We start from the raw sequence: 56584 nt of genomic DNA, 5'->3' as shown, positions 1-56584 counted from the left end.
CCTGCCCGTTGCAGGACCACTGCTGCACGTCGGCGCCGTCGTCGGTGCTCGCCTCGTTGACGTCGAGGCACTTGCCGCTGGCGGCGTTGACCAGCAGGTAGGTGTCGGGGGCGACCGGCGTGACCACCCACTGCTGCTCCGGCCCGCCGGTGCAGTCGGCGAGCGCGGCCTGCGCGCCCTCCGGGTCGTCGCCGGTGACGCCGACGCAGCGCCCGGACGGCACGCCCCGGATCACCCGGGGCGTGGCCACCGGCGCGGCCGGTGTCTCCGGCGTCGCGCTCGGCGTGGGCGACGGCGCGGCCCTGGTCGTCGGCGGGGCCGAACTCGGCTCGCTCTCCGCCGGGGTCGGCACGGCCGCCGCCGGCACCACCGGCCGGTCGGCCCCGCCCCCCAGCACGCCGGTCGCGAAGAACACCCCCAGGAGTACGCCGACCAGGCCGATGCCCAGCGCGGTCCGCATCAGCGGGTCCCGGGGCAGCCGGCTCCCGCCGCGGGCGGGGCGGGCACCGTAGACGGTGCCGGACGGGTCGGGACGCGGGTCGGCCATGGGGGCATCCTGACCCACCGGAGCCGCCGAGGGCCAGTCGCCCCGGCGGCCGGTGACTCAGTCGACGACCCGGACGTCCTTCCAGAACGCCACCCGGTCCCGCACCATCTCGGCCTCGGACTTCGGGTCGGGGTAGTACCAGACCGCGTCCGGGCTGGTGGCCCCGTCGTGTTCCAGCGTGTAGTAGGAGGCGGTCCCCTTCCACGGGCAGACCGTGTGCGTGTCGGAGGAGCGGATCAGGTCGTCGCGCAGGGCCGTACGCGGGAAGTAGTGGTTGCCCTCGACCAGCACGGTGTCGTCGCTCTCCGCGACGACCAGGTCGTTCCAGACGGCTTTCGGCATGTCCTTCACGCTATGCCGCGACCCGCCCGTCGGCCACCGTCGAGGGTGCCACGAATTGTCGGACCGGGGCGTAAGGTGATCTCATGCGAGCTGTCCGTGATCATGAACGGGCGGTGGACGCGTTGCGGCGGTCCTACGCCGCGGTGCCCGCCGGTGAGACGGTGCGGCTGGCCAAGCAGACGTCGAACCTGTTCCGTCCCCGTTCCGCGCCCCAGGTGCCGGGGCTGGACGTGCGCGGTCTGACCGGGGTGCTCGACGTCGACGCGACGGCCCGCACCGCCGACGTGCAGGGCATGTGCACCTACGAGGACCTGGTCGACGCGACGCTGCCGCACGGGCTGATGCCGCTGGTCGTGCCGCAGTTGCGCACCATCACGCTGGGCGGCGCGGTGACCGGCCTGGGCATCGAGTCGACGTCCTTCCGCAACGGCCTGCCGCACGAGTCGGTGACCGAGATGGACGTGCTCACCGGCGCGGGGGAGCTGATCACCACCCGTCCCCGGGGCGAGCACGCCGAGCTGCACCGGGCGTTCCCCAACTCGCTGGGCAGCCTCGGGTACGCCACCCGGCTGCGCATCGAGCTGCAACCGGTCGGCCGGCACGTGGCGCTGCGCAACATCCGCTTCACCCGGCTGGAGGAGCTGGTCGACGCGATCGGCGAGGTGGTCGACAAGGGCGCGTTCGGGGGCGAGCCCGTCGACGCCATGGACGGCGTGATGTTCAGCCCCGGCGAGTCCTACCTGGTGCTCGCCACGTTCACCGACCAGGCCGACGGCCGTCCGTCCGACTACACCGGCCAGGAGATCTACTACCGCTCCCTGCGTCGGCGCACCCGCGACGTGCTGACCGCGTACGACTATCTCTGGCGGTGGGACACCGACTGGTTCTGGTGCTCGTCCGCGTTCGGCGTGCAGCACCCGGTCCTCCGGCGGCTCTGGCCGCAGCGCTACCGGCGCAGCGACTTCTATCACAAGATCGTGCGCTTCGAGCACCGGCACCAGGTGGCCGCCCGGGTCGACAGGTGGCGGGGCCGGCCGGCGCGCGAGCGGGTGGTGCAGGACGTGGAGATCCCGCTGGCGCGTACGCCGGAGTTCCTGCGCTGGTTCGCGGCGAACGTGGGAATGAATCCGGTGTGGCTCTGCCCGCTGCGGTTGCGGGAGCCGGCCGGCCCGGGATCGGCCCGGGCGTGGCCGCTGTATCCGCTCCAACCGGGCGAGACCTATGTGAACATCGGCTTCTGGGGCAGCGTCCCAATCGCGCCGGGCGCCGCCGACGGCGACGTCAACCGGCGGATCGAGCACATGGTGTCGGAGACGGGCGGCCACAAGTCGCTCTACTCCGACGCGTACTACGACCGGGCCGCGTTCGACCGGCTCTACGGCGGGGAGACCTGGCGCGCCGTGAAGGACTGCTACGACCCGGAGCACCGACTCACCGGACTGTACGAGAAGGCGGTATCCCGAGCATGAGTCTGACCGACCGAACACCGGGGGCGGCGAGCGCCCCGGCCGGGCCGCCCACGGGCGGCCGGAGCACCGGACCGACCGTCGCGGACGTGATCCGCGCGGTGACCACCGGCGACCTGCCCGTCCGGGTCACCGGGTACGACGGCAGCGCGGTGGGCCCGGCCGACGCCGGGATCACCCTGGCGATCCGCACCGAGCGGGGTCTGTCGTACCTCCTCACCGCGCCGGGTGACCTGGGCATGGCCCGGGCCTACGTCAGCGGTGACCTGGGGCTCGACGGTGTGCACCCCGGTGACCCGTACGAGGCGTTGCGGGTGCTCAAGGACGAGATGCCGCTGCGGATGCCGCCGGTGGCCGACGCGCTGGCCCTGGTCAAGGGGCTGGGCTGGGAGCGGCTGCGGCCCCCGCCGGCCCCGCCGCAGGAGGCGGCGCCGCGCTGGAAACGGGTGGTGAACGGGCTGCGTCACTCGCGGGCGCGGGACAGCACCGCGATCTCCCACCACTACGACGTGTCGAACGCCTTCTACGAGAAGGTGCTCGGCGAGTCCATGACGTACACCTGCGCGGTCTTCCGCAGCCCCGGCGACACGCTGGAGGAGGCGCAGCGGGCCAAGTACGACCTGGTCGCCGGCAAGCTGGCGCTCACCCCGGGGATGCGGCTGCTGGACGTCGGCTGCGGCTGGGGCGGCATGGTCCGGCACGCGGCCCGGGAGTACGGCGTCAAGGCGCTGGGCGTGACACTGTCCAGGGCACAGGCCGAGTGGGCGCAGGCCGCGATCGAGCGGGAGGGGCTGGGCGACCTGGCCGAGGTGCGGCACCTCGACTACCGGGACGCGCCGCGCGAGCAGTTCGACGCGATCTCCTCGATCGGGCTGACCGAGCACATCGGCGTGCGCAACTACCCGGCCTACTTCGGCGCGTTGCGGTCCCGGCTCAAGCCCGGTGGTCGGCTGCTCAACCACTGCATCACCCGGGCCGACAACCGGGCGCCGCACCGCTCCGGCGCGTTCATCGACAGGTACGTCTTCCCGGACGGTGAGCTGGCCGGCCCGGGGCGGCTGATCAGCGAGATCCACGACGCCGGGTTCGAGGTGCACCACGAGGAGAACCTGCGCCAGCACTACGCGCTGACGCTGGCCGGCTGGTGCCGCAACCTGGTCGAGCACTGGGACTTCTGCGTCGACGAGGTCGGTCCGGGCACCGCCCGGGTGTGGGGCCTCTACATGGCCGGCTCCCGGATGGCGTTCGAACGCAACGGCATCCAACTGCACCAGGTGCTCGCCACGCACAACGGCCCGCAGGGGGTGAACGGCTACCCGCTGCGTCCGGACTGGACGCCCTGAAAGGAGGGGCCCCCTGTTAACGCCTCAGGTATAGGAGGGGGCCCCGCTTAACACGTGCCGCGGGTGGGTAATGCCGGGCGATGTTCTTCATCTTCGGGCTGCGGACCAAGGTCACCCGGTCCGGCGTCGTCACCCGGGTCTGCCGGCACTGCGGCAACCAGGCCGCACAGGTGATCACCCGGCGGGCCACGAAGTTCAGCCTCTTCTTCGTCCCGCTGATCCCGGTGCGCACCCGGTACGCGCAGCAGTGCACGTTCTGCGGCGCCGAGTACGACATCTCCCGCGCCGAGGCCGAGCGCCTTCCGGTCGGCTGACCGTGACGCGCTTCCTCTGCTGGCTGATGGGACGGCCGATGGTCACACCGCCCGCCGTACCGGTGCACACCGCCGCCCGCCCACCCTGCACGCCCGGGCGTCGTCACCGTCGCCGGCGCCGGCCGACGGCGGGCGCGCTGTCCCCGCGCTCCCCGTGGAACCGTTCCGCCGGCCGCTGACCCACCGGAGCGGGTGTTAACAGGGGGCCCCGCCTCTACCGGAGGCGTTAAGCGGGGGCCCCTCCTTACACTTCATCGGGTGGAAGATCGGCTGGGGGAGATTCGGGGTGGGGGGCCGCCGCGGCGGCACAACGCCCGCACCATCGCGGCGCTGACCGGCAACCCCGGGTGCACCCGGCGCGCCGTGCTGGACAGCGCCGGCGCGGACAAGCCGGCGCTGGCCGAGCGGCTGGGCTTCCCGGCCCGGTTCGGGCAGTCCCGGTTCGCCATCACCCGGGGCAACGCGTTCGAGGCCCAGGTCAAGGCGGACGGCGGGGTGGAGTTGCTGCGCCTGGTGGCGGAGCGGCTCGGCGTACCGGTGCCGGCGGGCGCGACCTGGACGGACCTGGGCGGCGACGAGGACCGGACGGCACGCTCCCGGGCGGCGTTGACGGCTGGCGGGGACGCTCCGGCGTTGTTCGACCATCCGCTGCTCGGTCTGGACGTGGCCGGCCGCCGCGTGTACCTGGAGCCGGACCTGGTCGCCGCGCGGCTGGCCGGCCGGTTCCACGTCGTGGAGATCAAGTCGTTTCCGGTGATCGACGGGCAGGCCGACCCGGCCAAGGTGGCCGCCGCCGCGATCCAGTCCGCGGTCTACGTGCTGGCGTTGCGGGAGCTGCTCACCGCCGCGGGACGCGATCCGGAGCTGGTCTCGCACGAGGTGGTGCTGATCTGCCCGCGCGACTTCGCCAACCGGCCGGTGGCCAGCCTGCTCGACGTCCGTCGGCAGCTCCTGGTGCTGCGCCGGCAGCTCGCCCGGATGGCCCGCGTCGACGACCTGCTGGCGACCCTGCCGGCCGGCTTCACCGCCGATCCGGCGGCCGACCCGGCCACGCTGGCCGCCGCGCTGCACGAGGTGCCGGCCCGCTACGCGCCGGACTGCCTGGCCGCCTGCGAGCTGGCCTTCTTCTGCCGGCACGAGGCGCGCGGCCAGACCGGGGCGCTGGGTCGGCCGGTCCGGGAGGCGCTCGGCGGTGTGCCGGCGGTGGCGGACGTGCTGGCGCTCGCCGCGGGCGTCCGTACCCCGGAGCCGGAGCAGGCGGAGGCCGCCGCGCTGCTGCGGGCCGCCGCGCGCCTGCGCGCCGACGCGCTCGCCGGAAACCCCGCATGAGTACGCCCCGAAGCGCGCGGGCGCGTCGAGCGGGGCAGCCGCGGTGAGTACGCTGCGCGCGCTGGCCCGGGCGCAGGCGGTCGCTGCCGGGCGGGCCCAGCCGGTGGCCACGGTCCGGCACCTGCACCTCTCGGACCGGCCGCTGGTGCTGGTGCCGCTGGCTCTCGCGGGTGAGGCGAACGCCCCGCTGGCCGTGCTGGTGGGCGCCGCGCCGGACGAGGCCCGGCTGCTGGTGGTGCCGCAGCCCCGCAACCGGGACCAGCGGTTCGCGTTCGCCGCCGAGCTGGCCGGCATCGTGCTGCCCTATCTGGACTCGTTCCGCGGCGTGACCGAGGCGGTGGCGGTGGACCGGGGACGGGACGTCCGCCACCGGTACGTCGACGCGCCGCAACTGCTGGTGCCGAACCCGGCCGGGGTCACGTTCCTGCGGCTGTTCGGCCGGTCCACCCGGTTCCGTCGTCCGGACGGCGACTATCCGGTCCACCCGTCGGTGCCGCTGCTCGGCCGCTGGTTGACGTTCTTCGCGGAGCGGGCCGAGCAGCCCGGCTCGGCAGCGCTGCTGGCGATGACCGACGCGTTGACGCTGCACTGGGCGACCGGGCAGAGCGCGGTGGAGGACCTGCACCTGCCGGCGTTACTCGGCTGGCTCGACCCGCCGCCGGGGTCGACCGGGGCCGAGGCGGCGCTCCGGGCCGAGGACCCGGCGCTCGTGCCACCGGCCGGGCCGGCCACCGACCCGGACTTCGACAACCACCGGCTGGCCCCGGCGATCGAGGCGTACGCCGGGGACGATCCGGCGGCGTACGACGAGCTTGCCGGGCTGCTGCGCGGTCAGCTCGCGCCCACCTGGGAGCTGATGTGGCGCGGTGTCGGGCTGTTGCGGGCGTTGCCGCCCGGCGCGCGGGTGGCGGGCCGGTGGGCGGGGGACCGGGACGCGTTCACCGGGTACGCCGAGCACGTGGATGCCGGCGGCGGTCCGCAGCCGCGCCGGGACGGCGCGGTGGCCGCGGCGCTGCGGTTGCAGCGGCTGGAGCGGGCGTTGACCGCGTGGGCGGTGCAGCGGGCGTACGACGATCCGCTGGTGATGGCCGAGCACCGGCTGGCCGGGGAGGCGTTCGTGGGCGAGGTGACGCTGGCGGATCCGAAGCGGGTGGACGACTCCGGCCGGCGGCCGGTGCTGCGGCCCCGGATCCAGGTGGTGACCGTCGAGCCGGTGCCGATGCCGGTGGGCGCGACGCTGTACTCGCCGGCCCGGCCGGGGCAGAAGGCGACTGTGGTGTTCGTGACCCCGGGCGGGGACGGCAAGACGGAGGTGGTGCTGGAGCTGTCCGGCGGGATGGGGCGCGGGCTGACCGCGCCGGCCGGCAGCGTGCCGGAGGTGGGGGAGCGCATCTGCCTGACCAGTCTCTCCGACGGGTACCTGCCGGGTGGCGTGTTCCCGACGCCGGAGGAGACGCCGTGGACGCACGGCGGACCGCCGGAGCATCACGACGGGTAGTTGCATCAGTTTATTTACATGCTTGAAACTTAATCGGTTCAGTAGTGCACTGGTGGCAGCCACGCCCGACCCCCTGACCCGAAAAGGTGACCCATGCGAAGCCGCAGGATCCGCCTCGCGTCGACCGCCGCCGCCACCGTCCTGGCCGCCGCCACCGCGCTCTCCGTCGTCGCGCCGGCCGAGGCGCACACCGTCGCCCCGGCCAACGCCAACGCGTCCACCGCCACCCGCAACGTGCTCAACTGGCTCGCCCACCTGCCCAACCGCGGCAGCAACCGGATCGCCTCCGGCTTCTTCGGCGGCTACAGCAACAGCGGCTTCTCGCTCAGCCAGACCGAGGAGCTGCGCGCCGCCACCGGCCAGTACCCGGCGATCCTGAGCTGCGACTACGGCTCCGGCTGGGCGACCAACAACGACATCACCGCGCTCGTCGACTACTCCTGCAACTCGTCGCTGAAGTCCTGGTCGGCCAGCGGGGGCCTGGTCACCATCAGCGTGCACCTGCCCAGCCCGGCCAACGCCAACGGCGGCGGGCTGAACACCCCGATGGGCAACTTCGCCGACCTGCTGAACCCGTCGACCGCCGCCGGCGCCCGCTGGCGTCAGCTCCAGGACAAGCTGGCCGCCGGCCTCCAGGACCTGGAGAACGCCGGGGTGCCGGTGCTGTTCCGGCCGTTCCACGAGGTCAACGGCGACTGGTTCTGGTGGGGCAACCGCGACCCGAACACGTTCAAGCAGGTCTGGCAGCAGACGTACACCTACCTCACCGGCACCAAGGGGCTGGACAACCTGCTCTGGGTCTACTCGGCCGACTTCAGCCGGGGCAACCGCACCGCCTACTACCCGGGCAGCTCCTACGTGGACGTCGTCGGCATGGACGCGTACGACGACAACCCGCAGGTCTCCGGCATCCAGTCCGCGTACAGCGAGCTGGTCGGGCTGGGCAAGCCGTTCGCGTTCGCCGAGATCGGACCGGACAGCCAGGGCTCGTTCGACTACGGGCGCTGGGTCACCGCGTTCCAGCAGAGCTACCCGAAGACGTCCTACTTCCTGGCCTGGAACGACGGCTGGGGCCCGGCCCGCAACGCCGGCGCGAGCACGCTGTTCAACAACTCCTGGATCGCCAACCGGGGCGAGGTCGACCTGGGTAACGTCACCGAGCCGGGTGGCGGCGGCACCACCCCGCCCCCGTCCGGCGGCACGCTGCTCAACGGGTTCGAGTCCGGCACCGAGGGCTGGACCGGCGTCAACGTCACCGGCGGGCCCTGGCAGGTCACCGAGTGGGCGGCGGAGGGCACCCGCTCGCTGAAGTCCGACGTCAACCTGGGCGCCGGCGCCGCGTACCTGAAGAAGACCGCCACCACCAGCCTGAGCGGGCGTGGCACGCTGCGGGCCACCGCGCGCGTCGCGCCGTGGGGCAGTTTCGGCACCGGCAGCCAGGCGAAGCTCTACGTCAAGACCGGGGCCGGCTGGCAGTGGTTCGACGGCGGTACGGTCGCGGTCACCTCGGCCGGGGTGAACCTGTCGCTGTCGCTGGCCGGCGTGGCCAACCTCGGCGACGTGCGGGAGATCGGCGTGCAGTTCGTGCCGGGCAGCGGCGCGGGCGGCACCTCGGCGGTCTATGTGGACAACGTCACCATCCAGTAGCGCGGCGAAGTCCGATGAGGACGCGGGCCGTCTCCGCTGCGGTGGGACGGCCCGCGCCACCTCCGGTGACCGACACCGGACCGAGTCTGGCGGCGGCCCCCGGCGCTGACTAGGCTTGCGCCGTTCGTCGTCCGCCGTCCGGTCCTCATCACCGAGGGCGCACGTCTGGAAGAGAGCCGGAGCGCATCGTTGTCCCCCCGCACGACGTGAGCCTCGCCGCCGCGGCGCCGGCCCGTCACCCGCTCGCCGGCCGTGTCGGACTCGTCGCGGCCGCCGTCGTCGTACTCGGGGAGATGATCTGGCTGGTCGCCGCCCTGCCCGGCGCGGCGCTGGTCAGCGACCTCGGCGCGACGGCGGTGTCGAGCTGGGCGGCGGTGCTCTGCGTCGGCGCGGCCCGCCGGCACCCGGTCCCGCTGCGGCGGTTCTGGTGGCTGCTCGCGATCACCATGGCCCTCGCCGCGCTCGGCCGTGCGGTGTGGACGGTCGAGCGGCTCAGCGGGATCGACCTGCCACACACGCCGCTGGTCGGCGGGCTCTTCACCGCCGGCATCGTCACCGGCACCGCCGCGCTGCTCTGCTCCCGGACCGGCGGAAGCAGCCTCATCGGGCAGGCCCGCACGCTGCTCGACGGCGTGATCGTCGGGCTGGCCCTGATCCCGATCGGCTGGGTGGTGGTGTTCCGCGACCTCGCCGCCGCCGACCTGTCCGACCCGCTGCGTACGTTCGGGCTGCTCTACCCGATGTTCGACCTGATGCAGCTCACCATCCTGGTGGCGGTCGCCGGGCCGGGCCGGCCGATGTGGCGGGCGCTCACCCTGATCGGCGCGGGCCTGGCGATCCGGGCCGGCGCCGACGCGGTCTACGTCTCCCTCGTCGCGCACGGCAGCTACGCCCCCGGGCACCCGGTCGACGTCTGCTGGCCGCTGAGCTACCTGCTGGTCGGCCTGGCCACCCGCGATCCGGAGCCGGGCGGCGATGACCGGGAGGACGACGCCGGCGAGTCGCCGCTGCCGCCGTGGTGGCGGGTCGCTCTGCCATACCTGCCGGTGGGCGGCGCGATCGTCGCGGTGATGGTGTCCCGGCAGCCCACCGGGCAGACCCCGCACCTGGTCTTCGTCGGCATGATGGCGCTGCTCGGGGTGCTGGCGCTGCGGCAGGGGCTGGCGGCGAACGAGAACCTGCGGCTGGTCGCCCGGCTGCGCCGGCTGGCCTACTCCGACCAGCTCACCGGCCTGCCCAACCGGCTGACCTTCATCCGGCGGCTGCGCCGCGCGCTGCGGGCGGGTGGACCGGTCGCCGTGGTGCTGCTCGACCTGGACGGCTTCAAGCAGGTCAACGACCGGTTCGGGCACGCCGCCGGGGACCGCCTGCTCACCACCACCGCGGCGCGCATGCGGGACGCGACCGGCCCGGACGGGATGGTCGCCCGGCTCGGCGGCGACGAGTTCGCGGTGCTTGTCGCCGGGGACCGCCCGGTGGCCCCCGAGCGGCTCGCCGTGCGGCTGCTCGCCGCGCTCGAACCGCTGCCCGGCGAGGAGGACCTCGGCGTCCACCCGTCGGCCAGCATCGGCATCGCCGAGTACGGCCCGCAGCACAGCTCGCACACCGACCTGCTGCGCGACGCCGACATCGCCATGTACGCGGCGAAGGCGGCCGGCAAGTCCGCCTGGCGCACGTGCACGCCGGAGCTGCGCGAGTCGGCGGTGAGCCGGGCCGAGCTGATCGCCGACCTGCGCCGCGCGGTCGACGAGGGTCAGTTGCTGATGGAGTTCCAGCCCATCGTCGACCTGGCCACCGGCACGGTGCGCAGCGCCGAGGCGCTGGTCCGCTGGCGGCATCCCCGGCTCGGCGTGCTCACCCCGGCGCGGTTCCTGCCGCTGGCCGAGGAGACCGGGCTGATCCTGGCCATCGACCGCTGGGTGATCCACGAGGCGTGCCGGGCCGCCGCGACCTGGCGGGAGCGGGCCCCCGAGGTGACCGTCGCGGTCAACATCGCCGCCGCCCACCTGTGCCGGCCGGACCTGATCGCCACGGTCACCGGCGCGATGGGCGCGGCCGGGCTGCCGCCGCGCGCGCTCACCCTGGAACTCACCGAGTCGGCGCTGATCGAGGGCAGCGAGGCGGTGCTCGACCGGCTGGCCCAGTTACGCGACCTCGGCATCCGCATCGCCATCGACGACTTCGGCACCGGCTACTCGTCGTTGAGCTACCTGCACCGGATCCCGGCCACCGAGCTGAAGATCGACCGATCCTTCGTGGCCCGGCTGGGCGCCGGCGACTCCCGCGCGTACGCCACCGTGGAGATGGTCAACCGGCTGGCCGGCGCGTTCGACCTGGCGGTGGTGGCGGAGGGGGTGGAGACCGGCGCCCAGCACGCGGCGGTCACCGCGATCGGCTGCCGGCAGGGCCAGGGCTGGCGGTACGGCCGTCCGAGCGCCCTGCCGGACCTGCTCCCCACGCTGGCGCACGAGAGAATCAACGGGTGACTTGACCCTCACGCTGCGGGAGGCGGGAGCCTTGGTCGCGGAAGGGAGGGAACCCATGGCGTACACGGTGGGTCAGGTGGCGCGGGCGGCCCGGGTGACGGTCCGCACGCTGCACCACTACGACGAGATCGGGCTGCTGCGGCCGAGCGGGCGGACCCCGGCGGGCTACCGCCGTTACGACGACCGCGACCTGGACCGCCTCCAGCTCATCCGCTACTACCGCGAGCTGGGGTTCCCGCTTGACGAGATCGCCGCGATCCTGGACGACCCGGATGCCGACCCGGCGGCGCACCTGCGCCGGCAGCACGAGCTGCTCTCCGGGCGGATCGGCAAGCTCCAGGAGATGGTCGCGGCGATCGAGCGCGCGATGGAGGCGAGGAAGTTGGAGATCCGATTGACCCCGGAGGAGCGGTTCGAGGTGTTCGGGGACTTCGACCCGGACGAGCACGCCGAAGAGGTGGAGCAGCGGTGGGGTGACACCGAGGCGTACCGGCAGTCGCAGCAGCGGGCCAGCCGCTACTCGAAGGAGGACTGGCTGCGCAACAAGGCGGTGAACGAGGACTGGGGGCGGCGGTTCGCCGCGCTGATGGACTCGGGCGCGCCGGCCGACGGCCCGGAGGCGATGGCGCTGGCCGAGGAGCACCGCCAGCTCATCACCGAGTGGTGGTACGACTGCTCGTACGAGATCCACACCGGGCTGGCCGACATGTACGTGGCCGACCCCCGGTTCACCGCGTACTTCGAGACGATCCGGCCCGGGATGGCCGCCTACCTGAACGAGGCCATCCACGCCAACGCGATCAGCCGGGCCTGAGCCCGCCCGGATGGCACGATGGCCGGATGTTCATCGTCGCCGGCACCCTCTACGTCGATCCGGCCCGGCGGGACGCCTACCTGGCGTCCTGCGCGGAGGCCGTCCGCGCGGCCCGCGCCGCACCCGGCTGCGTCGACTTCGCGGTCAGCGCCGACCTGGTCGAGCCGGGCCGGATCAACGTGTACGAGCGGTGGGAGTCCGACGAGCAGTTGCTCGCGTTCCGTGGTTCCGGGCCGGACGCGGCGCAGGTGACGGCGATCCTCGGCGCCGAGGTGCACAAGTTCCGCATCTCCGGCGTCGAGGCCCCCTGACCGCGGGCGGTCCCGCGGTGCCTGCCGCTCCGGCCGACGGGCAGGGTGCGGTGGTCGCCCTTTGGAGCTGAGTCGTTGGTGCTATCACCAGCCCCAGCCCCAGCCGCAGCCGCAGCCGCAGCCCATGGCGGGCTACGGCTGCGGCGGCCGACCGTGAGTCGTTCCTGCTATCAGCTCCAAAGGAGCGGAAGCAGGACCCGTCCCGCGCAGCCGGCCGCTAGACGAAGACGTCGAGCAGGAGGACGCCGAGGAAGCCGACCACCGAGATGATGGTCTCCATCACCGACCAGCTCTTGATGGTCTGCCCGACGGTCAGCCCGAAGTACTCCTTCACCAGCCAGAAGCCGGCGTCGTTGACGTGCGAGAAGAACAGCGACCCACAGCCGATCGCCAGCGCCAGCAGCGCCACCTCGGGGCCCTGGAGCGTGGCGGCCAGCGGCGCGACGATGCCGGCGGCGGTGATGGTGGCGACCGTGGCCGAGCCGGTGGCGACCCGGATGCCGACCGCGACCAGCCAGCCGAGCAGCAGCGGCGACAGGTTGGCGCCGGTGGCGGCGTCCGCGACCAGGTTGCCCACGCCGGCGTCCACCAGCACCTGCTTGAAGCCGCCACCGGCGGCGACGATCAGCAGGATGCCGGCGATCGCCGGCAGCGAGCCACCCAGGAAACCCGAGACCTGGGTGCGGCTGAAGCCGTTCCGGTAGCCCAGGAAGACCATGGCGAAGATGACGCCAGCGAGCAGCGCGACGATCGGGGTGCCGGCGATGTCCAGCGCCTTGCGGCCGGCGGTGTCCTCGTCGAGGGTCAGCTCGCCGATGGCGCGCAGCAGCATGAGCGCCACCGGCAGCAGCACGGTGACCACGGCGGCCCAGAGCGCCGGCGCGCGGCGGGACCGCGGCCCGGCCGGCTCGTCGATCGACGCGCCGGGACGACCGGCGCCGGGGTTGACCAGGTCGTCCTCGGTGACCAGGTCGCCGTCGGCGTCGGCCCGCCCGCCGCCGGGGCGGGTGGGGCTGCGGTCCCCGGCGACCGCCAGATCGCGCCGGGTGGGCAGCAGCGCCTCCGGCGCGGTGGCCGGCACGTACCGGGAGATGAAGTTGCCGAACACCGGGCCGGCGATGATCACCGTGGGGATCGCCACCAGCAGGCCGAACGCGAGCGTCTGGCCGAGGTTGGCGCCGAGCGCGTCGATCGCGACCAGCGGACCCGGGTGCGGCGGCACCAGGCCGTGCAGCACCGACAGGCCGGCCAGCGCCGGGATGCCGATCTTCATCAGTGGCACGTCGACCCGGCGCGAGACCAGCAGCACGATCGGCACCAGCAGCACCACGCCGACCTCGAAGAACAGCGGCAGGCCGATCAGCGCGGCGACCCCGGCCATCGCCCAGGGCAGCGCGCCGCCGGAGACCCGGCTCACCACCCGTTCGACGATGCTGTCCGCCCCGCCCGACTCGGCCAGCATGCCGCCGATCATCGCGCCGAGTGCGATCAACAGGCCGACGCCGCCGACCGTGGAGCCGACGCCGCCGCTGAACGAGGTGACGATCTTGTCGGCGGAGACGCCGGCGACCACGCCCAGCACCGCCGCGCCGAGGATCAGCGCCAGGAACGGGTGCACCTTGCCCCAGGCGATGAGCACTACCACCGCCGCGATGCCGAGCAGCGCGGCGACGACGAGTTGGGTGTTGCCGGCGTTCGTGAGTGGTTCCGCCGGTGCGGCGAGCAGTGTGACCACGGCTATCACGACCTCTGTTCGGTCATTTGGGTGGGGCGGTGGGTGGTGGCTCCGGCGGCAGGCTCGGGGCCAGCCGCCGCAGCGACGCGAACGTCGGCACGAGCGCGTCGTACAGCTCGGAGAAAAGCGGGAGCAACGCCGCGTACGTGGCGGCGGCGGCGGGATCGGGGCGGACCGTCTCCTCGATCCGGACCAGGTCGGCGGCGACCTCGACCGAGGGGATCAGGCCGAGCGCCTGCATGCCGAGCAGTGCGGCGCCGAACCCGGAACCCTCGTGCCCGGCCGGGAAGCGCACCGGCATGCCCAACGCGTCGGCCAGGATCTGCCGCCACAGCGGGCTGCGCGCGAAGCCGCCGCTGGCGCGGACCTCGCGGACCTCGTTGCCGGCCGCCCGGACCGACGCCAGGACCAGCGCGAGCTGCTGGCAGACCCCCTCCAGCGCGGCCCGCACCAGGTGGGCGCGGCCGTGGCCGTGGGTCAACCCGACGTACGCGCCGCGCGGCAGCGCGCTCCAGTGCGGCGCCCGCTCGCTGAGCAGGTACGGCAGCATGATCAGCCCGCCGGAGCCGACCGGCGCCTGGGCGGCCAGGCCGAGCAGTTCCTCCTCGGCGTGCTCGCCCAGCTCCGGGGCGAGCGCGTCGTGGGCCCACTGGAGCACGATCCCGCCGTTGTTGATCGCGCCGCCGACCACCCAGCGGTCCTCGGTCAGCGCGTAGCAGAAGACGCCGCCCAGCGGGTCCACGCCGGGGCGTTCCACCATCACTCGCATCGCGCCGCTGGTGCCGATCGAGCAGGCCACCACGCCGGGGCGGACCGCGCCGAGCCCGAGGTTGGCCAGCGGGCCGTCGCCGGCGCCCACCACGAGCGGGGTGTCCGCCGGCAGGCCGGTGGCCCGGGCGGCCTCGGCGGTCAGTCCGGGCAGCACGTGCGTGGTGGGGACGAGCTGAGGGAGCTGCTCCTCGGTGATGCCGGCGACGCGCAGCGCCTCGGTGTCCCAGGCCAGCCGGTGGATGTCCATCAGGCCGGTGGCGGAGGCGACCGAGTGGTCGGTGACCAGCGCCTCGGCGAGCCGCCGCAGGACGAGATCCTTGATGCCGACCCAGTGCGCCACCCGCTCGTGCAGCTTCGGCTCCTGCTCGGCGAACCAGACCAGCTTGGACAGCGGCGCCATCGGGTGCACCGGCGTGCCGGTGCGCCGGTGCAGGGCCAGCCCGGACGGCGCGGCCCGCAGCCGTTCGGCCTGCGCGCTGGCCCGGGAGTCGGCCCAGGTGATCGACGCGGTGAGCGGGTTGCCGTCGGCGTCCAGCCCGATCAGGCTGTGCATCGCGGTGCTGAACGACAGGCCGGCGACCGGCCGGCCCAGCTCGTCGACGACCGCGCGGATCACGCCGAGCACGGCCTGGTAGATCAGGTCCGGGTCCTGTTCGGCCCAGCCCGGGTGCGGCTCCTCCAGCGGGTAGCCGATCGAGTGGCTGGCCAACTGCCGGCCGTCGGTGTCGAACGCGACCGCCTTGCTGCTGGTGGTGCCGATGTCTACGCCCACCACGACGGCCGCGTCGCCCACCGGTGCACCTCCACTCGCCGCCGGGGGCCGCGGACGCCCCGCCCTGCGGCTGACGTTACCGACGTGCCCACCGGCCCGCATGGCGAAGCGGGGTGGCCGGGGGCGGGCCCACACGAAACGTGAATCACCGCAGCGCTTTCCCCCGATTGCGACCGTCAATCAGCCAATCGGTCTAATTGGTAACTTTTGCGTGTCTTCGTACCCCCGAATCACCGTTGACACCAGTGACACCCCGGTTGGTGGGCTCGCGCGGCGGAGGAGTCGGCGTGGCGATGACTGATTCGACGGGTTCCACATGGCGTTACCGGTGGGCACACCGGCAGAACGAACGGCGGCAGCGGGCCTTCCGCGCGGCCGACGAGGCGTGGCGACGCCGCGACGACGAGCTGCGTCGCCTGCGTACCCTCGCGGTTTCCTTTCACGGCTCGGTGCGGGCCGGCGTGGGCCTGCCGATGGAGCTGGCCCCCGGCGAGGTGGTCTTCTGGACGCTGCCGGCCGCGCAACTGGTCGAGGTGCGGCACACCGCCGTGCTGCCGGCCCCCGAGCTGACCGTCGACCCCGACCCGGCGGTGCTGCGCCCGCGCCGCCCCGAGGGGGTGCGGGTGGCCGACGCCGGGTTGGCCGTGCTCACCAACCGGCGGCTGGTGCTGCTCGGCGGGCGCGGGCGGCGCGACTGGGTGTACGGCCGGATGACCGGGCTGTCCCACGACCCGGCCGCGCCGGTCACCCTGATCCAGGTGCTGGACCGGCGGCGTACCTCGGGGCTGCTGCTGCCCACCGGCGCGGCGGCCGACTTCCGGTTCACGCTCACGCTGGCCTTCGCCGACGCGATCGAGCAGCGCGCCGCGGTCGTCGCCGAGCTGGACGCACTGCTCGACGAGCACGCGGAGTCCCGCCCGCAGCGCCCGGCCGTGCTCACCCCGGGCCAGGCCCGGCCCGCCGCGCTGGTGCCCGGCGGCCGGCGGACCGTCGCGGTGGGCGCGGCGCTCGCGCTGGCCGTGCCGGCGATGCTCGTCGAGTCCAACCCGCCCACCCGGGCCGGGTCGGAACGCGCCGCCGCCGCCACCCCGGCGGCCACCGGCACGCCCGCGCCACCGGTCGTCGCCCCCGCCGTCCAGGTCCGGCCCAGCACCGACCCGGAGTCGCGCCGCAGCCGTCCCGCGGCGCCGCGCGGCGCCGTCCCGCAGCCGGCCACCGAACGGCGCTGCGGCGCCCCGGTGAACCCCTTCGGGTACGACTTCTGCGGCGGCGACCGGATCCGCAAGCCGGCCGCCGGCGTCTGCGACTGGTTCGAGTGCGTACCCGGGTTCTGGTCCGGTCGGGGCTGGCTGGTGCAGTGCCGGGACGGCACGATCAGCCGGACCGGCGGCCAGCGCGACGCCTGCGCCAACCACCGCACCCTCTTCAGCTGAGGTGTAAGGCGGGGCCCCCTGTTAACGCTTCCGGTATAGGCGGGGCCCCCGCTTAACACCCCGGCCGCGCAGCGGCAGCAGGCCGGCCAGGACCAGCGCGGACCCGACCGGCAGCAGGTCCAGGTTCACCGCGATCGCCACGAACCCGACCAGCACCAGCACCGGCGCCCACACCGGCAGCAGCCGCGCCGCCGCCGCGCGGTAGAGCAGCACCAGCAGACCCAGCTCGAACAGCGCCGGCCCGCCGACGAGCACCACTCCGGGGGTGTCCACCGCGTCGGCGAAGCGTGGGAACAGGTCACCGAGGATCACCCAGACGAAGGCGGCGGCACCGACCAGGCCGGCCAGCGCGGCCACGTCGTCGAGCGTCCGCAGCCGGCCCGACGGGGTACGCAGCAGGCCGTGCAACCCGACGATCAGCGCGCCGAACCCGAGCACGCCGAACAGGAACAGGGTGTGCCCGGTGTTCCACGCCCAGGCGCCCTTGTCGCTGTGCCCGTCCAGGCGGTCGAGCAGGCGCAGCAGCCCGTAGCCGAGCAGCAGCAACGCGGCGGTCACCGCGACCGGCCGCAACCAGCGGTACGCGGGACCCGTCCGGGAGTCGAGAAGGTTCATTGCCCCAGCGTGTCCGCCGCCCGTCGCCGGGACATCCGGGAGCCGCCCCGCAGGCTCCCGGATCAATTCGTTCGCCTCCCGTAGGGGTGCTCGACTAGCGTCCGGCCGTGTCCCGCACCGTGACAGTGGTCCTGGTCGACGCCGCCGGCCGGCCGCTCGGCGCGCTGCCCCCGTTCGACGTGCCGGACCCGTGGTGGCAGCAGGTCGCGTCGATCGTCGACGGCGTCCGCCACCGGCACGGCGTCGACGTGGCCGTGCTGCGGCTGCTCGACGCCGACCGCCCGCACCCACCCGGCGGCCACGTCCGCTACCTGGCCCAGCTCACCGGGGCCTCGGCCGCCGCCGCGGCGTCCGGCATAGCCCTGGAGCCGGTCGTGGTGGACCTCGCACCGCACCCACTGCGCCAGCCGTGGGCGGAGCCCGACGGCCCGGCCCGCAGCGTGGCCTGGGCCGTCGACGAGCTGCGCCGCCTCGGCCGCCCGGTGACCGCCGTGGCGCAGCAGCGCACCTGGAACCTCTCCGCGATCTGGCGCCTGGACACCCCACCGGGCCCGGCCTGGCTGAAACACCTCCCCCCATTCGCCCACCACGAACCCGCCGTCCTGACCTGGCTGACCACCCTCCCGCTCCCCACCTCCCTCACCTCCCCGGTCGATCAAGGAGTTCGTGTCTCCGTCGATCTCGCCGGCGCCGCGAACTCCTTGGTCAACGACGCCGGGGTCGGGCCGGGGGTGCTGGCGGTGGGTGGGGAGGGACGGGTGCTGGTGGAGCACGTGCGGGGGGAGGACCGGTACGGGGCGGGGGAGGCGGAGCTGGCCGGCATCTCGGTGGTGCACCATGCGGTGCAGGTGGGAGCCGTGGGGGAGGTGGGTCGGCTGGTCGCGGACGGCGTACCCGACCTTCGCGGGATGCGGTTGGGTGGGTGGATCCGGAGGTGGCTGGCGGGGCACGACGTGTCGGTCGCCGCGGAGCTGCTCGACGGGCTCGACGAGCGGCTGCGGCGGGTCCGCGACTGCGGGCTGCCCGACACGCTCGTGCACGGCGACCTGCACCCCGGCAACGTCCGCGGCGACGGCACCCGGCGCGTCGTCATCGACTGGGCGGACGCGTTCGTCGGCCACCCCGCGTTCGACGTCCTGCGTCTGGCCGAGGGCCTGGCCGTGCCGGCCGCCGCCCGGCTGGTCGACGCGTGGGCCGACCGGTGGCGGGCCGACGCGCCCGGTTGCGACCCGCACCGGGCGGTCGACCTGCTCCGGCCGGTCGCGCCGCTGCGGCTGGCCGCCGGGTACGCGATGTTCCTCGCCGGCATCGAGCCGAGCGAGCACCCCTACCACGCACTCGACGTGCCGGCCGCGTTGGCGCGGGCCGCCACCGAGGTGCGCCGCTAGACCCGGCGCACCGGGATCCACAACTCCGCGTCGGCGGTGCCGCCGCCCTCGGCGATCCGCACCCGGGAGATCTCCGGCCCGGGGCGGATCTCGTACGGGTTGGACGGGAACCACTGGGTGAACACGTCCCGCCAGAGGTGCTGCAACGCCTGCGGGAACGCGCCGGAGCTGCGGAAGACCGCCCAGTCGCCGGCCGCCACCGGCAGGGTGTCCAGGTCCGCCGGCACCGGGCCACCGGTCACCACCGCGTGCCAGTAGTCCAGCTCGGTGCCCTCCGCGCGGGACCCGGCCAGGTCGTCGCTGACGTTGACGATGCCGCGCGGCTCCTGGTCGGACAGCGCCTCGATCCGGCGTACGGTGTCCGGGTCCACGCCCCTGACGAACGCCACGATGTGCGGGTTCATCCCCTCGTGGACCAGCGGCACCCGGGCCTTACGGCCGGCGAGGTGGCAGGCGTCCTTGGTCACGATCCGGTAGTCCATGCTGCGGCTGCCCTCGACGACGAGCCGGAACGACATCCGGGGCTGGGACCGCAGCACCGCACCGGTGCGCCGTGCCTGCGCCGGGCCGACGCCGTGCACGGACCGGAACGCGCGGGCGAACGCCTCGTTCGACCCGTAGCCCCACCGGATCGCCACGTCGAGCAGCGACTCCCGGTCGGCGAGCACGTCGGCGCCGGCCAGCGTGAGCCGGCGACGGCGCACGTACTCCGACAGCGGCATCCCGGCCAGCGCCGAGAAGAGCCGCCGGAAGTGGTGCTCCGACGTGCAGGCGACGCGGGCCAGCGCGGCCACGTCGAGCGGCTGGTCGAGCCGTTGTTCGAGGTGGTCCATGGCCTGGTTGAGCCGATCCAGCACCGGATGCTCCTTCCTGGGTTCGCCCTCGACGCCATGGTTCCGGCTGCCCGTGACCCCGCCCGCACCGGCCCCGTCCCGGTCGGCTGAGCCGCCACTGGCGGGGGTGTCGCATCATGGCCTCGTGATCATGCGGAAGCGACACCACAAGAAGAAGAAGCACCGGGACTGGTGCGACTGCGACTGCGATCTGCTCGACTGTGACGGCCCAGGCTGCTGCGACCTGGGGCTCTTCTCGACGCTGCTCACGCTCGGCTCGGTGACCGCCGGCCTGGTGCGGACGCCGGCCGTGGACCGGGCCGGCCGGGCCGCCATCCTCGGCTACCGGCGCTGGCTGTCGCACCGCTGGCCGGGGACCTGCCGTTACACGCCGACGTGCAGCGCGTACGGGCTGGCCGCGGTGGAACGGCACGGCCTCGCGGTGGGTGGCCGGATGGCCGCCGACCGGGTCCGCCGGTGCCGCCCCGACGTGCCGCGCGGCACCCACGACCCGCTGCGCTGACCGTCGGCCGGCACGCGGTCAGGGAACCGACGTGGGGCCGCCGAAGACGACCGGGACGCCGGGGGAGTGCAGCACGCTCACCGGCGGCCCGTCCGGCGCGGGCAGGCCGGCGGCGGTGACCAGCTCGTCGTCCAGGTGCAGCAGTTCGGCGCGGTGCAGCGGCCACCGCGGATGCCAGTTCGGCAGGTGCCGGGTGCGCCCGTACGCCCGGGTGTGCAGGCCCCACCGCGCGGTGAGGAAGTGCTCCAGCGGCGTCGGCTCGGGGATCGGCGCGCCGACCCGGACGGTCATCCGGCTGGCCGCGCCGGCCGGGCCGGGCCAGCGCCGCCGGGAGTGGTAGGTGAGCGTGTCGCCGGCCCGCTCCAGCCGCATCGCCGACCACTTGTAGGGCAGGCGCAGGCCGAGCTGGGCGACCAGCACCGGCACCAGCCGGGACGCGTCCAGCGAGCGGAACACCACCGCCCGCCGGCCGGCCCCGTCGACCGAGTAGAGCCGCACGTTGGTCTCCCAGAACGTGCCGAAGTAGGGCACCCCCGGCCCGCGGCCGAACCCCAGCCCGACCATCCGGAAGCCGATCAGCCCGACGTAGCTGAGCCCGTCGAGCGTGTCGGGACGGGTGCCGGCCGGCAGCAGCGGCGCGACCCGCTCCGGCGGCACCGCCCAGTGCAGGAACGTGAGATCGTGCCAGCGTTGCGCCAGCCAGGCCCGACGGATCGCGCGTGCGGGCGTGTGCTCGACCGGTTCGATCTCCACCCGACCATCCTGCCTCCCCGCCGGGCCGGCGGGTCACTCCGGCCGGTGGCAGACCGCCTCGACGTTGTTGCCGTCCGGGTCGCGGACGAACGCGCCGTAGTAGGCGGCGTGGTATTCCGGCCAGACCTTCGGCGCGTGCAGCACTTCGGCGCCGGCGGCCACCGCCGCGTCGTGGAACGCCTGCACGGCCGCCCGGTCGGGCGCGGTGAACGCGATGTGCAGCGGCGCCGGGGCGGCGTCGGCCGGCGCGGGCTCGACCCAGAAGTCGGGCGTGTCGACGCCGTAGCCGATCGGCCCGGGCTCCATGATCCGCCGGCCGCCCAGCGGGGCGAGGACCGTGTCGTAGAAGGCGCCGCTGGCCCTCAGGTCGCGCACCGCTACGGAGAAGTGGTCGAGCACGTCGTCTCCCTGTGATCGTCGAGAACCCCGCCAGGCTACGAGCCCACTACGACACTTCCCGGGCGTTCGGGCGCCGCACTCCCGCCCACCCGCCGGGCGGCACGCCGCCGCCGGGCGGTGTCCACGCCGACGAGCAGGCCGGGGAGCGCGCCGAGCAGCCAGATCACCCCCACCGGCCAGTGGATCAGCGCGCCCACCGCGCCCCGGATCCGCGGCTCGTCGCCGACCACGTAGGACGCCTCCGGATCCGACGTGCGGCAGGTCAGCGTCCACGCCCCGGCCGCCGGCAGCCGGACCGAGGCGACCCAGGCGTAGCTGGCGGCGTCCCCGCCGTAGCCGCCGGGCGGCACCCGGACCGGCTCCGCCACCCGGACCGCCGCGCCCGCGCCGGTGAGCCGGCAGTCCGGGTCCGCCGGTGCGAAACCCACCCCGAAGATCGCGTACGCCCCGGGCGCCGGCACCGTGACCCGCCCGGCCGACGTCGCGTAGGGGCCCGTGCCGCCGTACTCCCGAAGGGGTTCCCCGGTCGTGCTGCCCTCGGCGCCGAGCCGGACCGCGGACTGCGTCAGCAGCGCCCCGAACACGACGGCCAGCGCGCCGACCAGGTAGCCGCGCCGCGACGGCGGCCGGTCCCGGCGGGGCAGGCGCGCGCCGGCGGCGTACCCGGTCAGCGCGCCGGCCACCGCGAGCGCCAGGCCGCCGAGCAGCGCCCGCCCCCAGCGGGCCTCGCCGGTCAGCGGCACCACCCAGCGGAAGAACGCCAGCGACGCACCCAGCAGGACGGCCGTGACCGGCGTGGCGACGGCCACCGCGAGCGCGGGGCCGGCGACGCCGCGACGGCGGGGCTGACCGGCCGCGACCAGGGCGGCGAGCACCGGCGACGCCAGCACCGGCCACCACAGCGCGGGGGCGAGCGACGGGTCCTCCTCCCACCGGTGGGTCACCTCGAAGAAGAGCAGCGGGACCGGCACGGTCGCCAGCAGCCACGCCGCCAGGACACCCGGACCGGGCCACCGAACGCTCATCCACCGATCCTCGCACGCCGTTCATCGACACAACCGCGCGTGCCGTCCGAAAAGGATTGGTCACCGACGGTAGGATGCTGGCGAGACAGTCGAACTCCACGGGGGAAACGATGTTCGAGCGACTGGGCAGGTTCGTCGTCGGCAAGGCATGGTGGGTGATCGGCGGCTGGGTCCTCGCCGCGATCGCCGTGGTGGTCACCAGCCCGTCGTTGAGCGACATCACCTCGGCCGACCAGGAGAGCTTCCTGCCGCGCTCCTACGAGTCGGTGCAGGCCACCGAGCTGGGCGCCAGGGCCTTCCCGCAGGCGGCCACCGCCACCGCCACCATCGTGGTCAAACGCGGCGACGGCACGCCGCTCAGCGCCGCCGACGAGGCTCGCGTCGGGCAACTCGCCCAGACGCTGAAGGGCCGGAACATCCCGCAGACCTCCGGCTACCTGACCGGCCCGCCGGCCGTCGCGCCGGACCGGTCCGTGCAGATCATCTCCGTCGGTCTCGACGCCGAGAACCCGGGCGACCCGAAACTGCTCGACGCCGTACGCGACCTGCGCGCCGCGCTCGGGCCGGACCTGGCCGGCAGCGGCCTGACCGCCGGGGTGGCCGGCGACGTGGCCAGTTTCGTCGACAACGAGGACACGTTCAACTCGGCGTTCGCGATCGTCGGCGTCGCCACCATCGTCCTGATCATCGGGCTGATTCTGATCATCTTCCGCAGCCCGATCGCCGCGCTGCTGCCGGTCGTGGTGATCAGCGTGGTCATGTCCGTCACCACCGGGCTGGTCGCCGCCGCCGGCAAGGCGTTCGACCTCAACGTCAGCCAGGACCTCCAGACCATCCTGCTGATCGTGCTGTTCGGCATCGGCACCGACTACATCCTGTTCCTGCTGTTCCGCTACCGCGAACGGCTGCGCGCCGGCGACGACAAACGCACCGCGATGATCGTCTCGGTGCAGCGGGTCGGGGAGGTCATCACGTCCGCCGCCGGCGCGGTCATCGTCGCGTTCCTGGTGCTGCTGCTCGCCTCGCTCGGCTTCTTCGGCTCGCTCGGCCCGGCGCTCGCCATCGCCGTCGGCGTCATGCTGATCACCTCGCTGACCCTGATCCCGGCGATCGTGTCGCTGCTCGGCCGCTGGGTGTTCTGGCCGTCGAAGGCGTGGCAGCGCCAACCGAAGGCGACGCTGTCCCGGCGGCTCGGCGCCGCCGTCGGCCGCCGACCCGCCGTGGTGGCCGCCGCATCCGGCGCGCTGCTCGTCGCGCTCGCCGCCGGCGTGCTCAGCTACCAGGCCGACTACGACTTCAGCACCGGCTTCCCGCAGGACACCGAGTCGGCACGGGCCGCCAAGGACCTCCAGCGCGGCTTCGCCGCCGGCGCGCTCGCGCCCACCGAGGTCTACCTGACCACCGGCAACGGCACCCCGCTCACCGACCAGCAGGTGAACGCGTTCGCCGCCGCGTCGGCCGACGCGCCCGGCGTGGCCCGGGTGCAGCCGGCCGAGCGCAGCACCACCGACCCGAGCGTCGCCCGGATCAACGTGCTGCTCGACGAGAACCCGGTCTCCAACGAGGCGATCGCCCTGGTCCGCGACGACCTGCGCGACGCGCTGCACGCCAAGGCCCCGCAGGGCACGAAGGCGCTGGTCGGCGGCCCGACCGCGATCTTCGCCGACATCAACTCGGCCAACAACCGGGACCTGTCGGTGATCCTGCCGGTCGCCGCCGCCCTGATCGCGCTCATCCTCGGGCTGCTGCTGCGCAGCCTCGTCGCGCCGGTCTACCTGGTGATCGCCGTGCTGCTCAACTTCGCCGCCACGCTGGGCGCGACCGTCTACCTGTTCCAAGGGCTCCAGGGCAAACCCGGCGTCACGTTCCAGCTCCCGATCATCCTCTATTTGTTCGTGGTGGCGATCGGCACCGACTACAACATCCTCATGATCGCCCGACTCCGCGAGGAGGCCCGCGAGGGCCACGAACCACACCGGGCCGCCGCCATCGGTGTGGAACACGCCGGCCCGACCATCGCCGCGGCCGGGCTGATCCTGGCCGGCACGTTCGGGGTGCTGATGCTCGCGCCGATCTCGTTCCTCCAGCAGATGGGCTTCGCGGTGGCGATCGGGATCGTGCTGTCCGCGTTCGTCATGTCGATGTTCTTCGTGCCGGCGCTGACCGGGCTGATCGGGCACAAGGCGTGGTGGCCGGGGCACGGCGACGAGCGGCGCGACGGCGGCCGGCCGGCCGAACCGGAGCCAGCCACCGTCGACGTCGGGTAGTCGGCCGGGTCACGCCTCGCCGGGGCGCACCAGCCCACTCTCGTACGCGATCACCACGAGCTGGGCGCGGTCCCGGGCGGCCACCGGCGAGCGGGCCGCCGCGGCCAGCACCCGACGGGTGACGGCGGGGGAGAGCAACGCGTCCCCGGCGCGGATCGCCTCGAACAGGTACTCGTCGCGCTGCTGCGGTTCGTGCGCTCGACCGCGCTGGCGGGTGAGCTGGGCTGACCTGCGGCAACTGCGACCCCGGGGTGTCGCCGGCCGGCCGATGCGTGGCTGTGGTTGAGTACCCCGGGTACGCGGCGGCCCACAGCCATGGAGACGTGATGACCGACGACATCCGGGAGATCGAGGTCAAGTACCGGGTCGCGGAGCCCGACGCCCTGATCCGGGCGCTGGCCGCCAAGGGAGTCGTCTTCTCGGCGGAATCGCGTCAGGACGACCAGGCGTACGCGGCCAATGGGTGGGACTACGGGCAGAGCAAGCAGGGCAGAACCTTCGCCCGGCTGCGTACTCAGGACGGTCGGCACCTGTTCTGCGTCAAGACGCCGCTCGACAACGAGCTGGCCTGCCAGGAACACGAGACCGAGGTGCTCGGCCGCAGCGAGATGCACGCGGCGATCCTGGCGATGGGCTTCCACCCGACGGTACGCATCATGAAGACCCGCCGGACCGCCCGCCTCGGTGAGATGGTGCTCTGCCTGGACGAGGTGGACGGGCTCGGGGCGTTCTTCGAAATCGAGGCGATGGTCGGCGACGGCCGGGCGGCGACGCAGGTGCAGGCGGAGCTGGACCAGTTCGCCCGGTCGCTCGGGGTCGCGCTGGACCGCAGCACGGCAACCTACGACTCGCTGATCAGGGCGGCGTCGGCGGTCGTGGTCTGAGCGGTCGGCGACTCACGCTGCGCCATGGGTAGCCGCCGAGGCCCTCCTCTCAGGCCCTCGCCAGGCTCGCCAGCAGCCCTGCTTCCTGGAGTCGGCTGTAGGCCATGCGGACGTGAGCGGGCGTGAAGAGTCGGGCCTTTCGGCCGCTCCATGTTCGTACCCGTTCGGTCAGCTCATCGAGGTCGGCGGCTGGGGGGTGCAACTCGGCTGCGTAGTGCACCGTCGCCAGTAGCTCAAGGCTGTATGGTGCCTCAAAACCGTCGACAAGCTGCGCGAAGCGGTCTAGAAGCGCGTCCGGGGCGGGGTGTGCGGCAAACCAGACGGAAAGGTCGTCAGTCGCGCTGTCGACCAGTCTGATTGGCTGAAGCTCTTCGACCCTGGCCGACCGGTCGCCGAAACCGCTGAGGTAGTGCCCCTCGATCCGGTCGAGGACGTGGTTGAGGTTCTCCGCATAGGGGCCGTAGCGTCCGCGGCTGAATTCGAGGCGGAGTGGTTGGCCGAGCACCTGAAGAAAATAGGCGATCTTCTGGATCTCCAGCACGGTTACGCCGTCTCGTGGTTCTAGGGTCCGCGCTCGGTCGATGTAGCGTTCAATCGCGCGGAGAAGAGCGGCGCGGCCAGCAGTCAGCTCGGGCTTCTCGGTGGCCACCGGCATGTCGCCGGGGTCGGGCGCGCCTTCCGGGGGGAACAGCAGAACCCGGACCTCGGAGAGTTCGGCGAATGCCTGCTCGATCATGGGCCGGACCTCGGCCCAGTCGAGGCCGCCGTTGCCGCACCCGAGCGCGGGAACCGCTACCGAACTGATCTCCATCTGGCGCACCACGCGGACCAGGTCTGCCAGCCCTGCGCGGATGTCTTCGATGCGGGAGTTGGCGCGCCAGTGGCCCTTGGTCGGAAAGTTGATCACGTATCGTCGCGGACCGAGGCGGGCGGAGTCGAAGACGAACATTTCGCCCAACTTGACCTCCCGGGCCGCGCAAGCCGCCCGGTAGGCGTTGTAGTTGGCTGGGTAGGCACGCTTGAACTGAAGAGCGATGCCCTTGCCCATGACGCCCACCGTGTTGACCGTGTTCACGAGGGCATCCGCCTCGGCAGTCAGGAGGTTGCCGTGGTTGATGACGATCACTCACGCACCTCCCTTCGCTGGTATCCGCAGTACCAGTGCCCTCTGACATCAACGTACGCGTCGATGATGCCAGCAGCACGGAGGAGGTGGGTAAGCTGCGTCCCCCGCGACTCCGTCCGCACGACGTAACCGGTGACCAGGCTGAGGGGGAACTCGCGGTGGACCAACAACTCAGCCATGCGGCGCCGGGTCCGGTCTTGGTCCTCGGGGATGTTGTTCCAGTATTTTGCCCGCATCAACGGCCAGTCCACCAGTTCGGCCAGGTCACCGATGTTCCGAGAGAAGGTTGTCACGCCCGCTGCACAGTTGCCGTCACTCGCCACCCAGTTCAATCCTGCTCCGTGCACTCTGTCGATCGAACTCACCAGGTAGACGAGTGGATCGTCCCCGCCTGGGTAGCAGCCTGCCTTTCCGTCCCGGTGCTCGCATGAAATTCGGTACATCATCGGCGACAGGGGCGCGAAGTAGAACGGTACGTAGTCGGCGACGACGCCACCGGGGGGACAGGTGACCATGCGGGCCCGGCGGCCGGCTTTGATGTCAGCAGCCCCGACATCGGTCTTCAGTCGGGCGCCGACGGCATGGTCAGCAAGAAGCCGGCCAGCGGAGAGAATGCTCAGAAGGTTGTCGATGTGCGTGAAATGCATGATCTGCGCGCGTTCGGGCGTTACTAAAGGCACAGTTCAGTCCAACTCGCCCGGGTCGATGCGGGCCTTCACCTCCGCGTGTTCGGCGAGCAGGTAGAGCAGGTTCGAACCGTCGATCAGTTCCAAGGGCTTTCCGGAGGCGAACTCGTACGAAGCCGGGCCGTAGCCACTGGTGGTTACGAGGATGCCCTTGGATGCGCCCTCGTTCTGCAAGGCGCCAAACAGGTCGCGCACAGACGAGACGTCGACCGTGTTGCGGTAGCGCTTGGCCTGGATGACGACTTTGCCGCCGAAGATCGGCCGAGGGTCGAAAGCCACGCAGTCGACACCCCCATCTCGTGACGGTCGCGTCTGCTTGGTGTCCAGACCCATCCTGGCGAAGAGGTTCTGGATCAGGCTCTCGAACTCCGTCGGGGTGAGCTTGAGCAGGTTGGGACGCTGGTCAAGATCGGCAAGTACGTCGACCTCGTCGACGAAGCGTTTGTCGACCATGTCGAATTCCAGCACCGGCCGCACCGGTGCCAGCTCGGCGGGCCGCTTGGAGACCGAAGCGTTGAGATGTTGCAGGCAGGCCAGCGGGTCGACCAGTCTCAGATTCAGTTCGGTGAACGCCTCCCGGGTGGTCCGAAGCGTCACGAGACACGGCTGAACGGACGCGCCGGTCCTAGGATCGGTCGTGTCGACGATCCCGTTGAACACCACCGTCTCCACCAGCCTTGAGCGGTCTGCCTCGAACAACTCGTGCACTGTCCGCAACGTGACCTGGGCAACGAGATTCGCGTACCGCTCCTTGATCTCCTTTGCCGGCCGGGCGGCGGTGGTGATCTCGTCGCGGGACTTCACGTACCGGTACTCCCGGACGGCGGGAATCACATCCAAGGTCGGCAGGTGATACTCGACCACCAGTTGGCGGGACTCCGGCACGTACGCGAGTCGGTAATGCTGGGGAAAGTCGTCGGGATACACCGAGTTGCCCAGCACCATGCCGAAGTATTCCACTAAAGGATCGGGTTCCGCCGCCGCGACGGCCGCCGCGAACCGGTCGATCTCGGCGTTGTGCGCAGTGGCCTCCGCATCGACTTTGGCACAGTGTTGCTGGTAGCTCTGGTAGGCCGCCGATAGTCGACGCTGCCGGTCCGCCTCCGCTGCGGCATGCTGAGCCTGAGCATGCCCGAATGACTGCTGTGCCGCCGCCAACTGCTGTTGGTGCCGGGCCTGGCCGCCGAACAGTTTGCTCATGCCGGTGGGAGCGGGAGGAGCGAAACGGCGCCAATCAGGAGGCGGCAGCGGAACCCCGAGTGGGCCGGGTTCGAACGGTGGGTGCTTTGCGGACTTCCGCAGCCGGCGAAGATCGATATGGTCATCGACATCGAGGGTTGCCGCGAGGAGGCTGTCCAGCTCCTCGAGGTGCGCCTGGAGGTCCGCGTTGTCGGCGGCTACCTCCGCTGCACGCGCCTCCGCGTACAGCCGCTTACGCTCCCGCTCATTGGCTGCGTCGGCGCGCTGGGCGGCCTTCATCGCGCGGTCAGCCTCGCGGCGCATCTGCTGGTGATGACGGTAGGCGGCGGCTCGAGCCTGCTTCTGGGCGCGCACCTGCCGGGCATGCGCCCGTTGCATCTCCTTGAGGATGCCCACGGGTTGTTTTCCTCAGTGTTGGGGGATTGCGGAATCGACACCATAGCCATCGATCCGGACACTCGCCCGCTCTCAGGAGTTGAGTCAGGGACCGCTGGAGTTCATGTCGTCCACAAAGCTCCGGATGCGCCCTAGTTTCATGTCAGATCCCAGACAGACTTTCTGGTCCAGCGGCTGACTAGCCGCCCGTCAGCAGTGCATAGCTCTACTCTGTTGCTCAAGCGGCGATTGCGCGTGCAGCCGTATAGACGTCCACGGGAAGTGGTCGCGACAACTCCCACTCGATCCGCATCGGTCGCTCCCGGCTGTGTTCCCGGTAGGTCATCGGCCCGGCATACAGGTACGGCGGCGCACCCAGATCGCGGTCGGCAACCCGCGTTTCCCGCACGAACAGGTGCACCGTCGACCCCTGCGCGACGTGGTTGACGTACCGCCGTCCGGTCGGCGACGCCGCCGACGTGGTGCTCTGCGACTCCCACTGGAACAACCGATCGGTGATGGCTCGGTCCGCGTACATCGTCGTGGGGGAGTAGTGCTCCGCCGACTTGACCAGCGTGACGAAGAAAAGATCAGCCCGCTCGTCCGGCAACCACTTCACGCCCTCGCGCAGCGATCCCGGGTTCGCCATGCCGAACGCCGCGCACGCTTCGTTTCGGCTGTAGCGGGCGTGCACCCGCAGCGGCACCCGCTCCGAGGCCGGCCGCTCGGTGACGCGGTGAATCCGATCGCGCAGCACGTCGGCGACCTGCCGTAGCTCCGCGCAGCGCGCCGGCTCCGTCCGGAGTCGCTTGAGCCTGGCGTCGCGCTCGGTCAGCGGCACCGCCGGACCCCACAGGCTGAAATGCAGCATGTCGAGTAACCGCCCCGCTGCCGGCTGCTGACCGGCCGCTACTCGACCAATCAGGTCCAGCCGATCCATGTCGTCGACGTGCAGCATCCGCCCGATGGCCCGACCCAGGTCACGGTCGTCCGGGTCGCTGCCCGACGTGTCGAGCCCGGCCAAGCGACGCAGCCCGGCCCAACCACCGAGGGCCGCCGACCGGTAGACATCCTCGATCTCCAGGCCGGTTTCGTGCAGGAAGTCGGACAGGCTGACGTCGCCGAGTTGCCGCAGCTCCGCCACCAGCGCGTTCTTCGATGTGGGCAGCGCCGACTTCAGGTTGGCGAGCACGATGTCCTTCGCCACCCGGTCCAACTCGATGTGGCAGCCGCTGGGAAGGGACGGGAAGTCCTCCCGGACGGCGGATTCGACGGCCCGTCGACTGACCCCGGCCAGCGCCCGCCACCGCAGGTCGAAGCGGAAGTTGGCGTGTTGGCCGCCGATGAAGTCGAGGACGGTCAGGCACGGCTTGTCGTCGTCCAGCCGCAGTCCTCGACCGAGTTGTTGCAAGAAGATCGTGGCGCTCTCGGTGGGCCGCAGCATCAGGATCGTGTCGACCATCGGCAGGTCGACACCCTCGTTGAACAAGTCGACCGTGAACAGCACTCGCAGCTCCCGCTTCCGGAAGCGGTCGATCAGCGCGTGCCGCCCGGTGCGGTCAAGCGTCGACGTCACGGCCGCCGACGGCACGCCGTGGCGGGTGAACCAGTCAGCCATGAACTCGGCGTGCCCGATGCTGACGCAGAAACCGAGCGCCCGCATCCGCCCCACGTCGGCGATGCGGTCGACCGCCTGAAGAATGAGCCGCGCCCGAGCGTGGTTGCCGGTGTAGACGCCGTCCAGGTCGCCCTTGTCGTAGCCCTGCCCGCGCTTCCACCGCACCCGCGTGAGGTCCACCTCGTCGTGCAGCCCGAAGTATTGGAACGGCGCGAGCAACTGCCGCTCCAACGCCTCCCACAGGTGCAGCTCCACCGACGCGCGGCCGTCGAACCACCGCCGCACGTCGCCGCCGTCGCTGCGGTCGGGGGTCGCGGTCAGTCCCAGGAGTACGCGCGGCCGAAGCCGCTCCAACAGGCTCGTGTACGTCGGCGCTTCGGCGTGGTGGAACTCGTCGACGATCACCATGTCGTACGCCTCGGGGTCGATGTCCTGCCGGTGCAGCGACTGGATCGACGCGAATACGTGCTTCCAGCCGTCCGGCCGGTCGCCGCCCACCAGGGTTTCGCCGAACGTGCCGTCGCCCATCACCTGACGGAACACCGACCGGCTCTGCCGCAGGATCTGCTCCTGGTGCGCCACGAAGAGCAGCGAGTCGACCTGTCCCGCCCGCTGGAGCCGGCGGTAGTCCAGCGCCGCCACCACCGTCTTGCCGGTGCCGGTGGCCATCACCACCAGGTTCCGCCAGCGCCCGTGCACCAGTCGCTCGGCGTCGAGGTCGTTCAGCACCTCCTGCTGGTACGGGAACGGCCGCACGTCGAGGTTCGCGATCTCGGTCGGTGTCTCGCCGGCGCGCTCCCCGCGCAGCGCGACGCGCAGCCGCTCGGCGTCCTGCGCCGGGTCGTACGCCTCGAACGCCGAGTCATTCCAGTAATCGGCGAACGTGGCGTCGAACGTGTCGATAACGTGCGGCTGCTCCAGATTCGAGATGCGCACGTTCCACTCCACGCCGTCGATCAGCGCGGCCTTCGACAGATTGGACGAGCCGACGTACGCGGTGGTGGTGCCGTTGTTCCGCCGGAACAGCCACGCCTTGGCGTGCAGGCGGGTGGTCCGCGTCTCGTAGGAGACCTTGACCTCGGCGCCCAATTCCACGAGCCGGTCCAGGGCGCGCTGGTCGGTGGCGCCCAGGTAGGTGGTCGTGATGACGCGTACCCGGCCGCCTCGGTCGATCAGCTCCCTGATCGCCGGCTCGATGATGCGCAACCCGTGCCACTTGATGAAAGCGCAGAGCAGGTCGACCGCATCCGCCGACGCCATCTCGTGGCTGACCTCGTGCCCGATCCGCGGCTGGTGCCGACCGTTGACCAGCAGCGCGCCGGTGGAGAGCGGTGTGGCGGGGCGGATCGGAAAGACCGGCGCGGCCGGTGGGACGGGAGGGGCGGCGATGGCGTGCAGGAGGCGTTGGGCATCGGCCACCTGGTCGTCGGTGGTGACGGCACGAGGTTCGGCCTCAGCGATGTGCGCGGCGATACGGTTCGCCAGGTCCACCTGTCGGGCCAGCTTGTTCTCGCCGCCGCCGACCGCGAGCAACGCCCGCCGCGCGAGGGCCGCGAGGTGGCGAGCGAGTACGTCGTGCGAGTCGGCCGGGTCAAGCTTCTGGTCCTGGACAAGGGACCGATCAATGGCTTGAATCCGCGTCGACAATCTCTGCGTGATCAGGTGCTCGTAGATGCCCTGCTCAAGATCCCCCACGAAGGCAAACTAACCGCGATGCCTTTCATCCGGAAGCCGCTACAACCATGGAATCGCCAGGTATCGGTCGCTTCGCCCTTCCGATGTCTGATCTTCGACACCGGCCGCCCAGGCGGATGCGCGTCTCGGCAATGCCTAGGCAACGCTCGGCACGATTGATTTTGTGCGGACATCGAACAATGGCGCGTCGCGCCGGGCGGGTCTGAGCCGCCCGGCCATCTGCCATCCCCAGGAGTCGTACGCATGCTGCGCGGCAGTGTTGTCCGGCCGGACAAGTAATGTGGCGCGTTCTTCTCCACGGCTGCTCAGCAGTTCGTCGTGCAGGGCGCGCGCGATCCCCCGGCGCTGCCAGGCGCGCCGCACCAGCAACTCTGCGACGCCAAATGTCCTTCGACCGTTCTCCTCCGTGAAGCCGTCCGGCACCGGCCCTTCGATCCCCTCCCACCACCGGGTGTCCGCGCCCAGCGGGAACCCGTAGACGTATCCCACCAACTCGCCGCCGATCGACGCCGTCACCAAATCCCATCCCTGGCGGGGCATATGCGCCGCGAGCTGCTGCTCGTATCGGTCGGCCGTGTAGCGCGGTCCGTCGTCGGCGTGGGCGTCGAGATACACGTCCACGAGATCGCCGAGCATGCCCGCTGCCTGCGTGGCCGTGTGGTGGCGTAGCCGCAGGTCCTCCACCATCAGGCCATCGTCCCTTCGTAGGCGTCGATGAACTCCCGGGCCTCGGGCACCGTATGATGGGCGGCGAGGCCGGACCGCACCTCGGAGAGCACGCGTAGCGTCCGCCCGGAACGGACGTCCTGAAGCTCAGGCAGCACTGCCAACGCGGCGCGGGCCGCGCCGGGCACGTCACCCTCTCGTACCGAAGCGCGGGCGAGCTGTGCCGTGGAGTAGACCCGGTTACGTCGGTACCCGTCGACCGGGCTGGCGGTGATTGCCCGGAAGCAGGATGCGGCCCGGTCCGGCCGGTCGAGAGCGAGATAGGAGAGTCCGGTGATGGCCGTGACCTCCTGCTCGGTCACGAACGAGATGAAGGGCAGGTCGTCCTCGTGGCGGCCCTCTTCGAATGCCCGGCGTGCCTTGGTCATCTCCCGTTCGAATCCGAACGTGTCCCGGAGGATGGCGTGGGCATGCGCAGCACGAAGGTGGAGCAGAGTGGTCAGGCGTGGGGTGGTCCAGCCGGCGGCTGTTCGCAATGCTGCTTCGGCACAGTGCAGCGCTTCGACCGGCCGGTCTTCGCGAAGCAGTAGGGACATGCAGGTGAGGGCACGCACCTCGACGCGGGCATCGTCGGCGATGCGCGCCCGCGCGATGGCCTCGTTCAGGTATGGCCGCGCTTCGGAGCGGCGGTCCGCGTCGATGGCTAACCAGGCTGCCTGGATCGCCAGATGCGCCAGCGCACTTTGCAGCGCCTCGCCCACCGACCGGCTGTAATCGGCGTGCTCGGCCCAGGCGGACAGTCGTTGGTGCACCTGCATGGCGATGTCGCAGAGTGCATCCGCGCCCACGGCCGCGTCCGCCGAGCGGAACTGGTCCACGAGCGAGGCTGTGTACCGCACCTGTTCCATGCCGAGGTTCGGCGGCGGCTCCGAGTTCGCGGTGAGCAGGTCAAGGCCGGTGCTGGCCTGGATGCCGGCCAGCGCGGCCAGCGCGTGGAATTGACGGCGCTTCGTATGACCACCTTCTTCGATGCGTGCGCCGGACACCACTGTGGGCGCCGGCTGGCCGGGGAGAGCGAACCAGAGACGTGCCGGGGGGATTCCCAGCATCGAGGCCCAGTGCGCCAGCCGGTCCAGGTGCACCAGTGCCGGCCCGTTCTCGATCCGGCTCAACTGGGCCTGCGTGATCCCCAGCCACCCCGACACGACGCTCTGCGGCAGCGGATTCCGACCGTGGTACGGGTGGTGCCGGTACGCGCGGATGACCCTCCCCAGGTGCCGCGACGCGAGCGCCTGCCGCACCGGCTCGTGTTCCCAGAACGACTCCGGCACCACCGGCGGCGCGCTCAGCCTGTCCCGCTCGGCTGCTTGGCAGGGCGCGCAACGGCCGCTGTCGTTGTCGCGGGCCAGGCGTCCGCCGCAGCGGGGACAGTTCGTGTGTGTCACCGGCAACCTCGCTTGTCGCGGGTGGCTGTGTCCGAAATCGAGCCTAACCATTCAAACCGTTCCCCGGCGTGCCGGTATGCATCCCACGCATACCGCCAGGAGGAGAGGGGGCCGTAACCGTTCACATGCAGAGCGTGCATGCCGTCGACGATCACCAGGGAATACGGCCCTGCCCCACCAAGGCCGAGAGTCGACGCACGGCCCGGGGCGGGTGCTGGCTCCGGCGGTGCCGCGCCCCCGATCGCGGCTTGACCGCCGCTCCCGCCCGCCCCGGTGCCGCCACCCGACACCGCGACCCCGGAGGCGCCCACCGATGCCCGCCGCACCCGTCGACTTCCCCGACCTGACCCCGCTCGCCACCCAGGCCCCACAGACCGTGCGCCCCCCAGCGCCGGAAAGCCACCCCACGTCCGTCCCGTCCCCGTGCCCGGCGTACGCGGCCGGCGTAGGGCGGCTGTCGTGATCGACGAGACGGCGGGCCGGTTCTGGGCGGCAATGCAGGGCCGCTGCCCGGGTCAGCTGCCCGAGCGGGACGCCGCGCTGCTGCACGCCACCCTGCTGCGCCTGCTCGACGGCGGCGAAGACCGGTCGGCGCGACTGGCGTCGCTGCGGGTGCTCGGCTGCGCGTACCGCGATCTCGGTTGGCGGCCCTGGCACGCGACGGCGCTCGGCGGCGCGTTGCTGGCCGTGCCCGGTGTGCGCTGGCGGCGGGTGTGGCGGCTGGTCGAGCGGACCGCGGCCCGGGTGGGTGACGGCCCGGCCTGGTGGCCGGCCTACGTGGTCGACCACGACCGCGCCGCCGAGGGCGTCGCGGCGCTGACGGTACGCCCGTGGCGGCGGCTGCCGCACCGGCCCGGCCAGGCGGTGCCGGTGTGTACGCCCCGCCACCCTGGACGGTGGCGGTGGCTGTCGCCGGCCAACGCGCCGCGTGCGGACGGCACCGTCGAGTTCCATGTCCGCGCGGTGCCCGGCGGGTCCGTCTCCGGCAGCCTGGTCCATGAGGTACGCCCCGGCGAACTGCTCCACCTCGGCGCGCCCGCCGACTCCGGGCTGGAGTTGGTCGACGGAGAGGACGATCTGCTGCTGGTGGCCGGCGGCACCGGGCTGGCGCCGCTGCGGGCCCTGGTCGAACAGGTCGCCGGCGCAACGACCCGTCGGCGGGTGACGCTGATCGTCGGCGCACGCACCTTCGCCGACGTGTACGACGCGATCGCGTTGGACAAGCTCCAGCAGGCGTACGACTGGCTGCGGATCGTGCCGGCGTTCTCCGACGACCCGGACGCCGAGCCGGCCGAGCAGGGCACCGCGATCGGCCTGGCGATCCACCACCACCGGCCCGGTCAGCACGTGTACGCGTGCGGGCCGCCCGCCATGCTCGCCGCCGCCCGCCGCTGGCTGCCCATCGCCGGCGTGCCCGCCGACCGCCTGCACCTGCCCGCGCTCGCGCAGCGGGCACGATGAACGGCGGGAATCGACGCCACGAAGGTGCACTCCGCAATTGGCAGACGGAAAGAATCGGCGCTGGAAATTCCACCGGTGCGCTGAACGATTGCGCCACGGCAAAAATATCGGCATGGCGACAGGATGTGTCGGGTGCCACCCCTGGTGATCAGGGAAGACGCCTTCCTATTCTGGTTGGACGAAGGGATTCATCAATGTCCAGCGGGGGTGTGGAATGGCTTTTCCGCGTGCGTACCGAAGGATGGTGGCCGCCGTTCTCGGCGGCCTCCTGATCGTCGCCGGCGTTCCCCGGCCGGGGATGGCGGCGGTGAACCGCGAGATGACCGACTACCTGGCGGCGCACCCGGGCGGGATGCCGGTGAGCGCCAACGAGATCAGCTACGGCGACGGCGCGGTGCTGGTCACGCTGCGCGCACCCGTCGGCACCTACGCGCTGGCCGACTGCCCGTACGGCTGGTACTGCTTCTACGACCGGCCCAACTTCGGCTATCCGCGGGGCAAACTCTCCGACTGTGGCCGGCAGAACCTCGCAACCTGGCAGTGGCAGTTCCGGGTGGCGTCCGCGCACTACAATCTGTCGAGCGGATCGGTCACGTTCTACTACAACAGCACCGCGTTGTTCAGCGTCGGCGCCGGCAACCGGGTTCGTGCCGACGCCGCGCCCTATCGGGACTGGGCCAACTACGTCAACCGTCCCTGTTAGTCGGCTTCGGGTCGGCGCACGGTCGGTCGACGATGGTGTTGGTGCGCCCGCTGTCCAGGAACAGATAGGAAGCGAGCGTCTCGTTGCCGGCGCCGATCTTCTCGTGACTGAGCAGTCGGCCGGTCTTCTCGTCGAACTGCAACACCTCCTGCTGGCCCTCCCCGTTGAAGGCGCTGATCGCGTACCCGTCCCGGCCGGCGCGATCGGGGTAGCTGCCGCCGTCGATGATGCCCTCGGTCTCGGCGAGCAGCCGCAGCAGCGTCGCCCGCTGCGGCGCTGAGAGCGGCCAGAACCGGTGCATCTCGGCGACCAGTTCCAGCAGGCCGGCCGCGCTGCGCAGCTCCGGCGGGCGCCCGGCCAGCAGGCTCGTGACCTGCGCGCGCAGCTCGGCCAGATCCGCCGACGGTGGCGGCGGCACCTCGTTCAGCTCGTTCGGGCCGAGCGGGGAGACCTTCGCCCGGGACCGCCGACCGTGGTCGACGGCTTGGACGGTGCGCCGGCCGGTGCCCTCCCGGGTCCACCAGAGCCGCTCCTCGCGGAACCGCTCCGGCCGATCCGAGTGCGACTCGAGGTCGTCCGGCGACCACACCCGCAGGCAGATGTGGGCGTACCAGCCCCGGCTCGGCGGCTCCGACCGCTGCGCCACCCGGGCGGCGATCCGGCCGAGCTGCACGCCCGGGCCGACCGGCGCGAACGGCGTGCCCGCGCGATCGTCGTCGCGGCTGGTCGGCGGCGTCTCGGTCCGGTTGGACGGCATCGCCGTCGGCCGGATGCTCCGGTCGGATACGCCTGCTCCCGCCAGCACCGGCACGAGGCTGATGCCGAGCGCGACGAGAGTCGCCGGGGCGGCGATCCGACGCCAGCCGCCGTTTCCGGCCGGGCCGGCCGGCGCCCGCCGCCCGACGCGGGAGCGCCACCGTCCGCCGGTCCGATCCGCCGCGGCGTTCCGGTTGCGCAGGTGGGGCGTCAGCCGGGCCTGCCCCGCATCCATGGCGGGCACCGCGTTGCGCGGCAGGGTCGGCGTGGCGCGGTGCCGCCCCGGGGCGTGCCCCGAGCCGGGAAGCTGGTCCCAGCCGGAGGGCCGGGACGTGTCGAGCCGTCCGGGCGACGGCGCGCCGGTGCCGGCGGCCGGCGGCGTCACCGTGCGGTGGTGCTCCTCGCGGTGCGCCTCCACCAGGTACGCGGCCAGTCGGAAGCACCACCGGGCACCGTCCGGGCTGACGTTGTCGTAGGTGGCGGCGGCGAGCGCGTGGGCGACCATCGACAGCCGGAACTGCGTACGCCACTCCGGACGCCAGTTGCCGTCGTCGGCGTACGCCGTTCCGGCCTCGTGCGTGAGCCGCACGATGTCGGCCAGGGCCCGGGGCAGTTGGCTCGGTGCGGGCTTGTCCGGCCGGACCAGGTAGCGCAGGAGAGCCTCCGCCTGCCGGGGCGGCAGGCCGGGCGGCCACGCCCCGTCCGGGCCGGGTCGTGGCGCCACCCACCGCAGGACCATGGACATCAGGATGGCGCCGAGGTCGCGGGCCAGCGACGCCCGGCTTTCGTACGACTCGAAGTCGATCAGGTAGAACGTGCGCGGGCGGGGGATGCCGTCGACGGTCGCCGGGATCAGCACGTTGCCGCCATGGAGGTCGCCGTGCGAACGCCCGACCAGGTAGCGGACGCGGAGTTCGCCGAAGAGTCCGCCCGGCTCGGCCAGCCGCAACGGATTCGGCAGCACCCGGCCGTCGATGTCCACCCAGTCCCCGTCCAGATCGCCGAGCCCGAGCTGGGCGGCGGCCGGGCGGATCGCCCCGAGCGCCTTCGCCGCCGTCAGTTCGCGCTCGACGTACTTTCGCACCGTGGTGGAGGTGGTGGACGGCCCGCCGGCTCCGGCCGGGCGGTTCCAGTCCGTCGGCAGGGCGGTGACCACCTTGCGGTACGCCGTGACGAGGAGGTCGTCGTCCTCGATCTCGTCCAGGGCGACCACCGGGTCACCGCCGTTGGCGACGTCCTGGAAGGAGAGGTGACGACCGTCGCTCACCCACTGCCAGCCGTGGTGCTCCTTGACCATGTGCCGCTTGGCGAAGCCGCCTCCCTCCGCCTTCGCCAGCGTGTGCCGGCCGGACTCGGGTGATCCGTGCCCGCCCACCGGGTGCACCTTGACCAGTTTCTTGCGGTCGCCGGTGAGCCCCGGGCCGGTCGGGCTCTCCACGCTGATGGTGAACAGATAGGCGGCGGTGTAACCGTGCTGGGGTTCCTCCTGTGGCAGCACCTCGGCGGTGCCGCCCTTGCTGGCCGCCCACTCCCGCAGTGCCGCCAGCACGGGCGCGTCCTCCCGGAGCCACGCCGGTGTGTCGTCGAGACCTTCGTCCATCGTGGTCGTTGTGCTTTCTGGTGATGAGGGGTGTGGTCGGGACTGAGTCCCGGATCAACGTACCGGAGTCCGACCAAAGTGCCCAGTACCTCGCGGGTCGGTACGAAGCCGTACTTATCGGTAGTTCAGTGATCACGTTAAGGTGTGATCAAGACGCGGACAGTAACATCTAGTGGCTTGGATGTACGATCGGGGCGGCGGACCGGGAGGTTGACGTGACGGACCGGACTGATTCCCTGCTCAGGCGTCAGGTCGACCCGGCCATGATGTCGCTGCTGCGGGCCATGTCGGTCTGCCACTCCCGCGCCCAACGCCTCGACGCGCTGCGCACCACGGTCTCCGTCGTCATCGCCGGCGCCGGCGCGACCGTCGCCTTCACCGGCGTGTCGGCCACCGCCGTCACCGCGCTCGGCGCGCTCTGGGCCGTGGTCAACGCGCTCGGGCTCGCCTCCTGGTCACGCGGGCAGCTCCGGCGGGCCGCCACCATCCAGGAGATGTTCGACGTCGACCTGTTCCGCCTACCGTGGAACGCGGTGGCGGCCGGCGACCGGGTCGCCGCGCACGAGATCAGCCGGCTCGACCGCGCGTTCCGGGGCACCGAACGCTACCTGCGTGACTACTACGAGATCCCGGAACTGCCCGCACCGTACGACGTCCTCGCCTGCCAGCAGCAGAGCCTCGGCTGGGGCGCGCGGCTGCGCCGCCGCTACGCGTACACCGTGCTCGTCGCGGTGGCGACCTGGACGGCGGTCGGCGTCGGCTACGGGGTGCTCGCCGGCCTGACCGTGGCGCACCTGCTGCTCGCCTGGTTCGTGCCGTCGCTCGGCGCGCTGCTGCTCGGCGTCGAGATCTACCGGGGGCAGCGCGAGATCGCGGTCGAACGCGACCGGGCCATGGCCATCGTCGAGGGCCACATCGCCTCGGCCGTCCGCGATCCGGCCGCTGACGCGGGTGACCTGCTCACGGTGGCCCGTCAGGTGCAGGACCTGCTCTTCCACAGCCGCTGCACCCAGCCCCGCGTGCCGAACTGGTTCTTCCGGCGGTTCCACGCCGCGGACCGGGTCGACTTCCAGTCCACGATGGCCGGCCTCGGGCAGGTGCTGCACGCGCCCGCACCCGTGGCGCGACTGGACGGGTGAGCACGGGGCCGCGCGGAGCGCCCGACGCCGGTACCGTCCCTCGGGTGCCGCACACCGAAGACCCGCTGGCCGGGTTCACGCCGGCCCGGGCGTACACGAAGGATGTCGTCGCCGACGCGCCCGCCGCACCCGGCGTGCACCTGGTGCTCGACGGCGGCGTGGTCGCCTACGTCGGCCGCACCGGCAACCTGCGCGCCCGGCTGCGGCAGCACCTCACCGGCAACCGCGACTCGTCGGTGCTGCACGAGCAGGTCGGCCAGCTCCTCGACACGCCGGGCCGCGCCGCGACCCGCGACGACATCGCCGGGTGGCTGGGGCGGTGCGAGGTCCGCTGGCAGGAGACCGACAACCCCGAGGGTACGAAGGAAGCGCTGGTGCTGGCGCTGCGTCCCCGTTTCAACCGTCAGGTGCCCCGGCCCCGCTGATTTTGGGCCGCGCGCAGTGCGTCGACCACCACCGCCCATCGGCTCGGCGTCATCTCGTCCGGGGACCGCAGCACGTCCCCGTCGTGCACCACCACCCCCGCCTCCCGCAACAGCCTCAAATTGGGCGCATAGGCGGGGTGCGCGGCCAGCGCGGCGTTCACCCGGGGAAAGACGTGGATCGGCAGCCCGGTGCCGAGCAGTTCGTTGAGGATGCCCAACGCCAGCGTGTCGCTCGCGCCGGCCGCCCACTTGTTCAGCGTGTTGAACGTGGCCGGCACGACCGCGGCGGCGTCGGCGGGCGGGTGCGGCTCGGGGTCGCCCGGCCGGCGCCACTCGACACGGACCGGATGACCGGTCTGCGCGGCGAGCGCGTCGCGGTCGAGCCAGCTTGCCGCGATCGGGGTGGCGATGAGGCAGACCCGCCACCCGTCGGCGGCGAGCAGGTCGGCGAGTTCGCCGATCCGCTGGGCCGGGGGAGCGGCGCAGACGACGAGGTGGAGCACCGGCGCGTCACTCATGGCCCTCAGTCTTACCCGGAAACGGCCCCGCCCGAGCACCGTTGCGGCGCTCGGGCGGGGCGAGGTGTTAAGCGGGGACCCTTCCTATACCGGATCCGTTAGGAGGGGGCCCCGCCTTTCTGGGTCACGCCGTTGACCTTGAGGGTGTACGGGGCGTACTGCTGGACCTGCTCGGTGGGCTCGTCGTAGGCGACCACGGCGACCACCTTCGGGAAGAGCGCGAGCAGCGCGAGCTGCGCCCGGTTGAGCGTCAGGCTCGACTTGCCGTTGAACTCGAACTGCCAGGCCAGCGAGTGCTTCTCGTCCAGGCCGATGAGCCGCACGTTCCAGTTGTGCACCGCGATCGGCTTGATCTCGGTGGGCGAGTCGAACGCGGCGAGGCTGCTGCCGTCGCTGACCGTGGTGCCGCCGAGCGTGACGTCGTCGACGAGCAGGCCGCCCTCGTTGACGCCGCCGTCACTGACGTAGCGGAAGCCGAGCAGGATGTTCTTGCCGGCGTACGCGGACAGGTCGAAGCTGTGCGGCTCGAAGCCGTCGGTGGTGCCGTTGAGCGCCGGGCCGAGCGGACCGTCGGTGGTCTTGTCGCCGGCGACCGCGGTGTAGGTGGCGCCGCCGTCGGTGGAGACCACCACGTAGCCGTAGTCGAAGCCGACCTCCGCGCCGTACTTGGCGAGGAAGCGCAGCGTCGGGTCGGCGGTCGGCACGGTGACCGGGGTGACCGCGGCGGCGTCGGTGTTGTCGGCGTTGCCGGAGAACAGCACCGGGTTGCCGGCGCGGTCCGGGTCGTTCGTCACGACGGTCCAGGCCAGCGGCAGCGACGGCAGCGTCTTCGCGCCCTGGAACGACAGCGACCGCAGGTCACGGCCGCGCAGCACGGTGCCGTCGGCCTTGGCCAGCGGGACGTAGTCGGCGCCGTTGGGTGCCGCGCCGGGCGTGGCGTACGCGGCCGGGTTGGCCAGGTTGACGGTGGAGCGCAGGCTCTTCGTGGTCACCCGGCTCTTCGGTACGCCGAGCATGATGCCCGTACGCGACTCCCCGACGATCTTGTCGACCAGCGTCATGGTCTGGTAGTCGTGGATCACCTGGTACATGTTCTTCGCGCCCTCGGCCTTGAGCGCGGCGTCCAGGCTGGCCAGTCCTTGCAGGTCGGCGTCGTTGTGCAGCCGGTGCACGATGTCGTTGCCGTAGCGGTCGTACAGGAACTGGATGAACGCGTACGCGTTGCCGTAGTCGGCGAGCACCGCGTTCGGGTTCGGGCTCTCGCCCCACAGGTTCAGCGAGTTCTCCGGGCCGCCGCAGTCGCGCGGGTTGGCGTTGTACGGCGTCTGCACCGTGCCGAAGCCCTGCTGGCAGTAGAGGTGGCTGTCCGCGCCCCGGTCGAAGACGGTGGCCTTCGTGTCCACGTACCCGGTGAGCGTCTGGGCGAAGTCGGAGAGGCCCTCGTTCATCCAGGTGGTCTCGAACGGGTCGCTGTAGTAGTGCGCCAGGTGCTGCCACTCGTGCGCGAACGTACCCTCGTAGCTGAACGGGCGGGCCGGGCGGCTGGTGCACAGGTCGCCGGTCGGCTCGTCCGGCGGGTTCGCGCCGGTGCGGTGCAGCCAGTCGAACGCGTCGACGGTCATCACGTTCCGGTCGAACAGCTCGTTGAGCTGCGCCGAGAAGAAGCCGGCGATGTAGGTCGGGGCGGCCGGGAAGTCGTAGAAGTTGTCGTCCCGGACGTTGTCGATCAGGGTGACCGTCTTGTTGCCGCCGCCGGTGTAGTCGCCGCCGTTGCCCTGGGCGTCCGGCGGGATCTGGGCGTTGCTGCCGTCGCGGTCCGGTGGCCGGCTGAACGCCACCGTCTCCTTCGGGTACATGTTCGTGTCGAACTCGTGCACGAAGCTCTGCACCTGCGCGTCGGTGATCTGCGTCGACGTGGGGATCTGGTTGCGGCAGTCGTCGGCCGGGAAGGCGATGTCGTTGGCGACCCACACCTCGACGTTGTCGCCGACGCCGCGCAGCGTGTAGTCCTTGCGGTAGTAGCTGCCCTGGAAGTCGTCCATGCCGAGCCACTGCCGGACGGTGCCGACCGGCGGGGTCGGCGCCGCGGCGGCCTTCGAGCGGGCCTGGGCGCGCTTCTGGTAGCGGGCCGGGGTCTTGACCGGCTTGCCGTCGAGCGTGAAGTCCTTGCGGGTCAGCTCGCGGGTGTCGTCGGTGGCCGGCGTGGCCTTGACGGGCGTGGCCTGGGCGGGCGCGGCGGATGCGGCCGTCGCGGGCAGGACGCCGAGGAACGGTAGGACGAGTGCGATGGCTGCGGTACCGGCGATCCGGCTGCGTGCCATTGGCCCCCCTTGTCGGGTGTGCGGAATCCGGCCGACGGGGTCACCGTCGCGTGTGCCGGAGAGACATTCACGTCGTTCGTACGCCACACTGTTGCCTTTGGCAACCAGTCGAACGTGTTAAGAAGGGGCCCCGCCTCTACCGGATGCGTTAAGAAGGGGCCCCGCCTTGCAGGTCGTGGAGAGTGTGCTGTGTGACGTGCGCGAGGGCGCGCACCGGGGCGTCGTCGTCGACTCGCCGCCGGGGGCGGGCAAGAGCACGCTCGTGGTGCGCGCCGCCGCCGAGCTGGCCGTCACCGGGGACCCGCTGATGATCGTGGCGCAGACCAACGAGCAGGTCGACGACCTCATCGACCGGCTCGCCCGGCGGGCGCCCGAGCTGCGGATCGGCCGGCTCTCCGCGACCGACTACCGGCCCAGCGAGCGGGTCACCGGCCACGGGACGGTCCGGGTCGCGGCGAAGGTCGCCGACCTCGGCGGCCCGGCCGTCACCATCGGTACGGCGGCCAAGTGGGCCACCGTGCCCGAGGGCTCCTGGCCGTGGGCGATCGTGGACGAGGCGTACCAGATGCGGGCGGACGCGCTGCTGCGCGTGGCCGGCCGGTTCGAGCGGGCGCTGTTCGTCGGCGACCCCGGGCAGCTCGACCCGTTCTCCGCCGTCGAGACCGCCCGCTGGACCGGCCTGACCTGGGACCCGATGCAGTCGGCGGTGGCCACGCTGCTGCGGCACAACCCGGACCTGCCGGTGCACCGGCTCCCGGTGTCGTGGCGGCTGCCGGCCTCCGCCGCGCCCGTGGTGTCCGCCGCGTTCTACCCGTTCACCGGGTTCCGGGCCGGCACCGGCCCGACCGACCGGGCGCTGACGTTCGCCGGGGCCGGTCCGGGTGACGCCTACGACGCCTCGGTCGAGCTGGCCGCCGCGACCGGCTGGGCGTTGCACGAGCTGCCGGCGCGACACACCGTGCGTACCGACGCCGAGGCCGCCACGGCCTGCGCGGAGCTGGCGCTGCGGGTGCTGGCCCGCGGCGCGGTCGCGGCCAGCGAGGCGGCGCCTGGCGGCGCGCCGGTGACCGCGGACCGGATCGCCGTCGGCGCCGCGCACCGCGACCAGGTCGCGGCCATCCGGTCCCGGCTGGGCACGGCCGGCGCGGGCGTCACTGTGGACACCGCCAACCGGCTCCAGGGCCGGGAGTACGACGTGACGATCGTGCTGCACCCGCTCTCCGGCCGGCGCGACGCGACCGCGTTCCACCTGGAGTCGGGGCGGCTGTGCGTGCTGGCGTCCCGGCACCGGCACGCCTGCGTGGTGGTGGCCCGCGCCGGCATCGGCGAGCTGCTCGACGCGTATCCGTCGACCGATCGGGTGCACTTGGACGTGCCGGTGAAGTTCCCGGACGGGTGGGAGGCCAACCAGACCGTGCTCACCCACCTCGACGCGCACCGGGCCTGAGTACGCGCACCCGGGTACGCGCACGGGTCGGAAACGACGGGCGGGCCGGCCGGGCGGTCCGTTCGGATCTTCCGGCGGGGGCGGGCGGTGGGCAGGATGGCCGGGTGCATCCTTACGACCCGTACCAACAGCAGCCGCCGTATGCCGCGTACTACCCGCCGCAGCCGGAGGAGGACGGGATCAACTGGTCGACAATCCTCTGGGTCGCGGTGCCGGCGCTGCTGGTGATCCTGTGCTGTGCCGGGTGCGTGGTCTCCGGGTTCGCCGGGGCGTTCATGGAGGGCTTCCAGGAGGGCTACTCGTCGTCGTAGACCGACGGGCCGCCCCTCGACGCGTGCGGCTGGCGGTGGTGCGTTAGACAGGGCGCATGACCTTGAGCGTGCTGCCCTGGCTGGGCGGGGCCCTGGTGGCGGTGGCCGCCGGGTTCCTCGCCACGGTGCTGCCCCGGCGCCGCGAGCGTGACCGGGGCCGGCGGGTCGCCTGGTCGTCGGCGCGGGCGGCGATCCACGACGCCACCGTCAGCCGGGACGCGGCCACCACGGCGGTGCCCGAGGCGGACCGGTTGCTGGCCCGCGCCGAGCTGCTCGCCGCCGCGCGCGACGGCGGCGCGGACGCGGCGCGGGAGGCGACCGCGCACGCGCGTCGCGCCGACGAGCTGTGGCGGGCCGGCCGATGAGGGTACGCCGGGAGCTGCTGCGCTGGACCCTGCTGGCCGTGGCGGCGGCGGTGCTGGCGGTGTTCCTGGTGGCGCAGCGGCAGAGCGTCGACGTCAGCTACGGGCGTTCGCCGTCGTCCGCCTCGCTGCCGGAGGAGGGTGCCGCCGGGGAGCTGAGCGACGCGACGGTTCCCTCGGTGGCGGAGATGACCGCGCTGGTCGCGGCCGATCCGGTGGTGCGCCTGCCCGGCGCGGTCGCGCGCTGGGACGAGGCCCGGGTTCGGGCCGCCATCGGCGGTGACGACACCCGCATCCTGGTCGCCCCACCGGGGCTGGACGAGGCGGAACGGCGGCGGGTCAAGGACGTCGAGAACGCCGCGATCCGGATCGTCGGCACCGAGGTCAGCGGCGGGTTCTACGTGGCCACGGCGGACGACCTGCCGGGCTGGCGGGCGCAGTTCGCCACCGGTGACGTCACCGGGCAGGTGCTCGCGCTGCTCGCCGGGCTCCGCAAGCAGCCGTCCCCGCCGGACCGCGACGACCTGCGCTGGCGGGAGCCGACCACCGCCGAGTTGGCCCCGGTGACCGCCGCGCTGCGGGCCACCGGCCGGTACGTCGGGGCCGGTGCCACGCTGCCCCGGCTGCCGGAGCGGAGCGCCGGGGACGCGTTCCCGGACGGGGCCTGGTTCGTGGTGCTGCCGGCCCAGCCGTACGGGGCGCCGCTGCCGGCGTACGGGCCGGCGTTGCACCGGCTCGCCCCGGACCGGCCGGTGGTGGTGATGTACGGCGGCTGGATCGAGTACCACGGTCCGGCCGCGGCGGACTTCGCCGAGGTGGCCGGCGCCAGCTTCTACGCGCAGTACGGCGGCCGGCTCAGCCGCTACGCCTATCCGCAGCTCAACGTGCTCGGCGCGTACCTGGCCCGGGTCACCGACGTGCGGTACGCGGGGCTGTTCGACAGGCCGCTGCCGTACCGGCCGTTCGACCCGCTGCGGGTGGCGTTGCCGGCGCTGCCGTGGCTCTTCGCCGGCTGCGTGGCCGGCTTCGTGGTGCTGTCGATCCGCACCGTGCGCGGCGCCGGTCGGGGCCGGCCGGACGATGTCGGGCCGGGCGGCACGCCAGCACGGCTGGCCGGGCTCTCCGCGCTGGCCGTGGAGCTTTCCCTGCTCACCGACGCGCGCAGCGACCCGGCGCTGGTGCGGGGGGTCGGCCGGCTGCGCGCCGCCCGGGACGCGCTCGACGACGGACTGCCCGACCGGCACGCACGCGGCCTGCTGGCGGACGCGGCGGCCGAGCTGGACGGCGTGGCCCGGGACGTGCGGATGCCCGGCTACCGGCCGGACGTCTACCTGCGCGGGAGGCTGTCGTGACCGGCACCGAGCGGCGGCGGGCCGGGACCGAGCGGCGGCGGGCCGGAACCGCGCGTCGGAAAGTCGGAACCGCGCGTCGGCAGTCCGGGACCGCGCGCGGGCGGGCCGGGATTGCGCGTCGGCCGGTGGGCACCGTGCGTCGGCTGCTGGGCCGGCTGGTCGGGACCGCGTTCGGCCGGGCGGTGCTGGCCTGCCTGGTGCTGGCCGGCTGGGCGCTGTGGACCGGCGGCCTGTTCGACGGGCCGGCCGCCCGGCAGGTACGCGCCTCGTCGGTCTACGCGGCGCCCGGCGTGGAGCTGGACCGGGCCGCCGCCGAACGGGTCATCGGCAACCGCCGGCTGGTGGTGCTGATGATGCGGCCCGGTACCGACCTGTCCGAGGCGTGCGACGACACCGAACGGGCCACCCGGGGCACGCTGGTGCTGGCGATGAGCCGGGACGGCGACGACTGGGACACGTACGGCTGTTCCCGCCTCGGCGGCGACAGTCCGCGCGACGTCGGCCGGTCCGTGGTGGTGGAGACCGTGATCGGCCAGGGCGCGGACGCGTTCGTGGACCGGCCGGTCGAGGCGCTGAAGGTGATCGTGCTCAACTACGACCGGCTGGTCCGCACCGGCCTGGTGCCGGACGGCGCTCGGACCATCAGCCCGTCGTTGCCCCGCTACCTGCTGGCCGGCGGCGCGCTCGGCGGCGTGGTGGCCGGCGCGGCGGTGCTCTGGTTCGGTGGCCGGCGGGCCGGCCGGCTGGCCGACGCGCGGCGGGCCGGGCGGGACGCGCGCGCCGACGAGCGGGCCGCGTTGGGCGCCGCGACCGCCGTGCTCGCCCAGCAGATCATCGACCTGGACCGGGCCGGCGGGCCGGGCGGGTCGGCGTACCGGCGGCTGGCCGGCGACTACGTCGGGCTGCTCGACGAGGTGTCCGGATCGGACGCCGGGGACCCGGCGGTGGGCCGGCTGCGGGAGCGGGTGGACGAGTTGAGCCGGCGGGCGGCGGAGCTGGCGGACGACGCGGCGGTCGCTGGCGCTCCACAGTCGGCGCGGACGCGCGGACGGGGCCGGCGGTGACCCGCCGGCCCCGTCCCCGGAGCGTCGTCAGCGCCCGGCGGCGACCACCGTGGCGGCCGGCCAGCTGTCGCTGAAGATCTGGGCGGGCGTGGCGCTGCGGGCGGCGAAGCCGAACAGCGAGTCGACCCGGGCGGCCTCGGTGGAGCTGGGGTACGGGTTGGTGCAGCTGGTGCCGGCGCTGCCGCCGGACATCAGGATGGCGCAGTTGCCGTTGTAGTTGTCCGGCAGGCCGAGGATGTGGCCGATCTCGTGCGTCATGATGCGCAGCGGCGAGTACTGCTGGGCCTGGTTGTAGTCGATGACCACGCGACCGTTGCCGAGGCTGGTGCGCTGGGCGTACGACCCGCCGCCGTAGGTGTAGTAGATCATCAGGTTCGACCCGCACTGGGCCATGTTGATGTTGTTGGTGTAGTTGTTCCAGATCGACGCCGCCTGCACCGCCGTGCTGGCGAACGGGCCGGCCTGGCTGGTGTTGTAGCAGACGTTGCGGATCGCGGCGGAGGCCGGTGCCGGGTTGACGGCGACCGCGCCCAGCGCCGTCAGCGTCACGGCCGCGAGGGTGGCGAGGATCCGGGACAGCTTCGGCGTACGCATGGTTCACACTCCTGGGGGATGGGGGGTGTGCGGACGCCGACAGCCTATCGATACAGATCGATCGATATCAAGGTCTGTCAGGTGGCGGCGTGCGGATCGGCCGCGTTCAGCTCGGCGACCACCCGGTCGTACTCGCCACGCGCCGCCGCGTGCCGGAGGAACTTCACGCGCTCGACCTGGATCTCCGTGGCGTCCGGCTGCGCCTCCAGCAACGCCACCACCTCGGCCACGAACTCGTCCAGCGGCATGGCGAACTCGCTGCTCTCCTGCCCGGGCAGCAACCCGGTCCGCACCGCCGGCGGCACCAGCTCCACCACCCGTACGCCGGTCTCGGCGAGCTGGAGCCGGATCGACTCGCTGAGCATGTGGATCGCGGCCTTGGACGCGTTGTAGCTCGGGGTGACCCGCAGCGGCACGAACGCCAGGCCGGACGAGACGGTCACGATGGTGGCGTTTCCGCGCTGCCGCAGGTGCTCGACGAACGCGCCGATCAGCCGGATCGGGCCGAGCACGTTGGTGGTGATCACCTCCTCGGCCGAGGCGAGGAACGTCTCGGGTGAGCGCCAGTCCTCGATCCGCATCACGCCGGCCATGGCCACCACGACGTTGAGGTCCGGGTGCCGGGCCAGCACCGTCTTCGCCGCCGCCGTGACGTCCGCCGGGTCGGTCGTGTCGATCGGCACGGTGTCCAGGCCCGGGTGGGTCGCGGCGATCTCGTCGAGCAGTTCGGTACGCCGGCCGCCGACGATCACCGTGTTGCCCCGGTCCCGCAGGGCGAGCGCCAGCGCCAGGCCGATCCCGCTGGTGGCGCCCGGAATGAAGATGGTGTTCCCGGAGATGTCCATGCCGCCAGCATGGCCGGTCGGTGGTGGCCGGGGCAGAGTTCCGTGATCGGGGGATCCCGGATCCCTGGTTCGCGTCGCCCGGCGGCGGATACTCGGATCATGGACCGGATCGCCCTGGCCGACTTCCTCCGCCGCCGCCGCGAGGCGCTGCGCCCCGGTGACGTCGGGCTGCCGCCGGGGGCCCGGCGGCGGGCCCCCGGCCTGCGGCGGGAGGAGGTCGCCGCGCTCGCCGCCATGTCCACCGACTACTACACCCGGCTGGAGCAGCGGCGCGGCCCGCAGCCCAGCCCGAACCTGCTCGCCGGGCTGGCCCGGGCGCTGCGGTTGACCGGCGACGAACGCGACTACCTGTTCCGGGTGGCCGGGCACAGCCCGCCCGAGGCGGTCTCCACCGCCACCCACGTCGCGCCGGCGCTGCTGCGGGTGCTGGACCGGCTGGCGGACACGCCGGCGCTGATCCTGTCGAACCTGGGGGAGACGCTGGAGCAGAACCGGTTGGCCGCCGCGCTGCTCGGCGAGCGGACCGGCCACACCGGGCCGGCCCGTAGCGGGATCTTCAGGTGGTTCACCGACCCGGCCGAGCGGGCCCGCTACCCGGTCGACGACCACGACCGGCAGAGCCGTGCGCAGGTCGCCAACCTGCGTGCCGCGTACGGGCAGATGGGTCCCCGCTCCCGCGCCGGTGAGCTGGTCCGGGTGCTGCGCGCGGCCAGCGACGAGTTCGCCGGGTTGTGGGAGCGGCACGAGGTGGCGCAGCGCTACGCCGACCACAAGACGCTGATCCACCCGGAACTCGGCCCGATCAAGCTGGACTGCCAGGTGCTGTTCACCGAGGACCAGTCCCAGGCGCTGCTCGTGCTCACCGCGCCGCCGCGCAGCGAGGGCGCGGAGAAGCTGCGACTGCTCGCCGTGCTCGGGCACGAGCGTTTCCCAGCGTGAACCGGGCACAGGAACGGCTATTCACGCCGCCGGGAATCCCCGGTTTTGGTGTCAACCTCCCGTCACGCAGGGTGTTCTGCTGATCTCTTCCGGTCGATAGCGTCGGGCCACTGGCCGCCGACGAAGGGCCGAGAATGGACAACGACAGACATCCGCTCGACCGCAGGCGACTCCTCGCCGGCGCGGCGGCGGCCTCGACGCTCACCCTGACCGGCCTGGCCGTCGCGCCCACCCCCGGCGCCGCCGCGGCCCCGGCCGGCGCCGGCACGCCGCTGGTGACCCGGGACCGGATCGCGACCGCCGCGTTGCGCGCGCCCGACGGCTCCGCGCCGGCGGTCCGGATCCGGGCCGACTTCTCCGACCGGCTCGCCGCCTGGCTGGCGTTCTGGTCGGCGAACTCCCCCCGCGCCTGGAGCGCGCCGACGCAGGTGGTCGCCCGGGTCGCGCCGGCCGGCGACGCGCTGGACCTGCACGCGGTCCGCTACCGCCGCGACGACGAGCCGCGGGCCGGCTTCACCGCCGCCCGGCGGGACGCCACGCACCTGGCCACACTGGCCAGCCTGCACCACCACTTCCCGAGCGTGCGCGTCCGGCCGGACGGGACGATCCGGATCGGCGACGGGCCCGCCGGCTTCACCGGCACGCCGGAACAGGTCGCCTTCGCGGTCGCCGCCTGCCGTGGGCTGTGGGGCGACGCGGCGGCCACCGCCGACCGCTGGCGGGAGCACGCCGGCCGGGTCCTCGCCCGCGTCGGCCGGCCCGCCGACGCCGGCTCGCACGCCGGCTGGGCGGCCTTCACCCGGACCAGCCTGCGTCGCGGGCTGGGCACCGAATCGTACGAGTGACCGGAGGAGACAGATGGCCCGCAACGAGTTCCGCTTCGTGGTCGACGGCGTCGACCTGACACCCGACCAGCAGACCCTGATCGCCGGCGAGATCCAGAAGGCCGGCCTGGCCGCGCTGCGTACCGCCAACGCCAAGCTCGTCAACCCGCTCACCCTCGGCCACGGCAACATTCGGCTGCGGCCCGAGTGGTACGGCCTCTGGGTGCTCGACGGCGAGCTCGCGCAGGACCTGGGCCAGAAGATCAACGACATCGGGTTCTGGATCCAGCGGTGACCGACGCCGCCCGATCGGCCGGCCCGCCGGAGCGGATGTGCCCGAGCACGCCGGCGTCCAACGCCACCGTGTTCCTCGGCATGATCACACCGGCGGGCCGGGTGGCCTACGTGACGCCGGCCGTGCCGGCCGAGGTGGCGCTCGCCGGGGCCGACGACTCCGACGGGCCGATCGAGTCCCGGGTCCGGCTCGCCGGGCCCTGCGTCACCTCGTCCTGCGGCTTCTGGACCGGCTCGCACTGCGGCCTGGGCGCCCGGATGGCCGCCTCGTACGCCGAGACCGCCCCGCCGGCCGAGGAGACGCTGCCGAGGTGCGCGATCCGGCGTACCTGCCGGTGGTTCGCCGAGCAGGGGCCGGCCGCGTGCCCGGCCTGCTCGCACGTGGTCACCGACGCACGGTGAACCCGGGTCCGCCGCCTTGACCCGACGGCGCACCCTGGATCCGACAGGCGACCTGAAGGAGGAAACCATGCGCTGGCTCATCATCGGTCTCGCTCTCGTCGCGGTCCTGGTGGCCCTGGCGTCCTGGCGTCGGCTGCGCCGGCAGCCGGACGGCGCGGACGGTCAGGTCCGTGACCTGGCGGCCTCGGCCGAGGCACGCCGCCGGCTCGACGACCACCGGAACCCGACGGACGGCAGCAACCTGCGGAGCACCGGAGGCGGCAGCCTCTGACGCCTCCGGGCCGGTCGTCCGCCGCCGATGTCGGACCGGTCGACTAGCGTCGAGAGGTCATGGAGCCGCGGTTCGGCGAGGGGATCATCGGGCGGGAGCACCCGGCCGGGTTGCTGCGTGCCGAGGTGGCCCGCGTCGTCGACAGTCACGGCGGCCCCGTCCTGGACCGGGTGGCCTACGTGACGCGGGTGGCTGCTTGACCCGGCAACGCACAGCCGCTGATCCTCGCGGCCGTGTCGTTCGCCCCGCTGCCGGGGCAGTCAGCCGGCGGACACCTGGTGTGACCCGTCGCGGACACGGCGGTAGCGCTCGTAGATCACGCGGGAGCTGAACGTCTTGGTCTCGACCAGGTTCAGCCGGATGTCGGCGGTGACCGGCGGCAGGTACGGCGTGCCGCCACCCACCACGACCGGACACCGGTACATGCGCAGCTCGTCGACGAGGCCGAGCTCGATCGCGGCCCCGGCCAGCACAGTGCCGCCGATCGAGACGGGCTTGTCGGTCGAGTCCAGCGCCATGGCGATCTCCTCGGCCACCGACGCCTTGGCGAGCCGGGCGTTGCCCTGGACGTCATCGAGCGTACGGCTGAAGACGACCTTCGGCAGGTCGCGCCAGATGTCGGCGAACGCGGCCCCGATCTCGGTCTCGCGCATCGCCGGATCCGTCTCCCACACCAGCATGTTCTCGTAGAGCCGGCGGCCCAGCAGGTAGCCGCCGAGCTGGCCCACCTCCGCGTGGTGGAAGCGGATCAGCTCGTCATCGGGGCCCGCCCAGTCGAACGAGCCCGCGCGGTCGGCGACGAAGCCGTCGACCGAGACGCTCATCGAGTACATCAGCACAGATTCTCTCCTTCTCCGGTCGTATCTGGACCACAGCCTGACACACCGGGACGATGTTCTGGCGCCTTGACCGCGGCGTCGCCGCCTGTCGGACCGGTCGACTAGCGTCGGGAGGTCATGGAGCCGCGGTTCGGCGAGGGGATCATCGGGCGGGGGCACCCGGCCGGGTTGCTGCGCGCCGAGGTGGCCCGCGTCGTCGACAGTCACGGCGGCCTCGTCCTGGTCACCGGCGAGCCGGGCATCGGCAAGACCACCCTGGTCTCGGCCGCCGCCGACGAGGCCCGCCGACGCGGGGCGCTGGTGCTCGGCGCCGCCTGTTGGGACTCCGACACCGCCCCCGACTACTGGCCCTGGGTGCAGGTGCTGCGCCGGCTGGCCCGGGCCACCGGCGACGCCGCGCCCGCCAGGGAGGCCGCCGACGCCGGGCTGGCGGCCCTGCTCGGCGAGCGCGCCGCCGACGACGACCCGGTCGAGCCGGGTGACGACGGCGGTCGGGACGAGTTCGCCCGGCACGACGCGGTGACCGGCGCGCTGGTCGCGGTCGCCCAGCACCGGCCGGTCGTGGTGGTCCTCGACGACCTGCACTGGGCCGACCCGGCGTCGTTGCGGCTGCTCCGGTTCGCCACCCAGCACACCTGGTTCGAGCGGCTACTGGTGATCGGCACCTACCGCGACGCCGAGGTGGAGGCCGACGACCACCGGCTGCGCCCGCTGCTGCTGCCGTTGGCCGCGAAGGCCACCACCGTCACGCTGACCGGCCTGGGCCGCGACGAGGTGGCCGCGCTGATCCGCCGCACCGCCGGTAGGGAACCGGGCGCGGCGCTCGTCGACGAGGTGCACCGCCGCACCGGGGGCAACCCGTTCTTCGTCGAGCAGACCGCCCGGCTCTGGCACACCGACGGCCTGGCCGACACCATCGCCCCCGGCGTACGCGAGGCGGTGCGGCGCCGGCTCGACCAACTACCCGCCCCGGTGGTCGAGGCGCTGACCGTGGCCGCCGTGCTGGGGCGCGAGTTCCACCGGATGACGCTGGCCGCCTGCGTGCCCGCTCCGGCCGCGCCGCTCGACCGGCTGCTCGACCGGGCCGCCGCCGCCCGGCTGGTGCTGTCCCGCGGCGGTGGCCGGTTCGCCTTCGTGCACGATCTGGTTCGGGAGACGCTCTACGACGGGCTGTCCGAGCATGAGCGGCACGCCCGGCACGCCGCCGTGGTCCGGGCCGTCGACCGCGCCGACGACGCGCTCGCCGGCCGGCCCATCGCCGCCGACCTGGCCCGCCACGCCTGGCTCGCGGGCCCCGAGCTGGATCCGGTACGCGCCGGTGACCTGCTGCTGGCCGCCGCGCGCGACGCCAGCGGCCGGCTGGCCGTGGAGGAGTCGGTGCGGCACTTCCGGCGCGCGCTGAGCCGCACCGACGAGCCGGTCCGGCGGGTCCGGGTGCTGTTGGAGCTGGCCGGGTTGCTGCACCACGCCGGCACGCCGGGCGAGGCCGAGCAGTTGCTCGTCGACGCCGCCGCGCTGGCCCGGGGGCTGGCTGAGCCGGCCGTGCTGGCCCGGGTGGCGCTCACCGTCCACAGCCAGCACTCGGCCACCCGGCGTCGGCTCGACGCCGACGCGCTGGTGCGGGAGGCGTACCAGCGGTTGATCGGCCCGCCCGAGCCGGAGCGGTCGACACGTGCCCTGGTCACCGACCTGATCACCGCGACCGAGACGCTCGCCCGGCACGGCCGGGACGACGAGGCGCTCACGTTCAGCCTGTGGGCCCGCCACGACACCACCTGGGGGCTCGGCACGGCCGAGGAGCGGGCGGTGGTCACCGCCGAGATCCGCGAGGTGGCCCGCCGCGGCGGCGACCGGGACACCGAGCTGTGGGCCACGTCGCTGCGCTGGGTGGCGCTGCTGGAGCTGGGTGACCCGGCGTACCGGGACGAGCTGGCCGCGTTCGTCGCCGGCTGCCGGGCGGGCGACGTGGCCCGGCAACGGATGGCGGCGGCCGTGGACAGCGGCATCATCGCCGCCTTCCGGGGCGACTTCGCCGCCGCCGACGCGTGCTACGCCGAGATGGACGGTTACGGCGAGTGGGAGCACTCCGACCACGCCTTCATGGCCCACCACCTGCGCTGGTCCCTGCTCCTGCTGCGCGGGCGGCTCGCCGAGGCCGAGGCCGTGCTCGACCGGCCCGGCGCGGCCAACCATCCGCAGGTGGAGCTGCTGCGGGCGATCACCGCCGCCGAGCGCGGCGACGCGGACACCGTGCTCCGGCTGGTCGGCGGCATCGAGGCCGCCGACACGGCGTACCCCCGGCCGGTGTCGGCGCTGTGGCTGCGGCTGCGGGCCCAGGCGGCGGCCGTGGACGGCGACCCCCGCCGCTGCGCCGAGGCCCGGGCGGCCCTGGCGCCGCACCGCGGACGGTGGATGGTCGCGCTGTTCGGCTGCGACATCGGCGGCCCGGTCGACCACTGGCTGGCCACCGTGGACGCGGCGGAACGGCGGTGGGACGACGCGGTCGCCGGCTACGCGGCGGCCCGGGCCGCCGCCGACCGCCTGGGCGCCCGCCCCTGGTCGGTGCTCGGCCGGGCCGGGCTGGTCACCGCGCTCGCCGGGCGTGGCGGGCCGGGTGACGCGGCCGAGGCGGCCCGGCTGCGGGCCGGGACGGTGGCCGAGGCGCGGGAGTTGGGCATGGTCCAGGTGGTCGAGCGGCTCACCGCGGCCGACCGGCCGGCCGGCCCGCGGGCGGCCGACCTCGACGTGGACGTGCCGACGTCGCGGGCCGACCGGGCCGCGCCGGTCGGATCCACCACGGCGGCCAGGTCGGGTGTCGCTCGGGGCGGCCTGGGAGGTGGGCCCGGCATGAGCGGTTGGGCCGCCATGACGGTCGGTGCGGGCCCGCGCGGCCGACCCGGTTCCACGGCCGGCGACGGCCCTGACGCGGAGGTGCACGGCGCGGCCATGCCCGAGTTCCGCCTCGACGGTCCGGTGTGGCGGCTCGCCTACGCCGGCGTGGTGGTGCACCTGCCCGACGCCAAGGGCCTGCACGACCTGCGGCTGCTGCTGAGCCGGCCCGGTGTGGACGTGCGCGCGGTCGAGCTGCTCGACCCGGCGGCCGGTGCGGAACTGGTCGCCGCCCGCCGCCTCGGCGCCGACCCGGTGCTCGACGACGAGGCGAAAGCGCGCTACCGGCAGCACCTGCGGCGGCTCGACGACGAGATCGACCGGGCGGCGCTGCGCGACGACGCGCGGCGGCAGGCGGCCCTGGACGCCGAGCGCGCGGCGCTGCTCGACCAGTTGCGCGCCGCCGCCGGGCTGGCCGGGCGCAGCCGCCGCCTCGGCGACCAGGCCGAGCGGGCGCGCAAGGCGGTGACCGGCCGCATCCGGGACACGCTGCGCCGGATCGAGCAGCGGCACCCGGTGCTCGCCGCCCACCTGCGCGAGTCGGTCACCACCGGCGGCACCTGCCGGTACCTGCCGGCCGAGCCGGTGCGCTGGCGACTCTGACCGCCGCCCCGGCACCCGCCGATCTTGGGCTCGCACCGCTGGCCCGCATGCCGAGGCGGGGCGGCCGGGTCAGCGGCGGTTGTAGCGGCGCATGGTCAGCGTGCCGAACACCACCACGAACCCGGCGCTCCACAGCAGCAGCCACATGGTGTTCGTGGCGTCCGTGGCGCCGGCCATCGCGGCCCGGACCGAGGCGACCAGGTGGGTCACCGGGTTGACCTTGACGAACGCCTGCAACCAGCCCGGCATGGTGGCCGGCTCGACGAACACGTTGCTCAGGAACGTCAACGGGAACAGCACCATCATGCTGACGCCCATC

At 73.0% G+C, this 56584-nt stretch carries 53 protein-coding genes (2 of these 53 running past the window's edge); 30 read left to right on the top strand and 23 right to left on the bottom strand.

Features of this window, described 5'->3' with window-relative positions:
* On the bottom strand, window positions 1-547 hold the 5' portion of the coding sequence (locus tag ACZ6O5_RS09480) for an RICIN domain-containing protein (RefSeq protein WP_465975781.1). The gene continues 167 nt to the left of window position 1, outside the view; 547 of the gene's 714 nt are visible here — the first part of the coding sequence; its start codon is at window positions 545-547; its stop codon lies beyond the left edge, outside the window.
* Between the two features lie 57 nt (window positions 548-604).
* The gene (locus ACZ6O5_RS09475) at window positions 605-889 is read right to left on the bottom strand and encodes a DUF427 domain-containing protein (protein ID WP_465975779.1); all 285 of its coding nucleotides are present in this window, start codon (window positions 887-889) and stop codon (window positions 605-607) included.
* A gap of 83 nt (window positions 890-972) precedes the next feature.
* Here ACZ6O5_RS09475 and ACZ6O5_RS09470 point away from each other — a divergent pair, with 83 nt between their 5' ends.
* The 9 genes from ACZ6O5_RS09470 (at window position 973) to ACZ6O5_RS09430 (ending at window position 12097) form a co-directional block, all read left to right on the top strand.
* Window positions 973-2358 (top strand): FAD-binding oxidoreductase, encoded by a 1386-nt coding sequence (locus tag ACZ6O5_RS09470; RefSeq protein ID WP_465975777.1) that lies wholly within the window; start codon window positions 973-975, stop codon window positions 2356-2358.
* Window positions 2355-3698 carry a class I SAM-dependent methyltransferase gene (locus ACZ6O5_RS09465; RefSeq protein WP_465975776.1) on the top strand — a complete coding sequence of 448 codons (1344 nt, stop codon included), beginning with the start codon at window positions 2355-2357 and terminating at the stop codon, window positions 3696-3698. Before ACZ6O5_RS09470 ends, ACZ6O5_RS09465 begins: the two co-directional genes overlap by 4 nt.
* Before the next feature lie 80 nt (window positions 3699-3778).
* Window positions 3779-4012, top strand: a complete 234-nt coding sequence (locus ACZ6O5_RS09460) for a zinc-ribbon domain-containing protein (protein ID WP_107158271.1) — start codon at window positions 3779-3781, stop codon at window positions 4010-4012.
* 258 nt (window positions 4013-4270) lie between these two features.
* Window positions 4271-5341, top strand: a complete 1071-nt coding sequence (locus ACZ6O5_RS09455) for a hypothetical protein (protein ID WP_465975773.1) — start codon at window positions 4271-4273, stop codon at window positions 5339-5341.
* A 43-nt stretch (window positions 5342-5384) separates the two neighbouring features.
* Window positions 5385-6839 (top strand): hypothetical protein, encoded by a 1455-nt coding sequence (locus ACZ6O5_RS09450; RefSeq protein WP_465975772.1) that lies wholly within the window; start codon window positions 5385-5387, stop codon window positions 6837-6839.
* 93 nt (window positions 6840-6932) lie between these two features.
* Window positions 6933-8486 carry a glycosyl hydrolase gene (locus ACZ6O5_RS09445; RefSeq protein WP_465975770.1) on the top strand — a complete coding sequence of 518 codons (1554 nt, stop codon included), beginning with the start codon at window positions 6933-6935 and terminating at the stop codon, window positions 8484-8486.
* Window positions 8487-8692: 206 nt separating this feature from the next.
* Window positions 8693-10972, top strand: a complete 2280-nt coding sequence (locus tag ACZ6O5_RS09440) for a putative bifunctional diguanylate cyclase/phosphodiesterase (protein ID WP_465975768.1) — start codon at window positions 8693-8695, stop codon at window positions 10970-10972.
* Between the two features lie 55 nt (window positions 10973-11027).
* On the top strand, window positions 11028-11786 hold the full coding sequence (locus ACZ6O5_RS09435; RefSeq protein ID WP_405092593.1) for a MerR family transcriptional regulator: 759 nt from the start codon (window positions 11028-11030) through the stop codon (window positions 11784-11786).
* 26 nt (window positions 11787-11812) lie between these two features.
* Window positions 11813-12097 (top strand): putative quinol monooxygenase, encoded by a 285-nt coding sequence (locus ACZ6O5_RS09430; RefSeq protein ID WP_281943896.1) that lies wholly within the window; start codon window positions 11813-11815, stop codon window positions 12095-12097.
* Between the two features lie 217 nt (window positions 12098-12314).
* Here the strand turns inward: ACZ6O5_RS09430 and ACZ6O5_RS09425 are convergent, their stop codons facing one another.
* Together ACZ6O5_RS09425 and ACZ6O5_RS09420 are read right to left on the bottom strand one after the other, a co-directional pair.
* Window positions 12315-13832 carry a GntP family permease gene (locus ACZ6O5_RS09425; protein WP_465975765.1) on the bottom strand — a complete coding sequence of 506 codons (1518 nt, stop codon included), beginning with the start codon at window positions 13830-13832 and terminating at the stop codon, window positions 12315-12317.
* 22 nt (window positions 13833-13854) lie between these two features.
* The gene (locus tag ACZ6O5_RS09420; RefSeq protein WP_465975763.1) at window positions 13855-15396 is read right to left on the bottom strand and encodes a gluconokinase; all 1542 of its coding nucleotides are present in this window, start codon (window positions 15394-15396) and stop codon (window positions 13855-13857) included.
* Between the two features lie 266 nt (window positions 15397-15662).
* On the opposite strand from ACZ6O5_RS09420, the gene ACZ6O5_RS09415 reads away from it, so the two are divergent.
* Complete coding sequence (locus ACZ6O5_RS09415) at window positions 15663-16808, top strand: hypothetical protein (protein ID WP_465975762.1); 1146 nt, start codon at window positions 15663-15665, stop codon at window positions 16806-16808.
* Between the two features lie 21 nt (window positions 16809-16829).
* Here the strand turns inward: ACZ6O5_RS09415 and ACZ6O5_RS09410 are convergent, their stop codons facing one another.
* On the bottom strand, window positions 16830-17423 hold the full coding sequence (locus tag ACZ6O5_RS09410) for a hypothetical protein (RefSeq protein WP_465975760.1): 594 nt from the start codon (window positions 17421-17423) through the stop codon (window positions 16830-16832).
* Between the two features lie 107 nt (window positions 17424-17530).
* Here ACZ6O5_RS09410 and ACZ6O5_RS09405 point away from each other — a divergent pair, with 107 nt between their 5' ends.
* The gene (locus ACZ6O5_RS09405) at window positions 17531-18811 is read left to right on the top strand and encodes a phosphotransferase family protein (RefSeq protein ID WP_465975758.1); all 1281 of its coding nucleotides are present in this window, start codon (window positions 17531-17533) and stop codon (window positions 18809-18811) included.
* Here ACZ6O5_RS09405 and ACZ6O5_RS09400 read toward each other — a convergent pair.
* Window positions 18808-19668 (bottom strand): AraC family transcriptional regulator, encoded by an 861-nt coding sequence (locus ACZ6O5_RS09400; protein WP_465975756.1) that lies wholly within the window; start codon window positions 19666-19668, stop codon window positions 18808-18810. The two genes, ACZ6O5_RS09405 and ACZ6O5_RS09400, sit on opposite strands and share 4 nt — an antisense overlap.
* A 127-nt stretch (window positions 19669-19795) precedes the next feature.
* Between ACZ6O5_RS09400 and yidD the strand changes: the two genes are divergently transcribed.
* Window positions 19796-20167 (top strand): membrane protein insertion efficiency factor YidD, encoded by a 372-nt coding sequence (yidD, locus tag ACZ6O5_RS09395; protein WP_281944185.1) that lies wholly within the window; start codon window positions 19796-19798, stop codon window positions 20165-20167.
* A gap of 18 nt (window positions 20168-20185) precedes the next feature.
* Here the strand turns inward: yidD and ACZ6O5_RS09390 are convergent, their stop codons facing one another.
* The 3 genes from ACZ6O5_RS09390 to ACZ6O5_RS09380 are packed head-to-tail and all read right to left on the bottom strand — an operon-like array spanning window position 20186 to window position 22344.
* Window positions 20186-20920: a YqjF family protein gene (locus ACZ6O5_RS09390; RefSeq protein WP_465975754.1), complete on the bottom strand. Its 735-nt coding sequence runs from the start codon at window positions 20918-20920 to the stop codon at window positions 20186-20188.
* A 33-nt stretch (window positions 20921-20953) separates the two neighbouring features.
* Window positions 20954-21319 (bottom strand): VOC family protein, encoded by a 366-nt coding sequence (locus ACZ6O5_RS09385; RefSeq protein WP_425785929.1) that lies wholly within the window; start codon window positions 21317-21319, stop codon window positions 20954-20956.
* 35 nt (window positions 21320-21354) lie between these two features.
* Complete coding sequence (locus ACZ6O5_RS09380) at window positions 21355-22344, bottom strand: hypothetical protein (RefSeq protein WP_465975752.1); 990 nt, start codon at window positions 22342-22344, stop codon at window positions 21355-21357.
* Between the two features lie 110 nt (window positions 22345-22454).
* Between ACZ6O5_RS09380 and ACZ6O5_RS09375 the strand changes: the two genes are divergently transcribed.
* A complete protein-coding gene (locus ACZ6O5_RS09375) occupies window positions 22455-24611 on the top strand; it encodes an MMPL family transporter (RefSeq protein ID WP_465975750.1) in 2157 nt (718 codons plus the stop codon).
* A gap of 9 nt (window positions 24612-24620) precedes the next feature.
* Here the strand turns inward: ACZ6O5_RS09375 and ACZ6O5_RS09370 are convergent, their stop codons facing one another.
* Window positions 24621-24749, bottom strand: a complete 129-nt coding sequence (locus tag ACZ6O5_RS09370; protein ID WP_465975748.1) for a hypothetical protein — start codon at window positions 24747-24749, stop codon at window positions 24621-24623.
* Window positions 24750-24937: 188 nt separating this feature from the next.
* Here ACZ6O5_RS09370 and cyaB point away from each other — a divergent pair, with 188 nt between their 5' ends.
* Entirely contained in the window at window positions 24938-25495 is a 558-nt protein-coding gene (cyaB, locus tag ACZ6O5_RS09365; protein ID WP_465975747.1) for a class IV adenylate cyclase, read from the top strand.
* 49 nt (window positions 25496-25544) lie between these two features.
* Here cyaB and darG read toward each other — a convergent pair whose 3' ends face one another.
* From darG to ACZ6O5_RS09335, 6 genes are all read right to left on the bottom strand, one after another.
* On the bottom strand, window positions 25545-26621 hold the full coding sequence (darG, locus tag ACZ6O5_RS09360) for a type II toxin-antitoxin system antitoxin DNA ADP-ribosyl glycohydrolase DarG (protein ID WP_465975745.1): 1077 nt from the start codon (window positions 26619-26621) through the stop codon (window positions 25545-25547).
* Complete coding sequence (gene darT / locus ACZ6O5_RS09355; protein ID WP_465975744.1) at window positions 26618-27268, bottom strand: type II toxin-antitoxin system toxin DNA ADP-ribosyl transferase DarT; 651 nt, start codon at window positions 27266-27268, stop codon at window positions 26618-26620. The genes darG and darT overlap by 4 nt, the downstream gene beginning before the upstream one ends.
* A 36-nt stretch (window positions 27269-27304) precedes the next feature.
* On the bottom strand, window positions 27305-28903 hold the full coding sequence (locus tag ACZ6O5_RS09350; protein WP_465975742.1) for a restriction endonuclease: 1599 nt from the start codon (window positions 28901-28903) through the stop codon (window positions 27305-27307).
* Window positions 28904-29120: 217 nt separating this feature from the next.
* The gene (locus ACZ6O5_RS09345; protein ID WP_465975741.1) at window positions 29121-32195 is read right to left on the bottom strand and encodes a DEAD/DEAH box helicase; all 3075 of its coding nucleotides are present in this window, start codon (window positions 32193-32195) and stop codon (window positions 29121-29123) included.
* A gap of 135 nt (window positions 32196-32330) precedes the next feature.
* Complete coding sequence (locus ACZ6O5_RS09340; protein WP_465975739.1) at window positions 32331-32882, bottom strand: GNAT family N-acetyltransferase; 552 nt, start codon at window positions 32880-32882, stop codon at window positions 32331-32333.
* A complete protein-coding gene (locus tag ACZ6O5_RS09335; RefSeq protein ID WP_465975737.1) occupies window positions 32882-34306 on the bottom strand; it encodes a helix-turn-helix domain-containing protein in 1425 nt (474 codons plus the stop codon). The genes ACZ6O5_RS09340 and ACZ6O5_RS09335 overlap by 1 nt, the downstream gene beginning before the upstream one ends.
* A 459-nt stretch (window positions 34307-34765) precedes the next feature.
* Here ACZ6O5_RS09335 and ACZ6O5_RS09330 point away from each other — a divergent pair, with 459 nt between their 5' ends.
* Entirely contained in the window at window positions 34766-35767 is a 1002-nt protein-coding gene (locus ACZ6O5_RS09330; RefSeq protein ID WP_465975736.1) for an FAD-binding oxidoreductase, read from the top strand.
* A 214-nt stretch (window positions 35768-35981) separates the two neighbouring features.
* Window positions 35982-36470, top strand: a complete 489-nt coding sequence (locus ACZ6O5_RS09325; protein ID WP_465975734.1) for a hypothetical protein — start codon at window positions 35982-35984, stop codon at window positions 36468-36470.
* On the opposite strand, the gene ACZ6O5_RS09320 is transcribed toward ACZ6O5_RS09325, so the two are convergent.
* Complete coding sequence (locus ACZ6O5_RS09320; RefSeq protein ID WP_465975732.1) at window positions 36454-38826, bottom strand: hypothetical protein; 2373 nt, start codon at window positions 38824-38826, stop codon at window positions 36454-36456. The two genes, ACZ6O5_RS09325 and ACZ6O5_RS09320, sit on opposite strands and share 17 nt — an antisense overlap.
* A 215-nt stretch (window positions 38827-39041) precedes the next feature.
* Here ACZ6O5_RS09320 and ACZ6O5_RS09315 point away from each other — a divergent pair, with 215 nt between their 5' ends.
* Complete coding sequence (locus ACZ6O5_RS09315) at window positions 39042-39965, top strand: S-4TM family putative pore-forming effector (RefSeq protein WP_465975730.1); 924 nt, start codon at window positions 39042-39044, stop codon at window positions 39963-39965.
* A 44-nt stretch (window positions 39966-40009) separates the two neighbouring features.
* Window positions 40010-40390 carry a GIY-YIG nuclease family protein gene (locus tag ACZ6O5_RS09310; protein WP_465975728.1) on the top strand — a complete coding sequence of 127 codons (381 nt, stop codon included), beginning with the start codon at window positions 40010-40012 and terminating at the stop codon, window positions 40388-40390.
* Here the strand turns inward: ACZ6O5_RS09310 and ACZ6O5_RS09305 are convergent.
* On the bottom strand, window positions 40369-40908 hold the full coding sequence (locus tag ACZ6O5_RS09305; protein ID WP_465975726.1) for a flavoprotein: 540 nt from the start codon (window positions 40906-40908) through the stop codon (window positions 40369-40371). The two genes, ACZ6O5_RS09310 and ACZ6O5_RS09305, sit on opposite strands and share 22 nt — an antisense overlap.
* A 98-nt stretch (window positions 40909-41006) precedes the next feature.
* Window positions 41007-43229: a choice-of-anchor J domain-containing protein gene (locus tag ACZ6O5_RS09300; protein WP_465975724.1), complete on the bottom strand. Its 2223-nt coding sequence runs from the start codon at window positions 43227-43229 to the stop codon at window positions 41007-41009.
* A 166-nt stretch (window positions 43230-43395) separates the two neighbouring features.
* Between ACZ6O5_RS09300 and ACZ6O5_RS09295 the strand changes: the two genes are divergently transcribed.
* The 5 genes from ACZ6O5_RS09295 to ACZ6O5_RS09275 all read left to right on the top strand — a co-directional run bounded on the left by ACZ6O5_RS09295 (window position 43396) and on the right by ACZ6O5_RS09275 (window position 47765).
* The gene (locus ACZ6O5_RS09295; RefSeq protein ID WP_465975722.1) at window positions 43396-44676 is read left to right on the top strand and encodes an AAA domain-containing protein; all 1281 of its coding nucleotides are present in this window, start codon (window positions 43396-43398) and stop codon (window positions 44674-44676) included.
* Window positions 44677-44780: 104 nt separating this feature from the next.
* Window positions 44781-44987: a hypothetical protein gene (locus tag ACZ6O5_RS09290; protein ID WP_465975720.1), complete on the top strand. Its 207-nt coding sequence runs from the start codon at window positions 44781-44783 to the stop codon at window positions 44985-44987.
* A 56-nt stretch (window positions 44988-45043) separates the two neighbouring features.
* On the top strand, window positions 45044-45352 hold the full coding sequence (locus ACZ6O5_RS09285; protein ID WP_465975718.1) for a DUF6403 family protein: 309 nt from the start codon (window positions 45044-45046) through the stop codon (window positions 45350-45352).
* Window positions 45349-46701, top strand: coding sequence for a hypothetical protein (locus ACZ6O5_RS09280; RefSeq protein ID WP_465975716.1), 1353 nt, complete (start codon window positions 45349-45351; stop codon window positions 46699-46701). Before ACZ6O5_RS09285 ends, ACZ6O5_RS09280 begins: the two co-directional genes overlap by 4 nt.
* A 125-nt stretch (window positions 46702-46826) precedes the next feature.
* Window positions 46827-47765, top strand: a complete 939-nt coding sequence (locus tag ACZ6O5_RS09275; protein WP_465975715.1) for a hypothetical protein — start codon at window positions 46827-46829, stop codon at window positions 47763-47765.
* A gap of 27 nt (window positions 47766-47792) precedes the next feature.
* On the opposite strand, the gene ACZ6O5_RS09270 is transcribed toward ACZ6O5_RS09275, so the two are convergent.
* Together ACZ6O5_RS09270 and ACZ6O5_RS09265 are read right to left on the bottom strand one after the other, a co-directional pair.
* Entirely contained in the window at window positions 47793-48359 is a 567-nt protein-coding gene (locus tag ACZ6O5_RS09270; RefSeq protein WP_281936213.1) for a snapalysin family zinc-dependent metalloprotease, read from the bottom strand.
* Window positions 48360-48436: 77 nt separating this feature from the next.
* Window positions 48437-49204, bottom strand: coding sequence for an SDR family oxidoreductase (locus ACZ6O5_RS09265; RefSeq protein ID WP_465975713.1), 768 nt, complete (start codon window positions 49202-49204; stop codon window positions 48437-48439).
* A gap of 99 nt (window positions 49205-49303) precedes the next feature.
* On the opposite strand from ACZ6O5_RS09265, the gene ACZ6O5_RS09260 reads away from it, so the two are divergent.
* The 6 genes from ACZ6O5_RS09260 (at window position 49304) to ACZ6O5_RS09235 (ending at window position 52134) form a co-directional block, all read left to right on the top strand.
* The gene (locus ACZ6O5_RS09260; RefSeq protein ID WP_465975711.1) at window positions 49304-50143 is read left to right on the top strand and encodes a helix-turn-helix transcriptional regulator; all 840 of its coding nucleotides are present in this window, start codon (window positions 49304-49306) and stop codon (window positions 50141-50143) included.
* 134 nt (window positions 50144-50277) lie between these two features.
* Window positions 50278-50988 (top strand): hypothetical protein, encoded by a 711-nt coding sequence (locus tag ACZ6O5_RS09255; protein ID WP_465975709.1) that lies wholly within the window; start codon window positions 50278-50280, stop codon window positions 50986-50988.
* Window positions 50989-51001: 13 nt separating this feature from the next.
* Window positions 51002-51262, top strand: coding sequence for a hypothetical protein (locus ACZ6O5_RS09250; RefSeq protein ID WP_405092634.1), 261 nt, complete (start codon window positions 51002-51004; stop codon window positions 51260-51262).
* The gene (locus ACZ6O5_RS09245; RefSeq protein ID WP_465975707.1) at window positions 51259-51663 is read left to right on the top strand and encodes a hypothetical protein; all 405 of its coding nucleotides are present in this window, start codon (window positions 51259-51261) and stop codon (window positions 51661-51663) included. Before ACZ6O5_RS09250 ends, ACZ6O5_RS09245 begins: the two co-directional genes overlap by 4 nt.
* 67 nt (window positions 51664-51730) lie before the next feature.
* The gene (locus ACZ6O5_RS09240) at window positions 51731-51934 is read left to right on the top strand and encodes a hypothetical protein (RefSeq protein WP_465975705.1); all 204 of its coding nucleotides are present in this window, start codon (window positions 51731-51733) and stop codon (window positions 51932-51934) included.
* 59 nt (window positions 51935-51993) lie between these two features.
* Window positions 51994-52134, top strand: coding sequence for a hypothetical protein (locus ACZ6O5_RS09235; protein WP_465975703.1), 141 nt, complete (start codon window positions 51994-51996; stop codon window positions 52132-52134).
* Between the two features lie 60 nt (window positions 52135-52194).
* On the opposite strand, the gene ACZ6O5_RS09230 is transcribed toward ACZ6O5_RS09235, so the two are convergent.
* Complete coding sequence (locus ACZ6O5_RS09230; protein WP_465975915.1) at window positions 52195-52767, bottom strand: dihydrofolate reductase family protein; 573 nt, start codon at window positions 52765-52767, stop codon at window positions 52195-52197.
* 123 nt (window positions 52768-52890) lie between these two features.
* On the opposite strand from ACZ6O5_RS09230, the gene ACZ6O5_RS09225 reads away from it, so the two are divergent.
* Entirely contained in the window at window positions 52891-56265 is a 3375-nt protein-coding gene (locus tag ACZ6O5_RS09225; protein ID WP_465975702.1) for an ATP-binding protein, read from the top strand.
* 69 nt (window positions 56266-56334) lie between these two features.
* Here ACZ6O5_RS09225 and ACZ6O5_RS09220 read toward each other — a convergent pair whose 3' ends face one another.
* Window positions 56335-56584, bottom strand: the 3' portion of a protein-coding gene (locus ACZ6O5_RS09220) for an ABC transporter permease (RefSeq protein WP_465975700.1). The gene runs 605 nt beyond the window's last position; the window shows 250 of its 855 coding nt (coding positions 606-855); its start codon lies off the right edge, out of view; the stop codon is at window positions 56335-56337.

The organism is Micromonospora sp. NPDC049201 (genome assembly GCF_055586805.1).
Note: the sequence above shows the minus strand (reverse complement) of the source record. Positions and strands in the feature narration are given on the sequence as shown.

Excerpts from the sequence above, each read along its gene's own strand:
- ACZ6O5_RS09475 (WP_465975779.1), bottom strand. The coding sequence starts at position 889 with ATGCCGAAAGCCGTCTGGAACGACCTGGTCGTCGCGGAGAGCGACGAC.
- ACZ6O5_RS09470 (WP_465975777.1), top strand. The coding sequence starts at position 973 with ATGCGAGCTGTCCGTGATCATGAACGGGCGGTGGACGCGTTGCGGCGG.
- ACZ6O5_RS09465 (WP_465975776.1), top strand. The coding sequence starts at position 2,355 with ATGAGTCTGACCGACCGAACACCGGGGGCGGCGAGCGCCCCGGCCGGG.
- ACZ6O5_RS09460 (WP_107158271.1), top strand. The coding sequence starts at position 3,779 with ATGTTCTTCATCTTCGGGCTGCGGACCAAGGTCACCCGGTCCGGCGTC.
- ACZ6O5_RS09445 (WP_465975770.1), top strand. The coding sequence starts at position 6,933 with ATGCGAAGCCGCAGGATCCGCCTCGCGTCGACCGCCGCCGCCACCGTC.
- ACZ6O5_RS09435 (WP_405092593.1), top strand. The coding sequence starts at position 11,028 with ATGGCGTACACGGTGGGTCAGGTGGCGCGGGCGGCCCGGGTGACGGTC.
- ACZ6O5_RS09430 (WP_281943896.1), top strand. The coding sequence starts at position 11,813 with ATGTTCATCGTCGCCGGCACCCTCTACGTCGATCCGGCCCGGCGGGAC.
- ACZ6O5_RS09410 (WP_465975760.1), bottom strand. The coding sequence starts at position 17,423 with ATGAACCTTCTCGACTCCCGGACGGGTCCCGCGTACCGCTGGTTGCGG.
- yidD (WP_281944185.1), top strand. The coding sequence starts at position 19,796 with ATGCGGAAGCGACACCACAAGAAGAAGAAGCACCGGGACTGGTGCGAC.
- ACZ6O5_RS09380 (WP_465975752.1), bottom strand. The coding sequence starts at position 22,344 with ATGAGCGTTCGGTGGCCCGGTCCGGGTGTCCTGGCGGCGTGGCTGCTG.
- ACZ6O5_RS09375 (WP_465975750.1), top strand. The coding sequence starts at position 22,455 with ATGTTCGAGCGACTGGGCAGGTTCGTCGTCGGCAAGGCATGGTGGGTG.
- cyaB (WP_465975747.1), top strand. The coding sequence starts at position 24,938 with ATGACCGACGACATCCGGGAGATCGAGGTCAAGTACCGGGTCGCGGAG.
- darT (WP_465975744.1), bottom strand. The coding sequence starts at position 27,268 with ATGCATTTCACGCACATCGACAACCTTCTGAGCATTCTCTCCGCTGGC.
- ACZ6O5_RS09340 (WP_465975739.1), bottom strand. The coding sequence starts at position 32,882 with ATGGTGGAGGACCTGCGGCTACGCCACCACACGGCCACGCAGGCAGCG.
- ACZ6O5_RS09325 (WP_465975734.1), top strand. The coding sequence starts at position 35,982 with ATGGCTTTTCCGCGTGCGTACCGAAGGATGGTGGCCGCCGTTCTCGGC.
- ACZ6O5_RS09320 (WP_465975732.1), bottom strand. The coding sequence starts at position 38,826 with ATGGACGAAGGTCTCGACGACACACCGGCGTGGCTCCGGGAGGACGCG.
- ACZ6O5_RS09305 (WP_465975726.1), bottom strand. The coding sequence starts at position 40,908 with ATGAGTGACGCGCCGGTGCTCCACCTCGTCGTCTGCGCCGCTCCCCCG.
- ACZ6O5_RS09300 (WP_465975724.1), bottom strand. The coding sequence starts at position 43,229 with ATGGCACGCAGCCGGATCGCCGGTACCGCAGCCATCGCACTCGTCCTA.
- ACZ6O5_RS09285 (WP_465975718.1), top strand. The coding sequence starts at position 45,044 with ATGACCTTGAGCGTGCTGCCCTGGCTGGGCGGGGCCCTGGTGGCGGTG.
- ACZ6O5_RS09280 (WP_465975716.1), top strand. The coding sequence starts at position 45,349 with ATGAGGGTACGCCGGGAGCTGCTGCGCTGGACCCTGCTGGCCGTGGCG.
- ACZ6O5_RS09270 (WP_281936213.1), bottom strand. The coding sequence starts at position 48,359 with ATGCGTACGCCGAAGCTGTCCCGGATCCTCGCCACCCTCGCGGCCGTG.
- ACZ6O5_RS09265 (WP_465975713.1), bottom strand. The coding sequence starts at position 49,204 with ATGGACATCTCCGGGAACACCATCTTCATTCCGGGCGCCACCAGCGGG.
- ACZ6O5_RS09260 (WP_465975711.1), top strand. The coding sequence starts at position 49,304 with ATGGACCGGATCGCCCTGGCCGACTTCCTCCGCCGCCGCCGCGAGGCG.
- ACZ6O5_RS09255 (WP_465975709.1), top strand. The coding sequence starts at position 50,278 with ATGGACAACGACAGACATCCGCTCGACCGCAGGCGACTCCTCGCCGGC.
- ACZ6O5_RS09250 (WP_405092634.1), top strand. The coding sequence starts at position 51,002 with ATGGCCCGCAACGAGTTCCGCTTCGTGGTCGACGGCGTCGACCTGACA.
- ACZ6O5_RS09240 (WP_465975705.1), top strand. The coding sequence starts at position 51,731 with ATGCGCTGGCTCATCATCGGTCTCGCTCTCGTCGCGGTCCTGGTGGCC.
- ACZ6O5_RS09235 (WP_465975703.1), top strand. The coding sequence starts at position 51,994 with ATGGAGCCGCGGTTCGGCGAGGGGATCATCGGGCGGGAGCACCCGGCC.
- ACZ6O5_RS09230 (WP_465975915.1), bottom strand. The coding sequence starts at position 52,767 with ATGTACTCGATGAGCGTCTCGGTCGACGGCTTCGTCGCCGACCGCGCG.
- ACZ6O5_RS09225 (WP_465975702.1), top strand. The coding sequence starts at position 52,891 with ATGGAGCCGCGGTTCGGCGAGGGGATCATCGGGCGGGGGCACCCGGCC.